This is a genomic window from Robiginitomaculum antarcticum DSM 21748, assembly GCF_000365025.1.
GTDB classification, from domain to species: domain Bacteria; phylum Pseudomonadota; class Alphaproteobacteria; order Caulobacterales; family Maricaulaceae; genus Robiginitomaculum; species Robiginitomaculum antarcticum.
The window spans coordinates 455,023-512,693 of record NZ_KB823011.1; the positions used below are offsets into that span (position 1 = coordinate 455,023).

Consider the following 57,671-nt stretch of genomic DNA (forward strand, 5'->3'; position numbering starts at 1 on the left):
TCAACTCACCGGCTATGCCGTAACTTAGGAGACTACAGACAATGTATAATGAAGATATGCCCACCCGTGCTGAGCTGCCAAGTAGCCGCAAGCTCATACGTTCAACTGTTATAGCTATTCTGGCTGCCATAGCCCTTCTTGTAACGGTCGTTCTGCCTGCCGAATATGCGATTGACCCGACAGGCGTTGGCAAAGTGCTGGGCCTCACCGAAATGGGGCAGATTAAACAGCAACTTGCTGAAGAAGCGGAAATTGCAGAGGCCGCAGAGATAGCAGAAGGTACAGTAAATGCGTCTGTAGGGGACGCTGCGCCTTCGGAAGCTATTCAGCCCGCTCCAACTGAAGCGCAAAAACAGAACTGGCAAGATGTTGTCACCGTGACATTAGCGCCGGGCGAAGCTGCCGAGGTCAAATTGACGATGGAAAAAGACGGGATAGCTCAATATGAATGGGTCACGAACCAGGGCCATCTCAACTCCGACCTCCATGCTGATGGTTCGGGCAGAGCTTTCATCAGCTACCGCAAAGGTCGCGCCGAAGTCACTGATGCGGGCGAATTAACAGCTGAATTTGACGGCTCCCATGGCTGGTTTTGGCGCAATCGAAGTGATGTAACTGTAGAGATTACCTTAAATATTCGCGGAGCTTATAGTGATATCAAACGAATGCTTTGACACTTTTCAGATAGTTTAAAATTAATACCCGATACGTTGACGGTAGAGTTTATACGCCGCCGGCATGGCGTTTATCGTGGCTAACAGGCCGCGCGTGCATGTGAATTTATGGTTCATAACATAGCATAGCACGGGGACGCGAGGCGTGGATTGATTAAGGCGCAGCCGCTATATTATATACTGAAACATTGGGCGGCTGCACCAAATATGTGTGGCTTTACATAGCTTTAAGTCGGTCTTATAACTTTATGTACTGGCAACGCTATCCGGTGTGAGTTTGGCATAAACCGCCCCCAAAACACCGCCGAATATAATGTGCAGCATCATCGTCATGACCGGCGCCATAATACCGAGATCCATTCCGAAGAGACCTTTCTCGGCCATAGGCATCATAACGACCATCATGATGAGCCAGACGGCCAGCCCAAAGACAATACCCTTAATAATGCTATTGCCGCTGGGGATAAGCTTATAGATTAGGGCGAAACCCCCGCCCCAAGCTACTGTTCCGATAACAAAATGCATAAGCCAGCCCAGAGCAATGCTGCCTCCAAGCATACCGGCCAGCATAGCGGCTACGTCAAGCTCCGGCATAAGGCCCATCATAGATTTCATGACCATTATAGCCGATAAGACTAGCGTCGCGATAAAGCCCGCAATCATTCCTTTAATTAACATTTTTCTCTCCCTTTTTGGGTTTCTTGACGTAATCACTTATGGAAGCGCGCAAGATGGATTCATGGCTATCACAGCGTTTCGCGTGTTCCTAAAAACAAGTCCGTGATATGGGGATATGCGGTCTGTCCAAATTCCTACTTCTATTAAATTGAAATACGTACGATGGGTCAAATGTGCGAGGCGTCAAATGATGAGCAGAATGAATGAAATCACCTCTTGAACCTGATGATTATCAATTGAAATAAGCCCTTTACCCGATTATATATTAGAGAGTTTTGCCAAGACGAGTCACAGCGAAATTATGATGGACGCTGTCGTAGAGAGCCCTGAAAATGTTATCAAAATTAAAAGCACAGAATGAGCATGCCCGTCAAAACGTGCATATTATGGTCGCAGAAATGGGACCGGATTTTAAATTTACCTATGCAAATGATGCTTATGCAACGCTATACGGGATGACGCCGGACGAGGTAATTGGAAAACACCCCCGGGATTTCATGACGGACGCGATCTACGCGCAAGTTGCCCCTAAATTAGAGTCGTCGCTTTCAGGGCAGCCCTTCAAGTATAATCTGGACTTAAGTTCGCTAAAGTCGGGCCCCCGGTTTGTAGAAGTCTATTATCAACCTGAACTGAGCGTGGATAACTTAGTATCGCGGATAATGATTGTTATTGTCGATGTGACGCAGCAGCGCCTGTATACAGATATGGCAGAAACATTGGACACCCGTTTGAAAGCGGCTCATCAACTCTCGCCGGATGGGTTTATGGTTTTTGAATCGGTGCGCAACTCTGAAGGCTCCATCGAAGATTTCATCTGGCAATATTCAAATGATGCAGGCGTAATTATAGCCAAACACCCCCTAGAAGATTTGATAGGATCCAGGTATCTGGATAAGTTTCCGGCAAGTCGAGCGGAAGGATTTTTCGCGTCCTATGTCAATGTGGTTGAAACAGGAGAAACGTTCGAGACTGTAAGCTATTATAACCGGGACGGTCTTAATTTGTGGATCGAAGTGACCGCTATCAAACTGGGTGACGGGTTTGCCGTGTCCTTTTCTGATGTCACAAAGCATAAGCAACAAGAAATGAGTTTAAAGGAAAATGAAGCCCGTTTAAATGTCGCGCTTAATGCGGCGAAGCTGGGAGTATGGGAACTTGATCCGGTCGCAAAAACTTCAAAACGCTCTGCGCGACATGATTATATATTCGGATATCCCAACGGAATAGAAAATTGGTCTCATGAGACATTTTTGAACCATGTCGTTCCCGAGGAGCAGGCCCATATATCAGAAATTATGGAAAATGCTTTAGACAACAAAGACCCTTGGTATATTGTAACGCGTATAAATGCTGCCGATGGACTTGTAAAATGGGTGTCTATTAACGGAGAGCCTATTTTTGATGATCATGGTGACATTGATCGGCTGATTGGAACAATTGGCGATATTACGGCCGATAAAAATGCGGAAGAACATCGTGAGCTCTTGGTCAGAGAGCTCAATCACCGCGTCAAAAACTCTCTTGCGACAATACAGGCAATTGCCAAGCAAACCATGCGGTCTGCTGAAAATATGGAAAATTTCGAAACATCATTTAACGCACGGCTTCGGGCTATTTCAGCGGCCCACGAAATATTGATGAACTCATCTTCGGCCAGAGCGGATGTTGCAATGATGATTGACAAGCAAGTGCGGCCCTATGCTTCGGAGACATCGCAGCTCACTATATCCGGCGACACAGTCTCATTGTCCGCGGAGAGCGCACATAGCTTGGGTCTGGTTCTCCACGAGCTTGCCACAAATGCGTCCAAATACGGGGCGCTATCGAAAGATGGCGGGACTGTGACGATAAAAACAACGGATTTAGGCAGCAATGACGTCAGAATTGTCTGGCTGGAAGCCGGGGGGCCGCCCGTCTCAACTCCCACCAGCACAGGGTTCGGGTCGCGGCTTATAAAACAGTCGATTGAATATTCTCTGGAAGGCAGCGCAGAGTTGAGTTACAAACCGGAAGGATTTGAAGCAGTTTTGGTATTTCCAAAAAACTTTGATGTAAAATAGACTGAATTATGAACAAAAACCGTACTGTATTACTGGTCGAAGACGAAGCCATTATCGCCATAGAGGCGGAAATGTCATTAAGAGATATGGGCTGGACCGTTATGGGGCCGTTCGCGACCGTTGAAAGGGCGTCAAAAGCTTTGGAAGACACGCGGCCGGATATTGCGGTTCTCGATTTTAACTTAAGAAGCGGGACCAGCGAAGCTTTAGCCGTCACCCTTTTAGAGCAATCTATGCCTGTCATATTTTTATCCGGCGATACAAGAAGCACGACTATTGAGAGTTTAAAGACCTGTCATGTGGTTGAAAAACCTGCCTCTATGGATGATTTGAATGCCCTTCTTTGCGAACTGCTCGACATTAAACGCTAGTTTTTATGCGTACAGTTAATTCCGGCAAAAAGGGGAGGCTATTGATTTTAGAATTTTCGCGCCCATATCGTAAACTCTTAAAATTATTACTGAGGAATGCATTATGGCTGGTGGATGGACACGTGATGGAGCCTTACAGGATCAGATTGATGACACGGTGTCGGATGCCGTGAAACTTGCAAGAGGACAAATGCCCAAAGGCGAGAGCGCAAAACTGTGTGTTGAGTGTGGTGATGACATCCCTGAACGCCGCAGGCTTGCTGTCCCCGGAGTCAAAACCTGCATCCTCTGCCAGAATGAGCGTGACAGTAACCGCGCCGTGATTGGCTTTAACCGGCGCGGGAGTAAGGATAGTCAACTGCGTTAGAGCATGACGTCACGTATGAGCCTATCAATAGAGCAGGGGCGTAATGTAACATTTTAACGCACCACTGAAGCTCTCAAAATCATCTATTTTTCTTCAAAATGCTCAGGGTTTTCTTCAATTACCTTTTCGATAGTATTGGAGAGCAAACCCCGCCCGCGCCGGCGGGATTTTAGAAAAATATAACCCGCCATGGCGCCCATTGCGGCGCCAATAATATCGACTATAAGGTCATACATTGTGTCCATAAGACCATTTTTTTGCATATTCGTGCCAAAAATCTGATCCATACCAAATTCAAAAACTTCCCAGACCGCGCCTATCGAAACGGCAAAGCTAAAGGCCATCAACACAAGCATGGATGGCGGGCTTGCCGAAATTTGATCTCCTCGCACGAGGAATAGGACGATTATCACCCCTGTTAAGCCGAAGCCGACAGCAGAGAATGTGTGCAAAAACGCATCCCACCACCAAAACCGCTCATAAAAGTCTCCGGCTTCGCCAAGAAATATTGTTCCGACCATGAAAAAAACAATGCCTCCGACAAACCCAATAGGAAGTTTGATGTGAACAACAGATTGGAAAAAGAACGGCAGCATCGTCAGGATAAAAACCATTACTGCTAGAAACACCATGTTCCAGCTTTGCGTGAATATGCCGAATGCGAGCGCGCCCAACAGCAAAGCCCAACACAGATAAGTCACGATACTCTGGCGCTCTTTTACGATCTCTTTAGTATCTTCAAGCGTTTGCTCAATGATTTTAGCGGCGTCGGTCATAGTAGATCCTAAAGGGTAAAAGTTGCTTTTGATACGTGCGTGTTGGCGGGAGGGTTCCCAACGGTCGTTTTAAGAATCGACGCTGTCATATTTCGCTGTAAATGACAAATTGAAACGAGCTATGCCGGGAAATAGCACCTGCTTTAGAGGGTAGAACGTGATTTGCAAAATTTGCTGAATGAAAGTCCAAGTCATTTTCCTGGAATTGAATTTTGACAGTATCGCTCAGGCGCAAATTATTCGGCCGCCGGCAAAAATCTGAAGCCCCCTGTCGAGGGCATATTTACCCTAAGCTCAACACGTCTTTGTTTATAGCATGTGCTTACTTAAATGAGCCTGCATTCGCCAAGGTTGCAGCGTGGCATCTTTGGCTTCGTAAACGCTTGAAATTGGATTTAAGTGGAAAATGGCCTGCCATCTAAAGCTTCGTAGAAGCGAAGGATGGTGCCCGAACCTGGATTTGAACCAGGGACACACGGATTTTCAATCCGTTGCTCTACCAACTGAGCTATTCGGGCATAACTTTGGCGTCCAAAGCGAGGCGCGTTATAGGTTAGGGTTTTCGCGCTGTCCACGGCAAATATGGCATTACCTGCAATGAAATGCGAAGGGAGCTGCAATCAAATTTACGGCCGAATTTCCCAGATTATACCATGCTTTCACTAGGATATTGCTGCGATAGCCCTGTTGCAATTAAGAACAGTTCGCAGTAATGAAAGTGCTCAATTGCGGATATTCATTCATGCCTGACGCACAAACACTCGATACGCTTAAAAAGAACATTGTTGCCCGGATTACAACGATTGAATCCGTTGAAGCGGGCGTCGAGACGCGTCTGCGCGAGATCGGGTTTGCCGAAGGTGACGAGGTCGAAGCTCTGCATTTTGGTCTCTTTGGCCGTAATCCCATGTCCGTCAGGTTAAATGGAGCCTTGATTGCGATGCGCCGCCGTGAAGCGGCCTGCATTTTTGTGAGCCCTATCCATGGCTGAAGCCGATGTCATGATAGCAGACAATAAAACCCGTGCCGTTCGGCTGGCGCTGCTCGGCGCGCCGAATTGCGGCAAAACTTCGCTGTTTAACGCCCTGACCGGCGGCCGCGCTAAAGTGGCCAATTACCCCGGCGTGACCGTAGAATACCGCAAAGGCGCGTTCACTCTGCCGTCCGGTGCGCCGATTGAGCTACTCGATCTGCCCGGCGTCTATGGCGATTGTGGTCACAGCATGGACGAGCGCGTGGCCATTGACGCCGTGCGCGGTAATTTGACCGGAGAGCGCGCGCCGGATGCTATCATGTTTATGATGGACGCCTCGCATGTCAGCACCCATTTGCATAATGTTCTTCAGGCCAAGAATTATGGTCTGCCGGTCGTGCTTGTCCTGAATATGATGGACATGGCCGCGCGCGACGGAATCGATATCGACGTGCAGCAGTTGGAAGCGCAAATCGGCGTTCCTGTGATCTCCTGCGTGGCCGTGCGGGCTGCGGGTCGTGCACATTTGCTGGATTACCTTCAGGAATGGACAGGGGATGTCGCCGCTAATTTCGCCGCTAAGCCGGAACCGGAACCCGGTACGCTCAAAGAACTGCAAGCCAAAGCGCGCACAATTTCGCGCGGATGTGTGAGCCGTATACAGAAAGCTGAAACCTTTACGCAGCGTATAGATAGTTTCGTCCTGCATCCTGTTTTGGGTGTGGTCATTCTCTTTGGTATTCTGTTCTTTATGTTTCAGGCCGTCTATTCATGGTCAGGACCGGCTATTACCGCTATTGAGGACAGCTTTGTTGGATTGTCCGGCATTGTCGGCGGCGTCCTGCCGGAGGGCTGGATACGATCCCTAATTTCTGACGGCATTATCGCCGGCGTCGGCAGCGTGATTGTTTTCCTGCCCCAAATTGTTATTCTTTTTGCCTTCATACTGCTCTTGGAAGCGTCAGGGTATATGGCGCGCGCGGCCTTCCTCGTTGATAGTTTGATGGCCAAGGTCGGTCTGAACGGGCGGGCCTTTATCCCGCTTCTGTCCAGTTTTGCCTGCGCTATTCCCGGCGTTATGGCGGCGCGTACGATTGAGAATGAAAAAGACCGCCTGACCACAATTATGATAGCGCCGCTGATGACATGTTCAGCGCGCTGGCCGGTTTATCTGCTGATTGTCGGAGCCTTTATCCCGGCATCAAATGTGGGGCCGTTTAACCTCCAGGGCCTTGTCTTACTTGGCCTTGTGATCGTCGGCATTATTTTTGCCATGATCATGGCTTTTATATTCAAGCGGATTTTGGCGCGCGGCGTACAAAGCTCTCTGCTGATTGAGCTGCCGTCTTATAAAACCCCCGTCTTCAAAGACTATCTGCGCGGGCTTTGGGACAGAGCTATGATTTTCGTTAATCGGGCAGGGCGCATCATCCTGCCGGCCTCTATCATTGTCTGGCTTCTGGGCACTTATCCGAACCGTGATAGCGGATTTGAGGGGACATTTGCCGGCATGATTGGCCGTGTGTTGGAGCCTGTCTTTACGCCGATCGGATTTAACACTGAAATCGTATTCTCGCTTATTCCGTCCATGGCCGCGCGCGAAGTCGCGGTTGGCACGCTCGGTACGCTTTACGCCCTGGAAGAAACGCAAATAGACGACAAACTCGGCGGATTGCTGGCGGTGGACTGGTCTCTGGCAACGGCTTTGGCGTTTCTGGCGTGGTTCGTTTTTGCGCCGCAATGCCTGTCAACATTTGCGATTATCAAGAAAGAAACCAATAGCTGGCGTTGGCCGCTGATCACATTTGCCTATCTCTTCGTGCTCGCATATCTGGCCTCGCTGCTCACCTATCACGCAGCGCTAAGCTTCGGTTGGGGCTAAAACACGCCTTTTCCACAAGGTTTGGGCTAAAAACACCTCATTTTTACACAATCTCTTTTGCGCGCGCCTGACAATCGTTTAGACGATAGAGCAAATGAGTCAGGAAAATCCCCATGAGCAAAATCACACATACAGAGATGGCAAACGCCATTCGCGCCCTGTCTATGGACGCTGTCCAAGCCGCCAATTCCGGCCATCCAGGCATGCCGATGGGCATGGCCGATGTCGCGACCGTACTTTTTGACAAGTTTCTCAAATTCGATCCCAAGCGCCCCGACTGGGCGGATCGTGACCAGTTTATCCTCTCCGCAGGTCACGGATCTATGCTGATTTACAGCCTGCTGCATCTGACCGGCTACAAAGCCGTAACATTGGAGCAGATTAAAAACTTTCGTCAGATTGGCTCCAATACGGCTGGCCATCCGGAATATGGACATACGCCGGGCGTTGAGACAACGACAGGGCCTTTAGGTCAGGGCATTGCCAATGCTGTCGGGTTTGCACTTGCCGAGCGCCATATGAACGCCAAATATGGCGACGACATCGTCGATCATCACACCTATGTCATTGCCGGTGATGGCTGCCTGATGGAGGGGATCAGTCAGGAAGCGATTGCGCTGGCCGGACATTTAAAGCTCAGTAAACTTGTCCTGTTCTGGGATGATAACAGCATTACAATTGACGGTGCCGTGGAGCTGTCTGACAGCACGGATCAGAAAAAGCGCTTTGAGGCCTGTGGCTGGAAGGTCATTTCTGTAGATGGCCATGACAGCCGCAAAGTCGCGGGCGCGATACGCCGCGCGCAAAAATCCGATCAGCCCGTCATGATTGCCTGCAAAACCGTCATCGGCAAAGGCTCGCCAAATAAGGCCGGGACCTCCGGCGCTCACGGCGCCCCGCTTGGCGAAGAAGAGATTGCGTTAACCCGAAATGAGCTGGGTATTGAATATGGCGCCTTTGATGTCCCTGAAGATATTTACAAAGCGTGGAAACGTCCGGGACGCAAAGGTGGACGTGCCCGCCGTTTGTGGGCGGACCGTCTGGCCGGACACGAGGCTGCCGATCAATTTGAAGCTGATATGTCCGGCAATTTGCCTGCCGATTGGATGGAGTCGCTGCAAACCTATAAAGACAGCATTGCAAAATCGGCACCCAAGATCGCAACGCGAGCTTCCTCCGGCAACGTATTGAAAGTTATAACCGAAGCTATTCCGACTATGATTTCCGGCTCTGCAGACCTTGAAGGCTCAAACAAGACAAAAACGCCGGCCACAGCCATTGAAATACAGGCCGGCGAATATGGCGGGCGTTACATTAATTACGGCATTCGCGAACATGCTATGGGCGCGGTGATGAACGGCCTTTCGCTGCATGGGGGGATTATCCCGTATTCAGGCACATTTCTCGTCTTTGCAGATTATGCCCGTCCGGCGATCCGCCTCTCCGCTCTGATGGGCGTGCGGGTCATCTATGTTATGACCCATGACAGTATTGGCGTCGGCGAAGACGGCCCGACTCATCAACCCGTCGAGCATGTGGCCAGCCTTCGGGCCATCCCAAACTGTTATGTTTACCGTCCGGCTGACGCGCTTGAAACGGCGGAGTGCTGGGAACTTGCCGTACAACGCGATGATTCACCCTCTATCATGGCGCTGACGCGCCAAGGCCTTCCGGCAGTCCGTGATGATGCATCGAGGAATATGTGCGAGCGGGGCGGGTATGTCCTTCGCGCGGGTGCGGGCAAAGATCAAATTGTTCTAGTGGCGTCGGGATCTGAAGTGCACAAAGCCGTTGAAGCGCATGAGCGACTGGCCAAAGATGGGATCAGCGCCCGTGTTGTATCAATGCCTTGCATGGATATCTTCATGGAGCAGGACGAGAAATATATCACTTCCGTGATGGGCAAAGAGCTTCCGAAAATTGCAATTGAAGCCGGTATTCGTCAGGGCTGGGATGCTTTGATAGGCCGCCGAGGCGGTTTTATCGGAATGAACAGTTTCGGGGCGTCCGGGCCGGGTGACGCGTTGTTTGAGCATTTTGGCATTACAACGGACGCTATTGTTACTAAAGCCAAAGAGATGACAGGATGACGGGCGGACTGCGCAAGCTTAACGAGGACGTTTATGCGGCGGGACAAATTTCTCCCGCTGATATCCCTGCATTGAGTGAAGCCGGTATAAAATCTATTCTCAACAACCGTCCCAACGGCGAAGTTTTCGGTCAGCCCTCATCTGAGGATATGCGAATCGCCGCGGAAGCCTTCGGTCTGCAATACGCCTATGTGCCTATGGCAGGCGGGGCTTTATCCGAGCAACTCGTCAAAGAGGCTGCAGAGGCTTTTAGGGCTTTGCCCAAGCCCATTCTGGCCCATTGCGCAGGCGGCATGCGCAGCGCGGTTTTATGGGCTTTTTCCAACGCGAAAACTGATGGCGTCGACGCCGTCATCGCGGCAGCAGGCGCGGCCGGTTTTGCGCTTGAGCAATTCCGGCCGATGTTAACGCGTCACGCCCAAAGCTAGGGCCTGAAAATGGCCAATTCAACCCAAGATAAAAAGAGCGGACGCCGGATCATATTTTTACCCAGCTGGCTTATGCATTACAGCCCTTCCGTTTTGCCGGATGATATTGCCGCCGCCATTATCGTAACGGTTTTACTTGTGCCGCAGTCTCTCGCCTATGCTTTGCTGGCAGGATTGCCTGCACAAATGGGCATTTACGCCGCGATATTGCCGCTGCTCGTATATGCCATGCTCGGTACGTCGCGCCATATGTCCGTTGGACCGACCGCCGTGATCTCACTCATGACAGCGGCAGCTATTGCAAGTGTGCCTGAGGGAATGCGGGTGGAGGCTGCGGCGATGCTGGCCGTTTTGGCGGGACTTATGATGCTCGGTCTTGGCCTGCTTAAATCAGGCGCTGTGATGAATTTTGTCAGCCGCCCTGTCGTATCTGCCTATGTGACAGGTGCGGCCATATTGATCATGATAAGCCAGCTGCGCCATATTTTCGGCGTCTCCTCAAACGGAAATACTGCGCTTGAGCTGCTGAGATCTATGCTTCCCGAGCTTATCCAGACAAATTTACCGACTCTTTATCTTGGCGCAGGTGCTATCGTTTTCTTACTTTTGGTTCGAAGATACGCCGCTTTCGGGTTTTATAAATTGGGCGTGCCACCGCGCGGCGCGCGTCTTATGGCGCGTTTCGGACCTTTTGTGGCAGTCATTTTTACCGTCGCCTTGTCTTACACAATGGGTCTATCAGAGCAGTCTAATGTCGCTGTCGTTGGTATTGTGCCATCCGGCCTGCCGCGGTTGGATATCCCGTCAACCAATTGGGCTATGTATCGGGATCTTATTTTGGCGGCTTTTCTAATTGGTCTTGTGGGATTCGTGGACGGGATGTCGACGGCTCAGACTCTCGCCGCCCGTTCACGGTCGCGCATCGTACCGGACCGTGAAATGATCGCGCTTGGCGTCGCCAATATCAGCGCCGGTATATCGGGCGGCTATCCGGTCAATGCCTCCATGTCGCGCTCTGCGGTAAATTTTAGCGCAGGCGCCAAAACGCAGATGGCAGGCGTGATAACCGCAGCCCTGATGTGCCTAACAGCTGTATTTTTAACGCCGCTACTTTATCATTTACCGCTGGCGACACTCGCGGCATTGATCATAGTCGCCTGTTTCTCGCTATTTGATTTCCGGCATTTATGGCGCACCTGGCAATATAGCAAAGCAGATGGCCTCACCGCATTTGCGACCTTTATGTCCGTGCTGGTCTTTGGAATTGAAATCGGCGTTTTAGTGGGCGTGATATTATCTATGGCAATCCATATCCGCCTGACGCTGCGGCCCCATGCCGTCTTGGTCGGACGCTTTCCGGGGACAGAGCATTACCGCGATGCCTCGCGCTATAATGTCGAGACAAGCGAACGGATCAAAACCCTGCGCATTGACGAAAGTCTGTATTTTGCCAATGCGCGTTTTCTTGAAGACCGCGTGGCCGAACTGGTCGAGCAAAGCCCGCACATGAAGCATTTGGTTTTGATGTGCCCGGCGGTCAACCGCATTGACGCCAGCGCGCTAAACAGCTTGATGAGCATCAACAAACGTCTCGATATGGCGGGTGCCAAATTGCATCTTTCCGAGCTTCACAGCCATGTCAAAGACCGCCTTCACCGCTCAACATTTTTCAAAAAACTGACAGGCGAGGTGTTTTTATCGCAACACGATGCCATGGAAGCCCTGGCGGAAGAGCCGGACTGGGCGGCGCTGTCCGACCATATCGACATCCATTAGAGTCTTCTATCGAATTTCCTTTGAAACTGCCCGCATTCGTTTATGATGTGCGGGAACTGATCCGCAAGAGCGCCTGCTTGGCGACGCGGACAAAACATTGAAGGAACGCCATGTCGGACGAGCACACGTCCGCCAAGGGTCCACATAAAACGGAGAGCAGCGGGTCGACGCCGCGCCGTTGGGCAGGGCAGCGCAAACCGCGCAACAGCCCGTCAGGCTACGCCAGCACCTTTGGCGCGCTTGATCTTGGCACAAATAATTGCCGCTTGCTTATCGCTAAGCAGACGGGAGAGACTTACCGTATTATTGACAGCTTCAGCCGGGTCGTCAGGCTGGGCGCCGGTCTGTCCTCTTCCGGAAAGCTATCAGAAAAGTCTATGGACGCAGCCGTCGGCGCGATAGAAATTTGCGCGTCGAAAATGAAGGCAAAAAACGTGGCCCGCTGGCGCTGTATTGCCACCCAAGCCTGTCGTCAGGCGCGTAACGGTGACGAATTTCTGGCCCGTGTGAAATCCGAAACCGGAATTACTCTCGAGTTGATTTCGCCGCGTGTCGAAGCGCGCCTTGCTGTGATGGGCTGTCTGACACTGATCGATAAAACCAAAGATGTCGCCATGGTTTTTGATATTGGCGGCGGCTCCAGCGAGCTATCTTGGGTCGATATTCGTCGCATAAGAGCCGGTGAGGGCACGGACCGCGTTCACAGGCCGCCGATTAGTGCCTGGGCCTCATTGCCCGCAGGCGTCGTAACCCTGTCCGAGGCTATACCAGGTGACAATGAAACACCCGAAGGCCTTACCGCCCGTTATGAAGCGATGAAAGCTCATGTGCGCGGTTTAATTGCCAAAGCGGGGTGTGAAAACCGGTTTACGAACACATTTGCGGAAGGTCGCGGGCATCTGATCGGCACGTCGGGTACGATTACAAGCCTCGCCGGTATCCATCTGGATCTGCCATATTACCAACGCGACAAAGTCGACGGATTATGGATGGACGGGTCGGATGTCACGGCCCTCTCACGCAAAATGGCCGCCATGACAGTTAATCAGCGCGCAGATATACCGTGTATTGGCTATGACCGCGCCAGCCTCTTGATCGCCGGATGCGCGATCATGGATGTGCTGCTGGAGATGTGGCCTGCGCAGCGTGTGCGCGTGGCGGATCGCGGTTTGCGCGAAGGTATGTTAATGGGCCTTATCGCATCGCATAATAAGCGGCAAAACAAAGGCAATCACAATGGCAAAGGATGAACCCCCGCGCCGCGGCCGCGTGACCAAACCCGATACATCTGAGCAACATATGCGCTTAATGGATCAAAAGGTCAAAACCGCCCGCAAGCGCAAGCATTCCTCGACATTATGGCTAAGACGCCAGCTTAACGATCCCTATGTCGCCAAAGCGAAAGCCGAAGGTTACCGTAGCCGCGCGGCGTTTAAAATTCAGGAGCTGGATGATAAATTTCGTCTGTTCAGGCCGGACAGCCTTGTCGTGGATTTGGGCGCTGCGCCCGGCGGCTGGGTACAGATTGCGATGGAGCGCGGCGCGCGCGCAGTCATTGGTATTGATCTGATATTTGTCGAACCCATAGGCGGGCTGGATTTTGTTCAGAAAGACTTCATGGATCCCGATGCACCGGCCGTGATTGAAAAAATGCTCGGCGGCGCGCCTGATTTGGTCATGTCTGATCTTGCGGCCAATACGACGGGACACCGCAAGACTGATCATTTGCGTACAGTAGCCTTGGTTGAAGCCGCTGCAGACTACGCCATGTCGAGCCTTAAACCCGGCGGACATTTCGTAACAAAGGTGTTTCAGGGCGGCGCGGAAAAAGCGCTGTTAGACCGCCTGAAAGCCCATTTCAAAACGGTTAAACACGCCAAACCCAAATCTTCACGCGATGGTAGCCCGGAAATGTACCTCGTTGCCCTCGGGTTTAAAGGGTAAAGATATTCTTTGAATATCTTGACAGACTGCTCAATCGCACTAACATATAAAACTATGAACAAACCCCTTAATCTCAACATTCGTGTTAGCGGCAGTCTTGGAAAATTTGTGACGCATAAAGTTTCTGGCGACGGAGATTATGACAATTACAGTGAATATGTACGAGACCTTATCCGTAAAGATAAAAACGATTACGATCGCAAAATATTCGAAATCAAAAAAGCTGAGTTACAGAAGGCTTTTGCTTCACGGGATGAAGACTATCTTACGCTATCAGCTAAGGATATTATTCAGCGCAACCGTACCCTCTAGGCACAAATATGGCCTATAGTATTCTACGGTCTGCCAGTCATCAAATAGACGATATATATATTTATACGGCTAAAACTTGGGGCGAAGTTCAGGCTGACGCATATATCACAGGTCTGTTCGAGTGTTTTAACATGATTGTTGATCGAAAGATTTTGTGGCGTTCAATTCCAGCAGCATATGGTGTTGATGGCTATTATGCGGATTACGAAAAACACAGAGTCTATTGGAAAGTCCTTATGGATGGTGAAATCGGTATCGCAGCCGTTTTGCATGAGCGCATGAATCACGGGGATAGATTGACTGAAATGTAAAATAGAATTGCGACTACAACATTTCCACAATATCGCGCCACTGTTCAAAGGTGTAAACAATTGCGCTAGCCCCCCTAGCGCTTCCCCATATCCTCTGTTATTGCGCGTCTGCAAAAGCTATGGAGAATCCCCATGCAGATTACCGAGGGCTTGACCTTCGATGATGTGCTTTTGCAGCCCCGCGCATCTGACCTCATCCCCGCCGAAGCCGATCTGTCGACACGGCTCACGAAATCTATCCGACTGAATGCGCCTTTAATCAGCGCGGCAATGGATACCGTGACTGAAGCGCCGCTGGCCATTGTCATGGCGCAAGCGGGCGGTATCGGTGTTATTCACCGCAATATGACCAATGAAGAGCAGGCCGAAGAGGTTCGCAAGGTCAAGCGCTACGAATCGGGCATGGTGGTCAATCCTGTTACGATCCATCCGACAGCCACATTGGCCGAGCTTCGGGATCTGGCCTCCCATCACCAGATTTCCGGTATCCCGGTCGTCGAAGAAGGCGGAAAACTTGTCGGCATTGTCACAAACCGCGATGTCCGGTTCGCCACTAATCCGGACGAGCAGGTGCAGAATCTGATGACCCGCGACATTGTCACGGTTAAAGAGGGCACGAGCGACGAAGAAGCCAAACGGCTCTTGCATAAAAACCGTATCGAACGCGTTCTGGTCGTTGATGACGACTATCGCTGCGTTGGGCTGATTACGGTCAAAGATATGGAAAAAGCGCGCAGCTACCCCAATGCCTGTAAAGATCCGCATGGACGCCTGCGCGTTGCCGCGGCGTCGACCGTCGGCGATGCCGGATTTGAGCGCTGCGAAGCCTTGATTGCCGCAGGCGTAGACGCTGTCGTCATCGACACGGCGCATGGTCATAGCTCCAAAGTTTTAGAGCAAGTACGCCGCCTCAAAAAAGCCTATCCGGACACGCAAGTGATTGCCGGTAATGTCGCCACATATGACGCGACCAAAGCGCTAATCGAAGCCGGAGCGGACTGCATTAAAGTCGGCATCGGCCCGGGCTCCATTTGCACGACGCGCATTGTCGCCGGCGTGGGCGTACCGCAACTGACCGCGATTTTGGACTGCGTCCGCGCGGCAAAAGAGGCGAACATTCCGATCATAGCCGATGGCGGCATTAAATATTCCGGCGATATGGCGAAAGCCTTAGCCGCAGGCGCAGAAGCCTGCATGGTGGGCTCGCTACTCGCCGGCGCTGAAGAAACGCCCGGAGAGACGTTCCTGTTTCAAGGCCGTACCTATAAAGCCTATCGCGGTATGGGCAGCGTTGGCGCTATGGCGCGCGGATCGGCCGACCGGTATTTCCAAAAGGAAGTCACGGACGCGATGAAGCTCGTTCCCGAGGGCATTGAAGGCCGCGTCGGGTACAAAGGTCCGGCTGCGCCGATCTTGCATCAGCTTTTGGGCGGCGTACGCGCCTCCATGGGCTATACCGGATCGCATAATATTGCGCAGTTTCACGAGAATGCAATTTTTGTCAAAATTACCAATGCGGGCCTGCGTGAATCCCATGTCCACGACGTCGCGATTGCGCGTGAGTCGCCCAATTATACGCAAGGCTAGAGGACTCCATAATGGACAACACGCTCGATATTTTCAAACCTGTATTCGTACAGGCTATTATGATGATGCTGATTGCATGCTGGCTGGTCTGGGCGCGCGTTGGGTCTGCGGTTCGCGGCAAAGTCGATATGCGTGACGTTGTGAAAAACGGCTGGCCGCGCGGCTGGATTAAAAATTCCGGTGACAATTTTGACAATCAATACCAGGTTCCTCTTTTATTCATTGCGGTCTGCATTATTGCCTTTGTAACCGCGCAGGCCGATCATAATCTCGTTTTGCTGGCCTGGGCTTTCGTCGCCTTGCGCATCGTGCACGCGGCCATTCACCTCACCTTTAATCATATCCTTATGCGGTTCTCGGCTTTCCTCGCCTCGACACTGATTTTATTCGCTATGATCATAAAACTCGCACTGGCGGTATTTTAAATGAAACTTGGCGGACGCATACAGGCGGCAATAGAAGTTCTAACGGACATCACGCAGCGGCATACGCCGGCAACGGATGCACTTCGTGATTGGGGCAAAGCAAACCGCTATGCCGGATCCAAAGATCGCAGCTTTATCGGCAATGTTGTCCATGATGCCCTGCGCCGCAAAAGCTCTTTGGCCTATATGATGGGCGATGACAGTCCGCGCGCTATTGTGCTGGGAACAGTTGTGCATAGCTGGGACATGGAGGTGGCTGAGATTGAAGCCGCATTTGACGGCGATAAGTTCTCGCCCAAAGATTTGACGGATGATGAGCGGGCTGCGTTGACACATCCGCAGCTTTTAGCCGCCGCTGATGAATGGGTGAGGGCGGATGTCCCCGAATGGCTGTGGCCCGCCTTTGAAAATAATTTTGACGATGAGGCTGTGGCCGAAGGGCAGGCCATGTGCGCCCGCGCGCCGCTTGATTTGCGCGTCAACACGCTGACGACCACGCGCGAAGCCATGTTGACTGCGCTTGCCGCGCACGGCGTTGAGCCCACCCCGATTGCGGCAACAGGACTGCGCATCCCTGCACCCGGACCTCAGGGGCGTTTGCCGAATATTCAGATTGAAAAAGAGTATCAGCTTGGTCAGGTCGAGATTCAGGACGAGGCGAGCCAAATCGCGTCGCGCCTTATCGATCCGCAGCCCGGCGAGATTGTGCTGGATCTCTGCGCAGGTGGCGGCGGGAAAACGCTCGCACTGGCCGCTTTGATGAAAAATGAAGGACAGCTTCACGCCTTTGATGTCGATAAACGCAGACTTTCTCCGATCTTTGAGCGTCTGCGCCGTGCAGGCGTGCAAAATGTAACCGTTCATTCCCCTGGCGAAAACACGCTGGACGCGTTGAAGGGCAAGGTCGACCGCGTTGTCGTGGACGCGCCGTGTTCAGGCGCCGGTACATGGCGTCGTAAACCGGACGCGAAATGGCGCCTATCCGAGCAAGCCCTTGATTTGCGTTTGTCTGAACAAGCTAAAGTGTTGCGCCAAGCGGCCGAATATGTGCGCCCGGGCGGCTATCTCATCTATATGACATGCTCGGTCATAGCCGAAGAAAACGAATCGCAGATATATAAATTTATTGAAGAAAATAAAGCCTTTACGCTGATAAGCGCAGGTGAATTATGGGAAGATGTTTTTGGCGTTGATGCTGCTAAGCCGTGGTCGGCCGATGGCTGCTCTCTGACCATGTCACCCGCCTCGACCGGTACAGACGGATTTTTCTTCTCCATCATGGAATACATGCCCGAAGGCACACCGGAATAGCAGGACAAGATAGATGAGCACTTTGCAAGACGAGTTACGCGAACATCACGAACGTGCACTGATTATTGATTTTGGCTCCCAAGTGACCAAATTGATCGCGCGGCGTTTGCGTGAGAGCGGAGTATATTGTGAAGTTCATCCTTATAATAAAGTCGATAACGACTTTCTGGACAGCTTTGCCCCGCAAGCGATTATACTGTCCGGCGGTCCAAGCAGCGTTGCAACGGCCAAGAGTCCGCGTGCGCCGCAGCATGTCTTTGATTTTGGGGTTCCGGTACTCGGCATTTGCTATGGTCAGCAAACCATGTGCGAACAGCTGGGCGGGAAAGTCGAAGCGGGAGACACACGCGAATTTGGCCGTGCTGATATTGAAATCGTCTCTGACAGTCCATTATTCGAAGGCGTCGCGCTTCCCGGCGAGACATTACGCGTGTGGATGAGTCATGGCGACCGCGTCAGTAAACTCCCACAAGGTTTTGAAGTTATTGCGAAATCTGATGGCGCACCGCTCGCGGCAACAGCTGATGAGACCCGTCATTATTATAGCGTGCAGTTCCATCCCGAAGTTGTCCATACGCCTGCGGGCGCAGATATACTGCGTAACTTCACACACCGTATTGCCGGAATGAAGGGCGATTGGACCATGAAGGCCTTTCGCGAAGAAGCCATTGCGAAAGTTCGCGAACAGGTCGGCGACGGTAAAGTCATTTGCGGTCTGTCCGGCGGCGTAGACAGCTCTGTCGTTGCGGTCCTGCTACACGAAGCGATAGGCGATCAACTGACCTGCGTCTATGTCGATACCGGCATGATGCGCAAAGGCGAGTCAGAGCAGGTTATTTCTTTGTTTTCAAAGCATTACAATATGAACCTCGTTCATGTAGATGCGGGTGAAGAGTTTCTGTCTTTGCTCGAAGGTGTCGATGATCCCGAAAAGAAGCGCAAAATTATCGGCGGGACCTTCATTGATATTTTTGAACGGGAAGCCAAGAAAATTGGCGGTGCAAAATTCCTCGCTCAGGGCACATTATACCCCGATGTGATCGAATCGGTCTCATTTGACGGCGGGCCGAGCGTAACGATTAAGTCTCATCATAATGTCGGCGGCTTGCCTGAGCGTATGGATATGGCCTTGGTCGAGCCGCTGCGTGAGCTGTTTAAGGACGAGGTGAGAGCACTGGGACAAGAGCTGGGCCTGCATAAAGACTTTGTTGAGCGTCACCCATTCCCGGGGCCGGGGCTGGCGATCCGGTGTCCCGGCGTGATTACAGGCGAGAAGCTTGATGCGCTGCGGGAAGCGGACGCTATCTATCTCGACGAGATCAGAAAAGCTGGACTTTACAACGAGATATGGCAAGCTTTTGCTGTAATTCTGCCTGTTAAAACAGTAGGTGTTATGGGGGATAGCCGCACATATGAGCATGTGCTTGCATTGCGCGCTGTGACGTCAACAGACGGCATGACCGCTGATTACTATCCATTCGAGCATGATTTTTTGGCCCGTACAGCCACGCGTATCATTAATGAAGTGCGGGGCGTAAACCGCGTCGTCTATGACGTGACGTCCAAGCCACCCGGCACGATTGAATGGGAATAATCAAAAAAATTTTATCCCGCGAGTTAATTTGCGGCCGTGTCGCAAATTGGAAACTATATCTCCCGCATATCGGATTTATAGATCATGGGATTAGCTCCTTGTTAGGCTGTGAAAATGAAGATTTATCACGGTAATAGCGGCGAGATAAATCATGACTGTTCGTTCTGATGCGCGTTAATAGTTTTGCACTATAAAACAATGGGTTACTTGGTGTAACTTAACCCTAATATTCACTTCTTACTAAGGGTATGATAACCTCGTTCGGCTATACATAATTTATGCGGCATAGATCGCAACTTGGTGTATGGGTGGTGAAGTGAAGTCTTTACTTAAATTATTGATGATTTTTACGGTCGGGCTGTTTCAGGCTCCATTTGTGAATGCGCAAGAGACTGGGAATACCCCGCTCATGTTAGATATCATCGACGGGGAGACGTCATTTATCGTTATTCCCGGTCTAAATACGGCTTACTGGGTTCTTGGCGAATGTCGCCGCGATATCCCAATGAAGCCGCAGACTAAAAACAACAGCGCGTCTGCGCTGATGTCCCGGAAACTGTCGGACAAGGTGACACTTGGCCGGGAGCAAGTTGTGCTTGAGCAGCAATTCAAGTTCAACTTGACCGACACACCTGTCAATGTGGAGGTTTTCAATTCCGTACGTGGCGGATGGACAATAATTCCTGTCCGCCTCAATCAGCAGTGCCGCTTAGACGCGTCCTGTCTGGCCCGTATGGAATTGCCTATCTGCTAGATCCGCCCGTGGGCGCGCTATTTCCTATATTTTTCAACACATTACGCATGTGGTTGTGTTGCGCTCTGCTCATCTGCGCCATGTCTTATGCGTCCGGTGCTTTCGCTCAGAACGAATCTTCTTTGAGCACAGTTCAATCGACAAACACGCCAGCAATTGACCCTGCCATAGAGAAAATTGTCGAAACCAAAAACAAGCTGATCGCCACTCCTGACCTTGCTCTGTCGATTACGATTGAAGGCCAAGCTCTGCCGATGGCCCAGGTCATGCGCAATGAAGAGGGTCATGTTTTCGTTCGCGCAGAACCTATCCTGGATTTTCTTAATGATAGCTATAACTTCGACGGAGAGGCAGGCGTGCTTGTGGTTAGGCGTAGTCAGGACGGCGTTCGCATGGAGCTTTATACTGATACGGGCGTTATCAAAGCTAATGGTAAAACGATCGGTAAGCTTCGCATATTCGGGCAGGTTACGCCGGAAGCAATAACGTTAACCCCTAACGCCATTGCTGTTCTATCCGGCGCGCGCCCCAAACATGATGAAGTCGCCGGAATTCTGCATTTCGAACTGGATCCCCGTCTGAAAGTCGCCACAGGATTTCAGATCTACGTTAATGATTCCCTTTTGATTAATCCTGAGCCCGCTGCGAAGTCTGTGGGCCCCGTCTTATTACTGCCGCTACTGCCTATAGCCGACGAACTGGGCAGTTTTGTTACCATGAGCCCGGACCGTAGTACGGTATCAATTCGCCGCGCGCAGGACAGCGCCGAGTTCGATCTTAATCTTTCTACCGGGCTCATCCGTGATAAAGGGCGCCCGATTGGCGTCAGCAAAGATGCGACCTATATCGACGCCGTCAATCTTCTTTTGCCGGTTAGTGCAATCGAGGTTCTGACCGGAACGCATATCACTGTTGATGCGGGTTCGGACCGGGTCAGTATCGAACTCGATGAACGGCTAAGTGGGTCCGTTGCGCCCGATTCAAAGATATCCGATCTGGCCTCGACGGAGACGTTCACGCTTGAGAGCCTAAAGTTTACCGTCGGTCCGGATGTCAGAAACGAAGTGACGGTTAATTTCAGGGCGCGAGGCCTTAACGGCAAAATACGCTATGAAATTCCGGATATGCCGACAAGTTCAGGAGAGCTAAAGCCCAGTTGGGGCGCATTGCAATACCGTACGCTGAACGGGCTTTCCGGGACAGTTGGAGATTATTCTGCCGACCTTCGTGAACTGGACGGGGTCGGTATTCGCCGTATTAGAGGGGCGAGCGCATCAAAAGCTGGTAAGAAAGGCCGCTGGGCTCTGGCTGCAGGCACGCCGGTCAATGGCAGCGTCAAAGTTAGCGATGAGCAGTCCCGATTTACATTTGGCGGGATGGCGGCGGGACTGCGCTGGGCCGACATTGACGGATGGGAAGCCGGACTATCTATGCGCTATGATGAGCAATCCGAAGATCAAAGGCTTGTCCTGTCTTTCCTCAGCGGCAAACTTGGCAGCCAAGAAGGCAGTCGTGTAAAATGGAATGCACGCGGCGATATGGGCTATTTCTCGGGGCCGGACAGGGATAAATCACTGGACATTCGCGCAGGGGCTGCGGCGCGTATGAAAATTACTGATAATTGGGACGTCGATGTCACGGCCAGCTATGATGGCGCTGAATTTTTAAAATCAGTTCTGTCCCGTGAAGCCTTGGAAAAACGTCTTGCGGAGATCGAACGGGGTGAAGAGGATGTAGAGGATGGGCGCACCATCCCGGACATTCGCTCACCCGGACAGGATCAGGCAACATTATCTTCCACTTTGCAATATAGCGCGCGCCGTATTATCGGTCCTTTAAAAAATCCGGGCGTCGCCCTGCGTGTCCAGCGCTCAACATCAGGCGTATCCGTTGGGGCGGGCACAGCCGTCACGCTTGATAATTGGGGCCTTACCGGGTCGACCACTTTAGCGAAAACCAATACTTACTTAACAGCGGCCTATACCCAATATAGCCGTGAAGACACTTCTGAAACTAAGCTCACTGAAGACGGTTACAGCCTGTCCGTTCAGGGGTACCAAACAACAAAGCTTGGAACAATCCGGGCGCAATATAGTCAAAGCGAGCAGGGCGGGACATCCTTATCGCAGCGCGCCGATATGGCCTATTCGATTAAAGCCCGTAGCTTTAATATGCCTAAATCCGCCAAATTAAGTGTTGCACCGACGATCAATGCTGTTTGGACTCCGGAGCAAAGTTTTGTGCGCGGCGGCCTGGTCGCCAACGCAGATTCCGGCGATATATTCGGACGTAAAAACCGCGTTACAGCCGCATTTGGCGTACTTCAAAATTTCGGGGGCAAAGGCAGCGGCGAGCCGGATACATATTTTACTCTCAGTGCGGGGCGCCGATTGCAGATTAATAATAATCTGACTATGGGCCTTAGCTACCGTAATGATTTAAAAGGGGAACAGCGCATTGGCCTGAGGCTTGATGGACGTTATAACTTTAATGAGGGACGTAAGTTCAAAAATACTGAAACCGGTCGCGGCGTTTTAAAAGGCCGCGCCTTTCTGGACAAAAACCGCGACGGTGTCCGCCAAGACGGGGAGCCGGGATTGCCCGGCATCACCTTACGCGTTGCAGGCGGAAGCAAAAGGCTCGCGCTGCGCACTGACAGTGGCGGTTATTACACGATCCAGAATATTAAAACCGGGATTAAAACCATGACTCTGGACGGTCGAAGCTTACCTTTGGGGTTTGCGCTCTCTGATGAGACTTTGCTACGCGCGACTATTCGGGATGGACATATTACTACCGTTGATTTGCCGATTGTTCAGCGCGGACAGATTACAGGCTTCGCCTATATTGATAAGAACGCAAATGGTGAGTATGAGCGCGGCGAAATCCGTTTGGAAGGCGCGCGTCTTCGATTGACGGATAAGTCGGGTTTAACTCTACCCCAAGATATTTTGACCACCAGCTTTGGCCAATATGCCTTTGATGATCTGGCAGCGGGCAATTATGAACTCACAATTGTGAAGACTAATAATCCTAACTCGGTTCCGGGGACTAAAATGGCCGTTGCCCTCGACCCCGCACGCCAGCTTATGAGTAAAACGGCTATTGGCGCCCTCACTAAAATCACAAAACGGGAATTTGTCGAAGATGAGGGGACGACGACCATCATTGCGGACAACCACATTCAAGACAATTATGAAGGTGGAGATTACAAAGAGGGAGACGTTATCGGCAGTCCGTAGCTTACTGTAAAAGAACACCAACTTGACGCGGTCGCCTTATCGGCACCGCGTTTTTTTTTGTCTTCTAATAGAGTGAGATTTAAATGCAGCCGTTTTAAAACCGTGGCGCTATTTTTGATTTAGGGGTTGGAGCTTTGCTCACGGTAAAAATCAAAGGTGACATCTATGTTCATTTCACCAATGCCCATGGACATATCATAGTCGGGCATGCGGTAATTGAAATCAATACGGATTGTTTGATCCCCCAGATTACCGTTACGTCTGCGAATACCTGCTGAGCGCCCAAAATGAATCAGGCGTGTCGGATTGCTTTCCAAATCCCCGAGATCATTTATCCCCGTCAATATTGTTACGTTTTGGGTTCTTGCATCTGAGCCGTAGGAAAAACCGTTATCTGTGCCGCGGTTCGAAATTGCCGTCTCCAATTGGATATCACCAAGGGTCAGCGTATTGGCAAAATCGCCGGAGGCGTCACTGATATTGGCTCTCGCACGCAGCGAGAAACGTGTATTTCTTGATGAAACCCAAAAACTATGACTGTAGGCGCGTCCTTGTGCGTCAAGTTGCAGATCGGTCTGGCTGGACAGGTTGAAGGCCGAGTAAGTATCCGAAGCATCCAGATATCCGTCCCCGTCATCTATCCGCGACCGCGTCAGGCTTCCTTCAATTATATCAAACCCGAACCCCTGACCATTTGCGGGAGCGGGAGCAACCGCATTGGTTGTTCCGGTCGTGCGAAATGTCTGATTTGGGTTATAATATGTTTGCATCGGCGCGCCATAGGCTACGCAACATTGTCCGGTATCGAAGATATAATTATCGTAGATTTGGTAGTTCTCACTGTCATAGACCACAGCGCAGCCGTAGTTTTGACAATAAAAGTCATCATCTAAAAAACTGGCTGCTGCGGGTGCAGCGGCCAGCATAGCCGCAGTGCCGAGCAGGCTATATTGGAACAATGGTCTTTTCACGCGGTTAAGATCAATCCGCTACAAATATGATCGGTGATATTTCGACGGCAGTGCTGCGGAATTTATTTTGCGGCGCGAAGACATTGTTCATATCAAATTCAACGCTATATTCACCGGGCGTAATCTTCTCGCTATCGGTGAGTTTGACATTATAAGTGCGGCTTTGACGATCAAGAACGACAGTCGAAAGCGGAGTCTCGGACACCGTTTCTCCGGATTCATTTTTAACGTGGGCTATACCTTGAAGGCGCGCATGCGCATTGCCTTCATTTTTAATCTCCATCGAAAGCATTGGCGCATCACCGCCCACAAAGGAAACAGTCTTTACTGAAGGTTCGGATGATGACGGCGTCAGTGTCAGATAAAACAGGGAGGCGAGTTGATAGCGGTTCCACACGCCGGAGTTATCGCCGCGCTTATCCAGTTCCGGTAGAAGCGTGGTTGCGAGTAAAGCAAAGCGGTGATCCCCTTTTTCTTCGACTTTCATGGGCACCGTAATTTCGACCACCACGTCCTGTGATGTTTCAGGTTTCAACGTCACTGAAGCGGGCGAGAAGCGGACCCATTCGGAGGCACTGCGCGGGCTGTCACCCGGGGCGTCCAATACGAGCTTGCCGTCTTTATCCAGACTCCAATCAGCCAGGGACATGGTCAAACTGATAGTTTTTGTCTTATGAACATTTCCGATCGTGACGACTTGGCGTTGTCGGTCACCGGGCTTGATGGTCATTTCGACCGTACTGGGCTGTACGCCCAGTCCAAAGGCTCCCGCGACATGCGCAGTCCCAAAGCTTAGACCCAATAAGGCCGCGCAGATCAGCGCAGACGTGCTTGTTAATTTTGCGAAACTATGAATGCCCATTTTATGCCCCGGATATGATTAAGTATTTGGTTAGCGTAGTCTTAAACCGTTTTTCATTCGTTAAAGTGCGCCGTTAAAAGCTGCATACGCTGAGCCAAAAAAATAGCCCCCGGCGCGAGCCGAAGGCTATAATTGCGTGAACTAAACGCGTATTCTTAAGGGACGTAAACTGTGTAAGTAACGTCGGCTTGAAGCGTACCTGAACCCATTGACAAATCGTAACCCTTGTCCGCGCCGGGAGCATTTGGGTCTATCAATGAATATTGGGCGTCGAAACGGACGGATTGCTGAGCAATTGATCCGCGCGAGGCGGCTGTACGGCGACCGCCGTCAAAGACTTTTGTCGCAGATGCCATATCATCAAGGCTGTTAATTGCCGTGACGATACCCGTTCCGCCGGTTGACGGATCCTGCGCTTTATCGCCAACTCCGGAAAGAGAAGAGGAATCTGCTGTTGCAACGCCAAGACTGAATTTGATATTAGAGGCCGTCATATTTCCGGTTGTGACACCTAAAGCATCAGTTGTGCCGGCAAAATCGCCTGTTGCGACAACGTTAGAAGACGATGCATAGATGTCAAATGCAGCGTTAGATGCGACATAAAATGATCCTTTGTGAACGTTCGATAAAGCGCCGTCGATATCAAGGGTATTGTCGATCCCGAATGCCGTGAGCGTATCTCCGGCATCAAGCAAACCGTCTGAATTAGTGTCACCGATTGTTGAGCCCGTAATCGGATCTATTGTCCCGCCGCCGGTAGCCGTTGTTCCGTCAACCGGGTCTAGGTCGCCAGTGACGACAGCAAAAGTATCAGCCGCTGTTCCGCCAATTAGATCTTTACCGGCATTGCCGCTGCCTTCGGTCAATAGAACAAAGTCAGACACAACCGGTCCATCTGTCGCGTCAGCTGCAAAATCATCAGCACCCCAAACGACAACGACGCCCAAAACTTTAAAGAATGGACGATCGATAACGGATGCGTAGGCTGTTGATGCAGTCATAAGTGTGGCAGCGCTCGCTGCCATAGCAAGTTTTTTAATAGACATAATATTTTCCCATTTTTACAGCGCCGGACTCCCACCCGACGTCTTAGGAGAATTAATTAAGGGGGAACGGTTAGAACTGCGTTTAAGGACAGGGTAAAAATAGAGTAAACATTTTGCCGTGACATTGCCTCAAAAATTTCCATATATTGCCGTGACGTTGCCTTATTCATGGTTATGGTAAAGGGGCGACTTACAACAGGGGCAGGATTATGAATAAACAGGCAGGTTTGATCGCCGCAATTATTGCACTCGTTTTCGCGGCATGGTGGGCGGGATACGCTTTGATTGGACAGCCCGACCCGACGCCTAAGGCCGACACGCCTGTTACTGTCATTACTGAGCCGCAGCCCTTCGGCAATAATGATGGTCTTGGGGAGGTCTCCGAAGATGGAGGGGACGCGAAAAAAGATATTGCCTTTCGGTTTGAGGGATGGGAGCCGGATATGAGCGGCAATCTGACCAAGGCCTGTCTGAATTTCACAGACTCGATCGGAATGGATGATACGCGCTTCACCGATTATGTGACGACCACTCCGGATGCAAAGCTGGCGGCCTCTGTACAGGGCCGGCGCGTATGTCTCTCGGGTTTTGATTTTTCCAGAGAATATGAATTGACCATCAAAGCCGGTTTGCCCGGCCCGGAAGGTAAAACTTTGGCCGAAGACCGTAACGTCACCATTGACTTTGGTGACAAGCCCTCTGTCCTGCGCTTTGCGGGCGACGGCATCATCCTGCCGCGCATTGGCGCGCAGGGGCTGGCGATTGAGACCATCAATGTCGACACGATAAGTTTGGACATATCTTCTGTGAATGACCGCATCATCGCGCAGCGTGACCCGCAATCCGGAGAGTCCGCCGCAGAAGGCGATTATAGTTATGTCTATGAGAACGCTGCCACATCTGTTCGTGAAAGCGTTTGGAGTGGTGAAATATCGGTGAAATCAAAGTCAAACCAGACAGTCACGACTGTCGTGCCGATTGCAAACATCATTGGTGATTTGAAACCCGGAGCATATGTCATCAGCGCGGAACGTAAAAGTGACGATAGCGAAAACCGTCCTGCGCGGGCTTGGCGCTGGGTTATCGTCACTGATTTGGCCATCACCAGCTATCAAAGTGATGACGCGCTTAACATCACCCTACGCTCAATCAATACCGCCCGCACGGTTTCTAATAGCCGCGTCACGCTTGTGGCGAGTAATAACCGCGTTTTGGGCGAGGCGCGCACGGATGTAAACGGTCACGCCCGCTTTGACGGTGCGCTCCTCAAAGGGCAGGGCGCAAGCGCGCCGCGGATGATCATGGCCTATGGTCCTGATGGAGATTATGCGATGCTGGACATGCAGCGCAGTCCTCTGGACCTCTCGGACCGCAATGTGAACGGCCGAACAGTCAGCGGCGCGCTGGATCCTTATATCTATACGGACCGCGGCGTTTATCGTCCGGGCGAGACAGTGCATTTGGTGGCCATGCTGCGTAGCCATCGCGGCGCAGCGGCCCCGCGCGACGGGACATTTAAACTCGTTCGCCCTAACGGAATTGTCGCGCTGGAAAAGCGCTTTACACAAAAAGACCTCCTCTCCGGTTCTTGGGTACATAGCTTCGATCTGCCCGAATCGGCTCCGCGCGGTGTATGGCGCGTTGAGATTTACGCAGACGGACTTGATCTTGTCGGGTCACAATCGATTGCGGTTGAGGATTTCATTCCGCAGAAAATCACGGTCGATATCAAATCGGGCGACGGATTTGTCACCAATGAGGACGGCGTTAAAATCACTCTGGCCAGCGAATTTCTCTATGGCGGACCGGGCAAGAACCTGACAGCCGAAGCGCAAATGCGCGTACGCGTAGATCCCAATCCGTTCCCGGCTTATTCTGACTTTAACTTCGGACTGGCCACCGAAACTTTTCAGGAAGAAAGTGTCATTCTCGTTCAAGGCATAACAAATGAAAAGGGCGAGCTTATTACAGAAGCTTCGCTGGCCGGTCTGAACATTAGCTCAAGTCACCCGCTGCGCGGCGAGATTACAGCGGGGATTGCAGAGCCGGGCGGACGTTACGTCAAAAACTCGGGCCGCATCGCGATCCGCACAAACCCGCTCTATCTGGGTATTCGTCCAAATTTCGACGATGACCGCGCCGCCCGGCGCAAGCCTGCCACACTTGATCTCTTGGCGGTAAACGCAGAAGGCGCGCCGCAAGCTAAAACGCTGGACTGGAAGCTGGTTTATGAGGACTGGGATTATGTCTGGTATCGTAGCCGCGGGGAGTGGAAATACCGCTACACCATTAATGACGAGCTACGCGATAGCGGTGAGGTCGCCACTGGTGCCGACGGTATGGCGGAAGTCAGCCAGACCCTGGATTGGGGCCGTTACCGCCTTATCGTGACGGATCCTGAAACAGATGTAACCTCATCTTATCAATTCAGCGTCGGCTGGGGCGGAGCGAGCACAAGCGACCGACCTGACCAATTGGTGATTGCCGGTCCGACAGAGCCGGCGCGCCCAAACAGTATTGTCGAACTAACCCTTAAAGCCCCGTATGCAGGACAGGGTGAACTGGTCATTGCCAGCGATAAAGTGCACGAAATCCGCGCAATCACTATTCCCGAAGGCGGTAGTACAATTTCAATTCGTACAGATGCGTCATGGGGGGCAAGCGCCTACGCCATGATTACGCTTTACACACCGCGCGACACAGCCGCCCGGCCGGTGCCGCGCCGTGCCGTTGGAGTAGCCCATATTGCAATGAGTGCAAAAGCACAAACTTTAGGCCTGTCTATTGAAGCGCCCGAAGTCACCCGCCCGCGCCAGGTGCAGAATGTCACAGTCAAGATAGACGGAATAGGCAACGGTCAAAATTATCTGACGCTTGCTGCGGTGGACGAAGGCATATTGCGTATCACCAAATTTGAGAGCCCGAATGCACAGGACTGGTATTTTGGCAAAAAGGCTCTGAGTTTGGAAGTGCGCGATGATTATGCGCGGCTGCTAAACCCCAATATGGGGCAGGCCGCTATGGCCAATTCCGGCGGTGACGGTCTGGGCGGCGAAGGTTTGACGGTTACGCCGACCCGTATTGTGGCGCTGTGGAGCGGCATTATAAATGTCAAAGGCGGCAAAGCCGTTATTCCGCTTAGCCTGCCGGACTTTAACGGCGAAGTGCGCTTGATGGCGACGGCGTGGAATGACCAATCGGTCGGCAGTGCCAGCCGCTCCATGAAAATTCGCGACCGCGTTCCGGCCACATTGACCTTGCCGCGCTTTATCGCGCCGGGGGACACAGCCATTGCAACCCTGTCGCTGGATAATGTCGAAGGTGATTCCGGCCTCTATAATTATACTATCACTGGCGGCGATTTAAAAACATCTGCCGATTCCAGCGGAGCTGTTCAACTCGCCAAACAGCAAAGAGAGCGCGGCCTGATTACTCTGTCCTCTGACGATGAAGGCATTAGCACGGTTGATTATACTGTCACCGGCCCGGGCGATTATACGGTTAGCTCGGATTATCAAATCCAGAGCCGTTCGCCTTATATGCCGGTCGAACGCCGTATAGAGACGCGGATGAGTCCGAACCAGACATTGGCCATGCCTGATGATTTGATGACAGGCCTCAATCCCGAAAGCGTACAGATCAATATCTCATTTTCTGCGTCTCCGGATCTTGACCCGACGGCTTACGCGGCCTCGCTGGTGCGCTATCCCTATGGATGCACGGAGCAAACCGTCAGTTCGGGCCTACCGCTTTTATATGCCTCTGATCTGGGCGGCATGCCGCGCACGGATGAAGGTGAGTTGAAACGGCAAATGCAAAATGCGGTTTACAAAATTAGCAACCGTATGGACGCGCAAGGCAGCTTCGGTCTGTGGCGTGCGGGCGATAATGCCGGTCAAGCTTGGCTCGGCGCTTACGCGACTGAGTTTCTGCAGCGCGCAGACGCGAAAGATTATGACGTGCCGGATGATGTCATGCGCCGCGCCTATAGTGCGCTGCGTGAAATGACCCGTATGGAAAGCTATTCCTCTCTGGCGTATGAAGACTACCGCTACCAAAGTGACCGTGACGGCGCAGCACGGAAAATCCGTATGGCGCAAACCGCAGCCTATGCCCATTACGTTCTCGCGCGCGGCGGCAAGGGCGATTTGTCAAAAATGCGCTATTTCTACGACACACACCGCAAAAACCTGCGCTCGCCTATGGCCTTTGCTCATATCGGCACAGGATTTTCCATGATGGGCGACAGCGTACGGGCCAAAAATGCCTTCGACGCCGCGTTTAGCGCTGTCGGCTATGATGATAATAAAGATTATTATCAGACACCTTTGCGCGACAGTGCGGCGCTGGTCTATTTATCAGACGAAGCGAAAATGCCTGATCGCGTAGCTCAGGCGCAGTCCGGTTTTGCCAAATTACTCCGTGATCCCGATATGCTATCGACGCAGGAGAAAGCCCAAACTATTATGGCCATGCGGGCGGTTCGCGCGGGCGCGGCAGATATAGATGTGTCATCACGCGGCGTCAGCGGTTTTGGCTCTAATGAGACCGTCGCGTTAAGCGGAGCTGAAATGTCCGGTGATATTGCTTTCACCAATACAGGGCAGTCGGACATCTACCGGGTCGTCAGCATTTACGGTACGCCGAACCGCGCGCCGCAGCCCGTTTCCCAAGGCTATCAAGCCAATAAAAAGTCTTATTCCATATCCGGAAACCCTGTGGATTTAAGCTCCATGGTCAAAGGGCAGCAAGCCGTCATCGTCCTGACTGTGCGCTCCGATATGAACCGCACACGCCAGACGGTGATCGCCGATCTGCTTCCGGCAGGGTTGGAGATTGAGACGATATTGCGCCCCGCTGACGGAAAAACAAATGGGGGTATTAACGGCCCGTTTGAATGGGTTGGCGAGATTGCGGATCTGGACATGGCTGAGGCTCGCGACGACCGTTTTGTCGGCTCGCTCAAGCTCAGCAATCGTAACTGGGTTCGTATGGCTTATGTTGTCCGCGCCGTAACCGCGGGCGACTTTGCTATTCCCGGCGCAATTATCGAAGACATGTACCGCCCGGGCGATATTGCGATTACGCCGGCTGGGCGCATAACAATCCTAACCGATAAGCCGGGGTAATGTGGCGCGGCGAATTACATATTCGGCACGGCTTAAATGGGGACTGACCTTTATTGTCAGCCTTCTCATCCTCGCCAATTGGGTCTTTCCGCCGCCGCTTGAGAAGCTTCAGATCGTCTCGCCCGAAGTCACAGCGCGTGACGGGCAGTGGCTTTCCGGCTTTACAGTTGAGGACGGACGCTGGCGTCTAAAGGCGCGCCTAGGTGATATTGATCCGCGCTTTACGCAGCGCCTGATCGCGATTGAAGATAAACGGTTTTACGATCATTGCGGCGTCGATCCGGTGGCCGTCCTTCGCGCAGCCAAAAGCGCGCTAAGCAATAGAAAATTTGTCTCAGGCGCATCGACGCTGACTATGCAACTGGCGCGTCAGTTAGAGCCGCGTCCGCGCACATTGCGTTCCAAAGCCATCGAAATGGTGCGGGCGGCGCAAATAGAGATGCGTTTGTCAAAGGATGAAATTTTAGAAGCTTATTTGACCCATATTTCCTATGGCGGAAACCTAGAAGGCGTGCGCGCGGCCAGCCTGTCCTGGTTCGGTTATGAGCCGCACGGATTAACCGACGCGCAAATCGCCCTACTTATTGCTTTGCCGCAAGCGCCCGAAGCGCGCCGCCCGGATCGTCACGCAGCCATGGCCCGTAAGGGCCGCGATGATATCATTCGGCGTCTGGAGGCGTCGGATCATTTGACCGCGAGGCAGGCCTTTGAGGCGCGCGAAGCCGGATTGCCGCCACTGCGATTGGCGCTACCGCAAACGGCGTGGATGACCGCGCACCGCTTGTCGGCAAACGGACCTTATACGCGCTCGACATTGGACGCGGGATTGCAAGACCGCACGCAAAGACTGGCCACGGCTTATGCGGCGCAAAACCCAAGCCTCAGCAATATAGCCATAATGATTGTGCATAATCCGACGCGTGAAGTGCGGGCCAGCCTGGGCTCACTATCACGCGATCTTCCCGGCGGCTGGATTGATATGACGCAGAGAATGCGCTCGCCCGGCTCGGCGCTAAAGCCTTTTATTTTCGCGCTGGCTTTCGAAGACGGTATCGCTAGCCCGGGGAGTAAATTAATGGACGCGCCGACGCGGTTCGGCTCTTACCAGCCACAGAACTTTACGCGGCGCTATCATGGCGATGTCACCGTTGAGCAAGCGTTGCAACACTCGCTTAATGTGCCCAGCGTCATCGCGCTCGACCAGATTGGCAGCGCCCGTTTCGAAGCGGCATTACAGGCTACCGGCATTAATATGTCAGTGCCCCAGCGCAGCGCAGAGGGCGGCGGTCTCGCGGTCGCCCTTGGCGGGCTTGGCGTGACGCCCGAAGGTCTGGCTACGCTTTATACCGCTTTGGCCAATGGCGGCATGGCCGCGCCGCTCACCTGGCATGAAAAGCAAGATCGCCAAAAGCCCAAAGCCTTTATCAGCGAAAAAAGCGCCGCGCAGATTACCCGCATTTTGCGCCAGGCTCCGCATCCACGCGGACATGTTCCGTCTTGGCTGTCGCAAAATGCGCCGCCTATTGCTTATAAGACCGGGACATCTTACGGCCACCGCGATGCCTGGGCGGCAGGCTATACGGATGAGTGGACTGTGGTCATTTGGACGGGTCGCGCGGACGGCGCGCCGCGCTACGGCATGACAGGGCGCGATGCTGCCGCGCCGCTATTATTTGATGTTTTCGCCTTATTGCCCCACGTTCCAGGCCTATCCAGACCTTACCGCGCATCTGAAACGGCTCCGACCGGACTTGCGCGCGTATTAGGGCCTGACGAGACGCAACCGCAAATCCTGTTTCCGGAAGACGGTGCGCAAATTGCCTTAAGCGTAACCGACGGGTCTAAATCCTTGCCATTATCCGCGCTATCACCGGACGGCAGCGCGCTGGCCTGGTATGTTGATGGGTCTAAACTCAGCAAAAGCGATCTGGATCCGACAGCGACGCTTTGGTCGCCGGACAAGCCGGGTTTTTATACCTTGCGCGTCGTCAACACTGCCGGAAAAAGCGGGCGCGCGCGCGTCGAAGTCACGTCACTTAACTAGATCTGCCACGCGGTCTTTCAAATGGCTTAGGACATCTTCGAACCAGTTATGTTTTTTGATCCAGCCATTATTGCGCCATGACGGGTGGGGCAGGGGCAAAATATCCGGCCCGTAATCGCGCCAGTTCCGCACGGTCTCGGTCAATGTGCGCTTTGCCGCTTTGCCGAGAACCCATTTCTGCGCGTAGCCGCCGACAAGGAGCGTGAGCGGAATATCCCGAAGCTCTGTATCCAGACGGCTTTGCCAGAGCGGCGCGCATTCGGGCCGCGGCGGTAAGTCTCCACCATTTTTGTCATATCCCGGAAAGCAAAATCCGACCGGCGTGATAGCGAAATTGTCAACATTATAAAATTGAGCCTCATTAACGCCAAGCCAGTCGCGCAGCCGCACTCCGCTGGGATCATAAAACGGCAGCCCTTTTTTGTCGGCTAAATTTCCGGGGGCCTGACTGATAATCCGGATTTTTGAGTGTGCACTTGCCATACAGATAGGCTGCGCCGGATGGGGCAGAGGCGGAAGAGATGTTTCGCAAACGCGGCAATTGCGAATGCTTCGCAGCAAAACCGCAAATTCATCTGCCGGGCTCATAATCGCGCGCGGGGCCGGATTTTTCGTGTCATTTTAGACTCGGCGAAATCATCGTCTGTCGGGACTCGGCCAAATGCAATTTTAGCGCCGGCATAGCCGCCGGGCAGCGCTTCACGCGGTCCCAAATGAATGAGCGCCTGACCTGATTTTGAATTGATACTGTCCATCACATCACTGAGTTTTTCACGGGATGTCCTTGTCGCGTTTTCTTCGCTCCAGGTAAAGAGATCGCCCGGTGTTTCCTCCGGCTTTGACAGGCCGTGTAGGGTTACGCTGACTTTTTTGACCCGTTTACTACGCGACACGGCGATCATCGCGGTGAAGGCCTGATCCATTTCCCCGACAAATCGAAAATCATCCTTTGATGGCGGGAATTGCCGCTCTACGCCCAGCTTTTGCCCGTCGATGAAGGAGAGTGAAATCGAGAGTTTCCGTGCGTAAAATCCGTCCGCGCGCAGCCGCCTTGCCGCCTTGCAGGTGAGCAGACGTAAGCATTCTTTTGCCCGGTCGGGATAAGACCATTCACGCGTCAAAATCCGGCCATGGCCAAACATCCGGCGCTTTGTCGGGGGCCGCATGACCGGATAGCCCTTAAGCTGTGCCCAGAGGCGCTCGCCTTCAATATTGCCCCACAAAGCGCGCGCCTGTTTGGCCGATATGGCGAGGAGTTGCTCCATATTCCAGATTCCGGCCGCGTCCAGCCGACGTAAATTGCCTTTGGCGACACCGGGGATATCACCCAGCGGCACATTTAATAATTTACCCGGCATATCGGCGGGATGGAGCACAACAAAACCATTTGGTTTTTCCATCTCAGAGCAAATCTTGGCCAGAAGCTGATTTGCGGCCAGACCGATAGAGGGCGTTACATATTCGCCAATATCAAGGCGGATATCCGTCTGAATTTTGCGGGCAATCTCGATCGCTTGTGCGCGGGTAAAGCCGCGAAGGTCGCATTCCATTTCGTCAATCGACCAAACCTTTTCGACTTTTAAATGCCGTTCGATACACGCAATGATCCGCTTATGGTAATCGACATACACGTCATGGCGGGCGGGTAGGAGTGTGATTTCAGGGCAAAGGTCTCTGCACTCGGCGGTCTTCGTCCCGCGCTTAATGCCTGCGGCTTTAGCTTGGTAACAACAGGCGATAACCCCTGAATATTGGGAGTCAAATGGCTGCACGCCCACAGGACGGCCATGGAGCGCAGGATTGTCCTGCTTCTCCACATTAGCAAAGAAGGCATCGAAATCAATATATAGCGTTTGCAGCTCTGTTGGGACGGTACGTTCTCTCATAGCAGAACATAAGCAGAACATATTAGCTCTGTCCAATCAGAAACACTTAACCATCCACAACATTTGCCTGCGCGGCGAAACCTGCTAGCACAGACAAAACCAATAGGATATTTGCCATGACCCGCGCTAATTTTTTCGCTGACCTTTCAAATGAGCTAGCCGATATTGCCGATGCCGGGATGTATAAAACCGAGCGTCTCATTACGAGCAAACAGGCCGTCGAGATCACGGTTACGGATAATGGCAAGACGCGCGACGTCCTGAATTTTTGCGCGAATAATTATCTGGGCCTCGCCGACCATCCCGATCTGATTGCCGCGAGCAAAACCGCGCTGGATGACCACGGCTTCGGCATGGCCAGCGTGCGTTTTATTTGCGGAACGCAAGTGCAGCATAGAACGCTGGAGCAAAAGCTGGCCAAATGGCTCGGTTATGACGACACCATTCTTTATGCAGCGTGTTTTGATGCCAATGGGGGACTATTTGAGCCGCTATTGGGTAAGGAAGACGCGATAGTCTCCGACAGTCTCAATCATGCCTCAATCATTGACGGTATACGCCTGTGCAAGGCGGCGCGCTACCGCTATGCCAATTCCGATATGGCCGATCTGGACACACAGCTCAAGGCGGCACGCGCGGCGGGCGCGCGGCGTATTATAATCGCCACGGATGGCGTATTTTCGATGGATGGCTTCGTCGCCAAGCTAGCGCAAATTTGTGATCTGGCTGATAAATATGAGGCGTTGGTCATGGTGGATGATTGCCACGCAACAGGCTTTATGGGCAAGAGTGGCCGCGGCAGCGCGGAACATACAGGCGCGCTGGGCCGCGTCGATATATTGACCGGAACGCTTGGCAAAGCCCTTGGCGGCGGCATGGGCGGGTTTACCTGCGCGCGGCAGGAAGTCGTCGACATGCTCCGCCAGAAATCACGGCCTTACCTGTTTTCCAACAGTCTGGCTCCTTCACTGGTAGGCGCGAGCCTCAAAGCGATAGAGATGGCTGAGCAGGGCGATGATATGCGTGAACGTCTCCGGCGCAATTCCGCGCAATTCCGCAAAGGCATGAGCGCAGCCGGATTTGATTTGCAGCCCGGCGACCACCCGATCATTCCGGTTATGTTATATGAGGCGGATTTGGCACAAAAATTTGCTGAGAAGCTGCTGGATGAAGGTATCTACGTCATCGGATTTTTCTATCCCGTCGTCGCCAAAGGAAATGCCCGCATACGAACGCAAATGAGCGCGGCGCATACGCCTGAGCATATTGACCGCGCGATCGCCGCATTTACAAAAGTCGGTAAAGAGCTGGGCGTAATCTAATGACTGATCTCCTGCAGGCAGATCGCCAGTACCAAACCTAAAGTCACAGCAATACCGGCCATATGCCGCGTATTTTTGTAAGCGCTTGGGAAAATCTCGGTGGCGAGCGAGGCAATAACTGTTCCGGCTGTAAAGGCCTGAATATAGCTAAGGGTGACATCCTGAACATGCGCAAAAGCCAGATTGCCCAGCACAGCTGCCGCAATCAGGAGACAGGCGGTTCCCGACCAGATGGTAAGAATGCTTTTTTTACTGCGGCCTGCCTTTTTCATCTCTTGAGCCGCGCCGGCGGCTTCAGGCAAATTGGATAGAAAAATTGATCCGGCCAGAGCCGTAACAGCCATCGGACCGGCGGATATTAGGGCCACGCCCAATGCAATATTTTCAGGAACCCCGTCCAGCGTGACTGCGGCTACAAGGCCAAGTCCATCTGGGTTATCAGTTTTCTTATCGATACGATGATTAACTCCCGTAAAGACAATTCCGCCGAGCATGACGGCAATTACAACAGGCCACAGAGACGCAATTTCTATGGACGGCATGATAAGTTCAGCGGTAACGGCATAAATCAGCGCGCCGCCCGCTAGCGCCAAGAGGAATCCCGAAGCTTTATCATTGAACCACCTGGACAGGCCGATCACGGCACCGATGATTAGGGCTAGTGAAACAATAACAGAAACGATAAGAACGGTGAGCATAAACCCTCAGAATTGCAACGACGCGACAGGAGATCCCATTGGTTGAGACTATGAAAGCTTTGGTCAAGGCGAAATCGCAAAAAGGTCTGTGGATGCAGGACGTCCCTGTCCCGACCATAGAGCCGGACGAAGTCTTGATCCGTATTCATAAAACCGCGATTTGTGGTACGGATATGCATATTTATAAATGGGACGAATGGGCACAGAAAAATATCCCTGTCCCTATGGTTGTCGGGCATGAATATGGCGGTATTGTCGCCGCTGTCGGCTCGACCGTGCGCCGCGTCAAAGTCGGAGATAAAGTCTCGGGTGAAGGCCATATCGTCGGCAACCGCTCCCGCAATGCCCGGGCGGGACGCTTCCATCTTGACCCCGACACCAAAGGCATTGGCGTTAATTTGCCCGGTGCGTTCGCCGAGTATCTCGCCCTACCGGAATTTAACATCATACCGCTGAATGATGATTTTGATCTGGACATTGCAGCGATTTTGGATCCGATGGGCAATGCCGTGCATACTGCGCTCGCCTTTGATCTGGTGGGGGAGGACGTCTTAATTACGGGCGCAGGCCCGATCGGAATCATGGCCGCTGCTATCGCGCGGCGGGCAGGAGCGCGCCGCATTATGTTGACCGATGTCAATGATTGGCGGCTTAATTTGGCCCGTAAAGTCGCGCCGGATATTCGCACGGTTAATGTTTTGAATGAGAACCCGCGCGAGGTCATGCTTGCCATAGGTATGCGCGAGGGTTTTGACGTTGGGCTGGAGATGAGCGGGCAGCAAAGCGCCTTCGATACGATGCTCGATCTGATGTTGATGGGCGGGAATATTGCCATGCTCGGCATACCATCAAAGCCTTATCCGGTTGATCTGGGTAAAATTGTCGGTAAGGCGCTGACTCTGCGCGGTATTTATGGCCGCCAAATGTATGATACTTGGTATAAAATGCTGGCCATGCTGGATAGCGGTCTGGATATGCGCGCGATGATTACCCACCATTTCGATGCAGTGGATTTTCAAGATGCATTCGATCTTATGGAGACAGGAAAAAGCGGCAAAGTGATATTGGATTGGACGAAATTTTGAGCGTCAAGGACGACCACATTGCGCTGACGGGCTATGATCGCCGCTCCGAAATTGAAATGCAGGCCCGCGCCCAAGCGGTGCTGGATACATTATTGACCCGGCGCTCTATTCGAGACTTTTCAGATGAGCCTGTGCCGCGCGATTTGATAGAAACCTGCATCCGCGCCGCCGGAACCGCGCCAAGCGGGGCCAATCATCAGCCTTGGCATTTCGTCGCGATTTCTAATTCTGAGACGAAACGGCAAATCCGCATGGCTGCCGAGGCTGAAGAGGCTGAGTTTTACGGTGGCCGTGCCAGCGAAGAATGGCTGGACGCTCTTGCTCCGCTCGGAACAGATGCCAGCAAGCCATTTCTGGAAACCGCGCCTTGGCTCATCGCAGTGTTTGCACAGCGCCGCGGCGGCGAAACCCCGGGGCAGGACAAAAAGAACTATTACGTGACTGAGAGCGTCGGCCTCGCGACAGGTATGCTCATTACAGCCCTGCACAGTGCGGGGCTTGGGACGCTAACCCATACGCCTGCGCCCATGGGCTTTCTGACTGAAATTTGCGGGCGTCCAAAATCCGAAAAACCATTCGTTCTGATGGTCGTGGGTTATCCCGCGATAGATTGCACAATTCCCAAACACGCTTTGATCAAAAAAGATCTACCGGAAATTACGACATTTATGGAGTAGTCAATCTGCTACGGTAAATGTTTAACCGACATATCACCTATACGTTTTGAACACTTGCACTACAGCGCGGGGTAGCGCATAGCGCGCGGCATGAGAAAACCGGTCGGCATACAGCATTTATCGAACGCTCCTTTGCCTATGCCTGTATGGGAATTCGTGGGCATGGTCGCATGCATGATTGCTCTGAACGCGCTGGCAATTGATGTCATGTTGCCGGCCTTAGGCGTCATCGGTGAGCATTTTGAGCTTCAAAATCCCAATCACCAGCAATTTATACTTTATGCTTATATTGCCGGATTTGGCGCGCCGCAGCTAATTTTCGGTCCCATTAGTGACCGGTTCGGGCGCAAGGGTTTGTTGAATATATGTTTGATCGGCTATGCGGCTATGGGCGTTTTATGCATGATTGCGCCAAGCTTTACTCTGCTGCTCGTCGCCCGTTTTGTTCACGGCGTCTTCTCGTCTGGCGTCCGCGTCATCGGCGTATCAATTGTACGCGACCTTATGGCCGGGCGGGCTATGGCGCGTATTATGTCCCTTGTCATGACCGTCTTTATGATTGTTCCGATTATTGCGCCGGCTATCGGGCAGGGCATTATGACATTTGCTGATTGGCATTGGACGTTCGGCGTTACGGCAATCGGCGCGATCGGATTGATAATTTGGGCGCATATAAGATTGCCCGAAACTTTGCCGGAAGACCACCGTCAGGATTTGAAGTTTAGCCGGGTAATGAAGAGCTTTTGGTCGGTTCTATCGACCCGCGTCACCTGCGGATATATGGTCGCCAGCGGCGTCATCTTTGGGTCTCTATTTTCATTTATCGCGGCCAGCGAGCAGATTTTTGATGTTGTATTCGGACGTGGCGATCAATTTGCGTTGTGGTTTGCCATTATTGCGGGTGCTTTGGCCGTATCGAATTTTGCAAATTCAAAGATTGTCGAAGCCATCGGGATGCGCCGCATCAGTCATACTGTTCTATTCGTATTTATTACAATGTCGGCCGCGACAGCTCTGACTATGAGTATTGTCGGGCCGAATTTGTATGTCTTCCTGCCGATGTTCTGCATTGTTTTTGGATGTTTCGGTATGATGGGCGCGAATTTCTCGGCGCTGGCTATGGAAGCACAGGGCAATATTGCCGGTACGGCCAGTGCTGTTTACGGCTTTTTCACAACCACTGTCGCTGCCGGATTTGGCTGGATTGTCTCCAGCCAATTTAACGGCAGCGTTGTGCCGATGATGATAGGATTTGTGGGTCTGGGACTATTATCTCTATTTATCATTACATATACCGAAAAGGGAAAGCTCTTCGGTATAGGCGAGGGTAAAGAAGACGAAACAGTTAACGTTTAGTCTAATACGTAGTCCTTATACTGAACCTTTAATTCCCGCTTGAGAATTTTACCGGTGGCACCAATCGGAAGCGCATCGGTAAATTCAATCGCGTCAGGCATCCACCATTTCGCGCATTTTGCCGCGATACATTCCTTTATTTCAGCCTTATCAGGCGTCTTACCCGCAACAGGCTGCACAATTAAAATTGGGCGCTCCTGCCATTTCTCGTGACGGACACCAATACACGCCGCCATCGCCACATCCGGATGATCAGACGCCGCATTTTCGATCTCAATGGAGCTTACCCATTCGCCGCCGGATTTAATAACGTCTTTAGAGCGGTCAGTAATTTCCATATAGCCGTCGGGATGTAGCGCTGAAACATCACCCGTGCGGAACCATCCATCGTCGGTGAAAGCATCGCTACCCGCGCCTTTAAAATAACCTTTGGCGACCCAAGGCCCGCGCACATGTAAATGCCCGCTGGTCTCGCCGTCTTCGGGGAGAATTTTACCTTCATCATCAACAATGCGCATTTCCACACCGAAAATGCGCCGTCCGGCCAGTAGCTTATGAGGGACCGTGGATTCATAGTCAGGATAATCCGTCATCGGGTCGGGCGCATATGTACTGCCCAGCGGACTGGTCTCCGTCATACCCCAGCCTTGCTGCATGGGTATGCCCAGTTCTTGCTCGTAAGCGCGCAACAGTGATTCGGGCAGGGCCGAGCCGCCGACCAATGCCTTTTCAACAGTAGGCATAGACTGCTTGGTCTCGCGCAAATAGTTGAGAATACCTAGCCAGACAGTCGGCACGCCCGCCATGAGCGTGACTTTTTCCTGATTAATCATTTTGGTCAGGTTTTTACCATCCAGACCGGGCCCGGGCATGACAAGCTTTGCGCCAACCATAGCGGCTGAATAAACGAGCCCCCACGCGCTAACGTGGAACATGGGCACGACGGCGAGGATCACTGCGTCTGCACGCGCGCCGATCACATCGGGAAATGAACCGGCCATGGCGTGAAGAATAGTCGAGCGATGAGAGTACAGGACGCCCTTGGGATCGCCTGTCGTTCCGGATGTATAACACAATGTACACGCCGTCTTCTCGTCAAACCGTGGCCACGTAATCGTGTCAGACGCGTGTTCTATAAAGCTCTCATAATCTTGAACTTCCGCCTTGTAGTCGGGCATTCCGGCTCTGTCGGATAGGCAGATGAATTTCTCGACCGATTTACAGTGGGTATGAATGCCGTCGATAATCGGACCGAATGTCGTATCGAACATTATATATTTGTCTTCGGCATGGCTGATCATCCACGCAATTTGATCGGGCTTGAGACGGGGATTAATCGTGTGAACAATTGCGCCGATGGAGCTGACCGCATAATAAATCTCGACATGACGGTAATTATTCCACGCAATCGTTGCAATCCGGTCTCCGGGTTTAACACCGGCGGAGAGCAGGGCATTTGCCAGTTTGCGAACGCGTTTGGCGCAGTCCGCCCATGTATAGCGGTGCTCCGTTCCATCCGTGTTCAATGTGTAGATTTCGCGGCGATTATGCACCTTTGCCGCGTGTTCAATCAAATCTGAAATCATCAGATCGTGATCCATCATCAAGCCTTGCATTATATATTCCCTTATGTGTTTTTATTGTTGCGCTCTTGTGTCAATTTACATCTATCAGGTCAATCAAAACGCCGCGCAGGGAGACAATATGAGCATAAATTATCATGATGTTGCGGACGCTTCGCAGCGTCTGAGGGGCAAAACAAAACTTACGCCGGTGCTTCAAAGCAAAGTGCTCTCGCAGATCGCCGGATACAATATTTTTTCCAAGGCCGAATGCCTTCAACATACAGGGTCATTTAAATATCGCGGCGCTTATAACCGCCTCTCGGCGATGAGCGCAGATGAGCGCGCGAACGGTGTCGTGGCATTCTCATCAGGAAATCACGCGCAAGGCGTAGCGCGCGCCGCTAAAGAATTGGGGATTGACGCAATTATCGTGATGCCGAGCGATGCGCCTAAAGTGAAAGTCGATGGCGTCCTTGCCGATGGCGCGCGTATCCACAGCTACGATCGAATGACCGAGTCGCGTGAAAAGATTGCCGCAGATATATCCGCCCGCGACGGGCGGATCGTTGTTCCATCCTTTGACGACCTTTACATTATTGCCGGTCAAGGCACGGCCGGAATTGAACTCGCCAAACAATGCGAAGAGATGCATATAACGCTGGACGCGTTGATTATTTGTTTGGGCGGGGGCGGGCTTTGCGCGGGCATCAGTACGGCGTTCAAGCACTTGTCTCCGCACACCAAAATATTCGGCGCGGAGCCGGCAGATTATAACGATCATCAAATGAGCCTGTCTTACGGCAACCGGGTTACACTTATCAGTCCACCGCCAACTTTGTGCGATGCGCTTATGACGCCTCAACCCGGGGCTTTAACATGGCCGATAAATTCGAAAAACCTGTCCGGCGTATGTACAGTCACAGACGAAGAATGCCTGATGACGATGAAACTTGCAAAGCAGCGCCTAGGCGTCACATTGGAACCAGGCGGCTCTGTTGCACTCACCGCGGCGCTTTCCGGTCGATTTAATAGCTTTGGCGATTTCGCAAATGTCGGCGTGATTTTGTCGGGGGGCAATGTTGACCCTGATGTCATGGCCCGCGCTATGGCGATGTAGCGCGCTATTTTAGAAGGGCACTCTAGAAAGACCGGGCCAAATCCTGCCGCAAGGTCAGCACAGATTGATTGTTATTCAGCCTTGCGCGATAAACCTGCTGGTTTTCCATGACCCGCTGAATGTAATTTCGCGTCTCTGAAAAGGGCAGGCTTTCGACCCAGTCTACTGGATCAATGCTACCGGATCGCGGATCGCCATATTTTTCGACCCATTGAGAAACCCGTGTCGGTCCCGCATTATAGGCTGCGGCGACCATAATATAATTGCCGTTATATTTTTCGAGTAGATCTTTGAGGTGTAAGGCGCCCAGCATGGCCGAATAATCCTGGTCTGTAATCAGCCGGCTTTGAGAATAGGGGACGCGGTGACGCCGCGCCGTCGCATTAGCCGTTGAGTCGATCATCTGCATCATACCATACGCTCTGGCGTGACTGATGGCGGTCGTCGCAAATTCGCTCTCTTGCCGCGCAATAGCCAGCACGAAAGGCAAATCATATCCCGGACCTAGACGTCTCATGACATCGGGAATTGGATAAGAGCTTTCCGTCATTAAGGCATCGACCCGCCCGCCCTGTTTTCCTGCGCGAACAGACGGAGAATAAAAATGATAATCTTTAGCCAGATCCGCCAAAAGCGTCAGTTCACCGGATTGTGAAACATCGCCGTCAAGCTGATAGGAAAATTGACGGAAAACCAACTCATTTCCAGTCTCCCCAATCATACGAAGCGCGCGGACAATAGGCTTGGCTTCAAACTGTGCGCGCATATGATCTGCACCCGGTTCCGGTGGCAAAGACAGAGTGCTTCGGCCTGTTCCTGACGCTTGGATGGCCAGTTGACCATAAAAAGTATTGGGATGGCTCGCCGCTTCTGCATATCGCGCCTGCGCTGCGGGTAGACCCAAAGCTGACTCAGCACGTCCTTGCCAATAGGCAGCGCGGCCAACAGATACAGGCGTCGACACGCCGCCACGCAGCCGGTCAAAATGCATCTTGGCGCGTTGCGGTTGGTTTAATTTACGAAGGGATAGCCATCCGGCGAGAAACTCAGCTTCGGCAAAAGCCAGGCCCTCTTTAAGCCCGTGGGGCGTGATCATTTGATAGGCTTCAGCAAACCGGTTTTCAGAGATGAGCCAATAGGCCATAATTTTACGCTCGGTCCACAACCGGTCTTTGCCTTGGTCTGTCGATGCAGGGGCGGAGATCTCCAGATATACCGGAAGAGCATAATCTTTGGTTTTACGTTTTCGCCGCCACCGCGCGCGCTCGAACAGAAGCCCTGTATCTCTGGCCTGTGCAGGTGATAGCGCGTCAATAGCTCTGTCCATTCCGGACCGATTAGCCCCGACGCGAATACGGGCATCGGCCAGTTTGCGGTCGGACGTGTTCATAAAGGGCAAGAGAGCCTCGGCGCTGCTATAATAGCGCGAGCCTAGCCAGATCAGATGATCGGCACGCGCGGCATGATCATCACGCGTAAGCTTGCCCCCATATTGCGCGAAAAGCTCTTTTTGACGGTCTCTTGTTAATCTGCTGTCACGCCAGGCCTTGCGTAACCAGATTAGGCCATTTCGTTCGTCACCGACGCCGAAATAAGCGCGGGCCAGAGCTGCGCGACCTTCGCCGGACGCAGGGTCTTGAAACTCGGCCGGTAAAGACTGGAACCATTGCAATGTGCGCTGCGGAGACATCGGATCTTCGAAAAGCATCCGCTCCGCGCGCGCTCTGATTGTGATCATTCTCGGCCAATCGGGATGGCGAGACATTAATCCCGTGATTTCGGCTAGTGACACCTCATTGGTGCGCACAGCCAGACGCCATATTAGGACATCACGGGCAATGGGGTCTTTGATGCGCCCGCGATATCTTGCCACGTCATCCCAACCGTTTTGATCTGCAGCGCGCATGCCCATCCGAAAATTTTGTGCATCGGTTTGTGACAATATTTGAGAATTGCCTTCCGGCACAGGTTTCACCCGCGGGACAGGAATGCTTTGTGCCAGGGCCGTAGCGTTGATCGGGCCAAAAACCGCCATAATGCCAAGGCATATGAGAAGAATTGGGCAGACTATGTGAGAAAATTTTAAAAATCGCATGAGGCAATTCTAATGGATGGCTTGCACGGGGCAACTAAAGAAAGCTAAGACGCTGCACAAATATAGGGGAAACCCGCAATCGAGGTACTCATGACAACACAAAAGCCCATTCACGGTTCTATGACTGCGCTGGTCACGCCGTTTAAAGACGGAAAAGTCGACGAGACAGCTTTTGGCGACTTTGTGAACTGGCAGATCGAATCAGGGACGCATGGACTAGTGCCTTGCGGCACAACGGGCGAGTCTGCGACATTATCAGATGACGAGCATAAACGTGTTATAAAGCTTTGCGTCGAGGCGGCCGCAGGGCGCGTGCCCGTTATTGCCGGCGCGGGATCCAATGAAACAACAGTCTCGATCCGCTATGCCAGTCACGCCAAAGACCTTGGCGCGGACGCCGCTCTTATTGTGACGCCCTATTATAATAAACCCAGTCAGGAAGGTATATTTCAGCATTTTAAAGCCATTTCAGACGCTGTCGATATACCCATTATTGTTTACAATATCCCGGGACGCAGTGTAGTGGACATTTCCAACGAAACAATGGCGCGGTTATCTACTCTCCCCACTGTTATTGGCTGCAAAGATGCGACAGGCGATATTAGCCGCGTTACCACTTTAATTGACCGCTGCGGCGAGGATTTTATTCAACTCTCCGGTGATGATCCGACGTCACTGGCCCATAGCGTTTACGGCGGTAAAGGCTGCATTTCTGTCGGCTCCAATGTCGCGCCTGATAAATACGCAGCCTTTCACAACGCTATGTTATCCGGTGATTACGCTCTGGCGCGTAAGCTTCACGAAAAACTTGATCGTCTGCACAAAGATCTGTTTTTAGATCCAAGTCCGGCTCCGGCGAAATACGCTCTGACAGAACTGGGCCGCATGGGGCCGGATGTTCGCCTGCCGATGACGCCGTGTCGCGATGAAACGAAGGCGGCGGTTATTGCGGCGATGAAACGCGCAGGCATAACGATCTAATATGGCGGTTAAGAAGAAAAAATCCGACGATAATAACAAATTGATCGCGCAGAATCGCCGCGCGCGGTTTGAATTTGAAATCGAAGATACGTTCGAAGCGGGTATTAGTCTTGTCGGCACCGAGGTTAAAGCGCTGCGGGAGGGTAAGGCCAATATCGCCGAGGGCTATGTCGGCGTCGAAAATGGCGAGATAATGCTCATCAACGCGAATATTCCTCTCTATGCTCCGGCAAGCCAGTTTAATCACCTGCCGACACGACCGCGTAAATTGCTATTAAAGAAACGCGAGATTGCAAAGCTGATTATCGAGCAACAGCGTAAAGGCCGCACGATCGTCCCTCTGAAGATGTACTTTAACGATAAGGGTTTTGTAAAACTGCTTGTCGGCGTCGGTATTGGCAAGTCTCATTCAGATAAACGAGACAATGTTAAGACGCGCGAATGGAACCGCCAAAAAGCGCGTATCATGCGCGAACAGGGATGATTCGCTTTCGGACTTGCAGCGGCTCTAACAAATCCACATATAAGCCCTAGCGAAAGCGCGGCGTTTAAGCTATCGAGCGCGCTTTAATTCACAGCTTGGGCCTATGGCCCATAGGATCCGGCCATGACCACCGTACTTCTGATTATTCAGGTTTTAATTTGTATCGTTCTGATTGGACTGATTCTCATTCAGCGCTCCGAAGGCGGCGCCTTGGGAATAGGCGGCGGCGGAGGCGGAGGCGGCGGTTTGATGAGTGGTCGCAGCTCTGCTAATGCGGTAACCAAAGCAACAACGATTTTAGGAACGCTATTTATCCTCAATTGCGTGCTACTATCGATCTTCTTTGCTGTTGAAAATAGCAATACCTCGGCTTTGGCTGAGGATAACACGGAAACAGGTATTGTGCAGACGGACAACTCCGATAATACTCAAAACCCGAATGCTGACGTTGTGCCTGCTGATGACCTGCAATCGGAAACTCCTGATAGTGAGACCGATGTTGTTGTCGAGCCGACACCCCAGGAGGGTGATGACGCCGCGACAGAAACAAAACCGGACGCCGGCGACGACGAATAGGCGTCGTGCCGGATCCGCAAAACATCGGGACGGCTATGCCACGATATATTTTCATTACAGGCGGCGTTGTTTCTTCGCTTGGCAAAGGCTTGGCCTCGGCTGCGCTCGGCGCGGTATTACAGGCCCGCGGCTATAAAGTTCGCCTTCGCAAGCTTGACCCATATCTAAACGTCGATCCCGGCACGATGTCACCCTATCAGCACGGGGAAGTTTACGTCACAGATGATGGCGCTGAGACCGATCTGGACCTGGGTCATTACGAGCGCTTTACCGGCGTATCAGCCACGCAGGGCGATAATATTACGACGGGCCGAATTTACAAAAATATTATCGAAAAAGAGCGCCGCGGCGATTATCTCGGCGCAACGGTTCAAGTCATTCCGCACGTGACGCACGAGATTAAATCCTTTGTTCTGTCCGATGCCGGTGATGTGGATTTTGTGCTCTGCGAAGTTGGCGGCACGGTCGGCGATATTGAAGGCCTGCCGTTTTTCGAAGCGTTGCGCCAACTTTCCCAAGAGCTGCCGCCGCGCCAGACCTGCTTCATGCATGTCACCTTACTGCCCTTTATTGCCGCAGCCGGTGAGATGAAGACCAAACCGACGCAACATAGCGTCAAAGAGCTGCGCTCTATCGGCATACAACCCGATATTTTGCTGTGCCGTGCTGACCGTCCGATTAGCGATAGTGACCGCGCAAAAATTGGCCGCTTCTGCAATGTGCGCGAATCAGCTGTCATTCAGGGTCTAGACGCCAAATCTATTTATGACGTGCCGCTGGCCTATCATGCCGAAGGTTTGGACAGCGCTGTGCTTGCGCATTTCGGCATTGAGGACGCGCCGGATGCTAATCTGGCCCGGTGGGAAGGGATTTCCAAAGCGCTGGCGGAGCCGGACGGCGAGGTGAATATTGGCGTGGTTGGAAAATACACTATCCTGCCTGACGCCTACAAATCTTTGACCGAAGCTCTGGTTCATGGCGGCATCGCCAATGAGGTCAAAATTAATATTACATGGCTTGAATCCGACATGTTCGAGGGTGATGACGCGCTGACGCATCTTGAAGGTCTAAACGGTATTCTTGTTCCCGGGGGTTTCGGTTACCGTGGCTCGGAAGGGAAAATCCGTGCAGCGCAATTTGCCCGTGAGCATAATGTCCCGTATTTTGGGATTTGTCTGGGCATGCAAATGGCGGTCATTGAAGCTGCGCGTAATATGGCCGGGATTGAAACTGCTAAATCCTCAGAATTCGAAGAAATCGACGGTGAGAATGTCGTCGGCCTAATGACAGAATGGACACGCGGCAATGAGCGTCTGAAGCGTGAAGGCAAGAGTGATCTGGGCGGCACCATGCGTCTGGGCGCCTATCCGGCAACGCTCACAGAAGGGTCATTGGTGGCACAGATTTACGGCACTCGGAATATAGAGGAACGTCACCGTCACCGTTATGAGGTCAATGTGGACTATAAAGATCGTCTGGAGGCGGCGGGACTAAAATTCTCCGGTCTTTCGCCAGACGGAGTTTTACCTGAAATTGTCGAAATTCCAGATCATCCATGGTATGTTGGTGTTCAATATCATCCGGAGCTAAAATCGCGTCCCTTTAAACCGCATCCTTTGTTTGCCGGATTTATCAAAGCGGCTAAAACACAAAGCCGCTTGGTTTAGCGGTACAGGAATATGTTATGACCCAGATTTTACGAACAGCATTTGGTGATAACAAACACTTTCTCGAAATAGAACACTGTCTGTCTTTGAGCGCGGAAGATGTCGCCGAACTGACATCGATTGCCGGCGCGCAGGATGTCAGAACGTTAAGGATGGCGAGCCCGCGTCCGAAATGTATGGTCAACGATAAAGATATCCTGATTGTGCTGCGCGGAATCAACTTCAATGAAGGTTCACAGCCCGATGATATGGTGTCTGTCCGTATCTGGATGGACGACACAACTTTTATCGCCAGCGAACGCCGGCCAGTCAAATCTGTAGATGCGGCCGCATCACGTATAGACAAAATGCATACCACACCGGATTTACTGCTTGCCATAATTGAGGAATTGCAGCTGCGAATCGAGGCGCATATTAACGAACTGGATGAACAGGTTGATAGCGCCGAAGATGAAGCTTTGGGTGACCCAAATAAAAAGCGCAGACTTGAAATTATGGAATTTCGCCGCAGCATCATATCCCTACGCCGTTACCTGTTGCCGCAGCGCGAAACATTATTGACATTAAGCCGCGCCAAGGTTGATTTTTTTACAGAAGACCAGCAACAAAGCTTTCTGGACCAATATTATCGGGCGGCCCGTATTTGTGATGCGCTAGACGCTCTGCGTGAGCGGTTAAGCCTCATCCAGGAAGAAATTACAGCTGTAATTTCCGATCGCATGAACCAAAATATGTATGTCCTGTCGATCATTTCGCTCGTCTTCTTACCACTCGGATTTTTAACGGGCCTGTTCGGGATTAATGTGGGCGGCATGCCAATGGTCGCCGATGGGGGGAGTAGCTTAGAGCCTATGGGGTTCTGGATCGTTGTCGGGCTGTGTATCGTCTGCGCGATCGGGATCGGCATAGTTATGCGTATCAAAAATTGGATCTAGCTGCAGCGTGACTGAAGATTTCATCCACAGCCTACTTGCAACAGCGGGCGCAATAGCTTAGGACGCGCCGAGTTTGACACGGCAAGTGCCGTATTTAAAATATAGGAGAACCGTTATGGCGGTCCCAAAGAGTAAAATTTCCAAATCCCGCCGTGGCCAGCGCCGCGCACATGACGCTCTGACAGCAACAAATTATGTTGAAGACAAAGATAGCGGCGAGCTTCGCCGTCAGCACCATGTTGATCTGAAGTCCGGCATGTATCGCGGACGTCAAATCCTGCAGCCCAAAGATTAGGGTTTGCAAACCGATTAGGAAATAGGCCGGCATTTGCTTCGGCCTATTTTTTTGTCTTTATTTTCAAGCGTCGACGTCAAGGAACCCTATTATGGCCATTATCGAACATTTATTCGCCCGTGAAATCTTAGACAGTCGCGGTAATCCAACCGTCGAGGTCGAAGTGCTGCTTGAAGACGGCGCATTTGGCCGCGCGGCAGTACCGTCCGGCGCATCCACAGGCGCTTACGAAGCAGTCGAGCTTCGTGATGGCGGCAAACGTTATGGCGGGAAGGGCGTGCTCAAAGCCGTTCAAAACGTCAATACCGACATTGCCGACGCGCTTTACGGGATGGAAGCTGCAGACCAGCGCGCCATTGATGCGCTGCTGATTGATCTGGACGGGACGGATAATAAATCTCGCCTCGGCGCAAATGCAACGCTTGGCGTCTCGCTCGCCATTGCCAAAGCCATGGCCGAATCACAGGGCGCGCCGCTTTACCGCTATATTGGCGGCGTGAACGCGAATACATTGCCTGTGCCGATGATGAATATCATTAATGGCGGCGAACATGCCGATAATCCCATCGATGTTCAGGAATTCATGATTATGCCGGTCGGCGCAGAGAGTTTTTCCGAAGCCTTGCGCTGCGGCGCCGAGATATTCCATGCCTTGAAAGCCAAATTAAAAGCCGACGGTCATAATACTAATGTCGGCGACGAAGGCGGATTTGCCCCCGGACTGTCCTCCAGTCGCGCTGCGCTGGACTACATTATGAAGGCCGTCGAGAGCGCAGGTTATAATCCCGGCAAAGATGTTTTCCTTGCGCTTGATGTCGCCAGCTCCGAATTCTTTACTAACGGCAAATATAATCTCAAAGGTGAGGGCAAAGTTCTCGATTCAAACGGTTTTGTTGATTATCTCGCTGCGCTGGCCTCTGATTACCCGATCATCTCTATAGAAGACGGTATGGACGAAGATGACTGGGCGGGATGGAAGGCGCTAACCGATAAAATCGGCGATAGCTGCCAGCTTGTCGGTGACGACTTGTTCGTGACCAACCCGAAGCGCTTGTCGCAAGGTATTGATCAGGGCGCGGCCAATTCAATTCTCATCAAAGTCAACCAGATCGGCACATTATCCGAAACGCTCGACGCCGTGGATCTGGCGCACCGCGCAGGTTACACCGCTGTGATGAGTCACCGTAGCGGCGAGACTTCGGATACGACCATTGCTGATTTAGCTGTCGCGACAAATTGCGGACAGATCAAAACGGGCAGCCTTGCGCGCTCTGACCGGCTTTCAAAATATAACCAGCTTCTCCGGATCGAAGAAGAACTGGGCACGCAAGCGCATTACGCCGGCACAAGCGTCCTGCCTTAACCTTACATTTACCATGGGGCGGCACTATCACGCCATGGTACAGACCTTTCTATTCTTCAAACGGCATTTCATCCTGATTTGTGTCGGTCTACTCTATACCTATCTGGCTATTCATATGATCGGCGGACGGCAGGGCATGGTTCAAATCGCAGAGACCCGCGCCGAGCTATCTGCGCTTCAAAATAAAATTGCGAAGGTCAAAGCGCAGCGCGTAGGTTTAGAACACCACGCGGATCAATTACGCGCTAAACACTTGTCTGAAGACCGCCTTGATGAGGAAAGTCGTCAGCATTTAGGTTTTTCACATGTGAACGACCTAGTGATTATTCTTGACGATTGAGCCGTAAAATCCTCTAATATGCTTTAAGCTATGGTTTATGTGCTTCACATATGAACTAATATATTTCTGTGAGGGTAAATGGCTGGAAAAACAAAAACAACTTCCAAGAAAAAGGCGGCGCCAAAAGCGCTGAAAACCACGCAGGATGAGCTTCTTCAGTTTTACAAAGATATGCTGCTGATCCGCCGCTTCGAAGAGAAGGCCGGACAGCTTTATGGCATGGGCCTGATAGCGGGATTCTGTCACCTATATATCGGCCAGGAAGCCGTTGTAACGGGTATACGCGCCGCGATGAAAGAGGGCGATCAGATGATTACGGGTTACCGCGATCACGGCCATATGCTCGCTTGTGATATGGAAGCGCGCGGCGTTATGGCTGAACTGACGGGCCGTGAAGGTGGCTATAGCCGCGGCAAAGGCGGCTCTATGCATATGTTCTCGACTGAGAAGAAATTCTATGGCGGTCACGGCATTGTCGGCGCGCAGGTTCCGCTCGGTGCGGGTCTGGGCTTTGCCAATAAATATCTCGATAATGGCGCAGTGAGCATCGCATTTTTCGGTGATGGCGCGTCAAATCAAGGCCAAGTTTATGAGACCTTCAACATGGCTAAATTATGGGATTTGCCTGTCGTGTTTGTGATTGAAAACAATCAATACGCTATGGGAACATCGGTTGAGCGAAGCTCCGCCGAAACCGAGCTTTTTAAACGCGGTATAAGTTTTGAGATCGAAGGCGTACAGGTTGACGGCATGAATGTGCTTGCCGTGCGTGACGCCGCTAAAAAGGCGATTGATCATGCCCGTGCCGGCAAAGGCCCGATGATTCTCGAAATGAAAACCTATCGTTATCGTGGTCACTCTATGTCGGATCCGGCAAAGTACCGTACACGCGATGAGGTTAATGACATTCGTAGCGCGCGCGACCCGATCGATGCCGTCAAAGCCCGTCTTGAAAAAGAGGGCTGGGCCGATACTGACGCGCTTAAGGCGATTGATAAAGACATCAAAGCCGTTGTGAATGACAGTGCGGATTTCGCGCAAAGCTCGCCGGAGCCCGATCCGTCAGAGCTCTACACCGACGTATTGCTGGAGGCCTAAACCATGACTGTAATTTCTTATCTGATACTCAGCGTTATTCTCTTTATTGTGATGATCGTCGTGCAGGCGCTGCTCGGTACAAAACAATATGGTCTTGGCACGCTCGCCGGTCCGCGTGACAGCATGGCCGAGCCTAACGTGATGTCCGGACGGGCCAAACGGGCCAATCAGAATATGGTCGAAGCCATGGTCTTATTTGTGCCGCTGGCCGCCGTCGCGATGCACGCAGGCGTTGCCGGGGCGACGCTGGGCGCTGCGATATTCTTCTGGGCCCGCCTCGCTTATGCACCGCTTTACTGGTTTGGTATCCCGTGGGCGCGCACGCTCGCTTGGGCCGTGTCTGTGGTCGGTCTGCTCTTGATGATCCTCGCGCTTATGCCCCTGATCTAGGACGAATTCATGCCAATCAACATTCAAATGCCTGCTCTGTCTCCGACGATGGAAGAGGGCACACTATCAAAATGGCTTGTCAAAAAGGGGGACAGCGTCACCTCTGGCGATATTCTGGCCGAGATTGAGACCGACAAAGCGACAATGGAAGTCGAATCTATTGACGAGGGCGTTGTCGGCGAAATCGTTGTCGCTGAAGGCGCTCAAAACGTCAAAGTTGGCGCGGTTATCCTGCGCCTTCTCGAAGACGGCGAGGATGAAAGCGCACTGACCGATGATTCCGGCGATGACACCTCTGCGGACGAAGAGATCGAAGATAAGGGCGAAGATAAACCCGGAACAGCCGGCCCGGCGCATCCCGAAAATGAGGATGCCAATCGCGATGAACCCCCCTCTGTGCCGAAGACCAAGCCGCAAAATGACCCTGATATACCAACTAATGTCGCGATGAAAGAAACGACTATTCGTGACGCCCTGCGGGACGCTATGGCCGAAGAGATGCGCCGCGACGATAAAGTCTTTATTATGGGCGAAGAGGTCGCTGAATATCAGGGCGCTTATAAAGTCACACGCGAACTGCTTCAAGAATTCGGCAGCCGGCGGGTCGTCGACACGCCGATTACGGAGCACGGCTTTGCCGGTATTGGTGTCGGCGCGGCCATGGGCGGTCTTCGCCCGATTGTCGAATTCATGACATGGAACTTTGCGATGCAAGCCATTGATCATATTATCAATTCTGCGGCAAAAACGCTCTATATGTCCGGCGGTCAAATGCGCTGTCCTATCGTGTTTCGTGGTCCGAACGGTGCAGCCAGCCGCGTCGGCGCGCAGCACAGCCATGATTATAGTAGTTGGTATGCCAATGTGCCGGGTCTGAAAGTCGTCGCGCCCTATGACGCTGCTGATGCCAAGGGTCTCCTAAAAGCCGCTATTCGCGACCCGAACCCCGTCGTCTTCCTTGAACATGAACTGATGTATGGCGAAAGCTTTGACGTGCCGGATATGGATGATTTTCTTATCCCCATCGGCAAGGCTAAAATCCGCCGCGAAGGCAGTGACGTGACCATTGTTGCGCATAGCCGCATGGTTGGCCGCGCACTGGAAGCGGCCGAAAAGCTTGCCGAAGAGGGCATTGACGCCGAAGTCATCGACCTGCGAACGCTCCGCCCCCTGGATACAGATACAGTCGTAGCCTCGGTCAAGAAAACGAACCGCCTTGTTTGTGCTGAAGAAGGCTGGGGACAGAGCGGTATAGGCGCCGAAGTCGCTGCCCGCGTCGTCAACGAGGCCTTCGACTATCTCGACGCCCCGCCCGCCCGCGTCTTCCAAAAAGACGTCCCGCTGCCATATGCGGCGAATTTAGAAGCTTTGTCATTACCGAATTCCGATGATGTGGTTAAGGCGGCTAAGACAGTGTGCTACAAATAAATGAATGGATCGCTGAAATTTTTTTTTCTGCTCTTACCTTGGTTTGGCATGATAGGTTTTGCTTTTTTATACATTGATGTAACTGTTGATCAGGCTACTGCAGAACATTACGGCGGGCAAAGTTTCGATCAAAAAACAGAAGCAAATCGAAAGCTAGAAATATATGTTTCTAAACGCCGCTCATATGAAACTGACAAAGAAGCTTTTGAAAAGTTGGGTTATATAGCTGTAGAACAGTATGACGGAAAATATCGTCCTTGGATTAATACGGAACTTGGTCTCGTGAAGTTTGATGAGATGGGTTTCATCGAAAAAATATGTGAACCCATATCATTATTAAATGATCCTGATTGCCCGCCTTCTTAGTGAGTTAAATAGTTATGCCCATTGAAATTCTAATGCCCGCCTTGTCTCCCACGATGGAAGAAGGGACCTTGTCCAAATGGCTCAAAAAAGAGGGTGATACGGTGAGTTCCGGTGACCTTTTGGCCGAGATTGAGACGGATAAGGCGACGATGGAAATCGAAGCCGTCGAAGAGGGTACTCTGGCTAAAATCCTCGTGGCCGAAGGCTCTGCGGGCGTGAAAGTTAATGCGCCGATTGCGATCCTGCTCGAAGAAGATGAAGATGAGAGCGCCTTGGACGGGTTTGAGACGGGCAATAGCGGGCCTAAGTCGAATGCCGAACCTGCCGCTCGTCCCGACGAAAGTCGGGATCCATCACCAGAAGAGTCTTCGAAAGAAAATGGTGCAGAAAAAGAGCGGGCCGAAAAGTCGTTATCAAATGCTGAATCTAACTCTCAACCGAAGGATAAGGAGATGGACCCCGTTGTTCAACGGGGTGAGCGGGATAGTGATGACCGCCTCAAAGCGTCACCTCTGGCCAAACGTATGGCCAAGGATGCGGGGTATGACTTATCCGCGATTAAAGGCTCCGGCCCGCACGGACGTATTGTTAAACGTGATATTGAAAGCTTTGATGGCGCGAAATATGCACCCAAATCAGCAGATAAACCCGCTCCCAAAGCGGATGCAGACGCCGGTACAGATGTCGGGCCGGTACGCGGGGGTGGAGCGAATTACCTTGAAAAGCTCGGTATTAACCCGGGCAGCTATGACCTTATTCCGCTAGACGGCATGCGCAAAGTCATTGCCAAGCGCTTGGTGGGCTCCAATCTCGATGTGCCGGACTTCCCGCTGGTCATTGATTGCGAGATTGATGCTTTGCTCTCCATGCGCAAAGAATTGAACACACAAGCGCCCGAAGGCGTCAAAATCAGCGTCAATGACATGCTGATCCGGGCATCGGCTCTGGCTCTAAAACATTATCCCGAAGCCAATGCCAGCTATACGCCTGACGGCATTGCTTACCATCATAGCGCGGATGTCGCCGTGGCTGTGGCCATTGATGGCGGCCTGATTACGCCGATTGTGCGCGGCGCCGACAATAAAGGCCTGTCGACCATCTCATCTGAGATGAAAGATCTGGCCTCTAGGGCACGCGAGCGGAAACTAAAACCCCAAGAATATCAGGGTGGTACGTTCAGTATTTCAAACCTTGGTATGTTCGGAATCAAAGAATTCGGCTCGATTATCAATGAACCACACGGGATGATTATGTCGGTCGGTGCAGGGGAGCCGCGCGCGGTCGTTAAAGATGGCGAACTGGCTGTCGCCACTGTTATGACCGTGACATTGACGTGTGATCACCGCGTTGTCGACGGCGCTATCGGCGCGCAATGGCTTTTAGTGTTTAAGCGCTATATCGAGCAACCGATCACGATGATGCTGTAAAAGGCCTTCGCCTGTAAGGCGAAGAGTCTCTTACTTGCCATTATGACCGTATAAGTTAGCCTGTCCTGACTGAGCTAACGGAGACAGGCCATGTTCAAGGCCATATTCGCAACATTATTGACGGCCACCATTACCGCGCTGGTCGTGTTCGTTGCTATGCATCCCGAAAAAGCGACGCAATATGCGCAGCGGGGGCAGGAAATGTTGACCGACACCAAACGTAAAGTAACCGCGAGCAGTAAGTCGACTATAGACGGTATGGTTACGCCTGAACCCGCAGATGATGATAGTTCGCCTCAGGACAATGATGATAACGGCGACGCACCTGCGCCTACGCCCCAGGACCAGATAGAAGTGCTGCCCAAAGAGACGCTGGAGGGTTCCGTAGAACCGGATACCGTTTCACAACAGCCTGAAAGTGACCCTATCGAAGATGTTGTTGTCGGTACAGGCGTTGCGCCGCAGCTCCCCAAGAAGACTATTCCCGAGCGCCTTATCGATGAAGCGGGTAAAATTTCAGATCCGCGACTTCGTGACCAAGCTTATTTGTCGATTGTTGATTACGGCTTAGCGATTGGGGATATTGACGGGGCATTGCCGCTGGCGGATGAGATTGAAAGTGAAGATTACCGCGTCACGGCGCAAAGTAAAATCGCCATTGGCTATGCCCGCGTCGGCCGTAATGACGAAGCTTTTGACATGATCGGGACAATTGAAGACGCAGAATTTGCCGATGTAGTTCGTATGCAGGTGATTGAGACAATTTCGGGCCGCCCAGAGCCGAATTAAATGAAAATATCGCCATTGCCTCTAGGGTTTGAGCGGCTTTTTTGCTAGCAGGATTGCGCAGTTACTCAGGATCATATCATGGCCAATCAAAGCTTCGACGTTATCATTATCGGGTCCGGCC

The 57,671-nt window shown here is 52.2% G+C and carries 52 protein-coding genes and 1 tRNA gene (2 of these 53 only partly in view); 42 read left to right on the forward strand and 11 right to left on the reverse strand.

Going from position 1 to position 57,671, the window contains the following annotated elements:
- Together H142_RS0102290 and H142_RS0102295 are read left to right on the forward strand one after the other, a co-directional pair.
- Window positions 1–28, forward strand: partial view of a HupE/UreJ family protein gene (locus H142_RS0102290; RefSeq protein ID WP_407689918.1) — the final stretch only. The gene continues 623 nt to the left of window position 1, outside the view; 28 of the gene's 651 nt are visible here — the last part of the coding sequence; its start codon lies off the left edge, out of view; its stop codon occupies window positions 26–28.
- Between the two features lie 13 nt (window positions 29–41).
- On the forward strand, window positions 42–674 hold the full coding sequence (locus H142_RS0102295; RefSeq protein WP_017930479.1) for a hypothetical protein: 633 nt from the start codon (window positions 42–44) through the stop codon (window positions 672–674).
- A gap of 246 nt (window positions 675–920) precedes the next feature.
- Here H142_RS0102295 and H142_RS0102300 read toward each other — a convergent pair whose 3' ends face one another.
- Window positions 921–1,352: a DUF6789 family protein gene (locus H142_RS0102300; RefSeq protein ID WP_017930480.1), complete on the reverse strand. Its 432-nt coding sequence runs from the start codon at window positions 1,350–1,352 to the stop codon at window positions 921–923.
- Between the two features lie 332 nt (window positions 1,353–1,684).
- Here H142_RS0102300 and H142_RS16045 point away from each other — a divergent pair, with 332 nt between their 5' ends.
- The 3 genes from H142_RS16045 (at window position 1,685) to H142_RS0102315 (ending at window position 4,153) form a co-directional block, all read left to right on the forward strand.
- The gene (locus H142_RS16045) at window positions 1,685–3,415 is read left to right on the forward strand and encodes a PAS domain-containing protein (protein WP_017930481.1); all 1,731 of its coding nucleotides are present in this window, start codon (window positions 1,685–1,687) and stop codon (window positions 3,413–3,415) included.
- Window positions 3,416–3,423: 8 nt separating this feature from the next.
- A complete protein-coding gene (locus H142_RS14010) occupies window positions 3,424–3,786 on the forward strand; it encodes a response regulator (protein WP_017930482.1) in 363 nt (120 codons plus the stop codon).
- 103 nt (window positions 3,787–3,889) lie between these two features.
- Window positions 3,890–4,153 (forward strand): DksA/TraR family C4-type zinc finger protein, encoded by a 264-nt coding sequence (locus H142_RS0102315; protein WP_017930483.1) that lies wholly within the window; start codon window positions 3,890–3,892, stop codon window positions 4,151–4,153.
- An 83-nt stretch (window positions 4,154–4,236) separates the two neighbouring features.
- On the opposite strand, the gene H142_RS0102320 is transcribed toward H142_RS0102315, so the two are convergent.
- Together H142_RS0102320 and H142_RS0102330 are read right to left on the reverse strand one after the other, a co-directional pair.
- Window positions 4,237–4,929, reverse strand: a complete 693-nt coding sequence (locus H142_RS0102320) for a hypothetical protein (RefSeq protein WP_017930484.1) — start codon at window positions 4,927–4,929, stop codon at window positions 4,237–4,239.
- A 442-nt stretch (window positions 4,930–5,371) separates the two neighbouring features.
- Window positions 5,372–5,447, reverse strand: a tRNA-Phe gene (locus tag H142_RS0102330).
- A 224-nt stretch (window positions 5,448–5,671) separates the two neighbouring features.
- Between H142_RS0102330 and H142_RS14015 the strand changes: the two genes are divergently transcribed.
- From H142_RS14015 to H142_RS0102410, 15 genes are all read left to right on the forward strand, one after another.
- The gene (locus H142_RS14015) at window positions 5,672–5,920 is read left to right on the forward strand and encodes a FeoA family protein (RefSeq protein ID WP_169331789.1); all 249 of its coding nucleotides are present in this window, start codon (window positions 5,672–5,674) and stop codon (window positions 5,918–5,920) included.
- On the forward strand, window positions 5,913–7,784 hold the full coding sequence (feoB, locus tag H142_RS0102340; protein ID WP_017930486.1) for a ferrous iron transporter B: 1,872 nt from the start codon (window positions 5,913–5,915) through the stop codon (window positions 7,782–7,784). Before H142_RS14015 ends, feoB begins: the two co-directional genes overlap by 8 nt.
- 113 nt (window positions 7,785–7,897) lie before the next feature.
- The gene (gene tkt / locus H142_RS0102345) at window positions 7,898–9,874 is read left to right on the forward strand and encodes a transketolase (RefSeq protein WP_017930487.1); all 1,977 of its coding nucleotides are present in this window, start codon (window positions 7,898–7,900) and stop codon (window positions 9,872–9,874) included.
- The gene (locus tag H142_RS0102350) at window positions 9,871–10,302 is read left to right on the forward strand and encodes a TIGR01244 family sulfur transferase (RefSeq protein WP_017930488.1); all 432 of its coding nucleotides are present in this window, start codon (window positions 9,871–9,873) and stop codon (window positions 10,300–10,302) included. Before tkt ends, H142_RS0102350 begins: the two co-directional genes overlap by 4 nt.
- Window positions 10,303–10,311: 9 nt before the next feature.
- Entirely contained in the window at window positions 10,312–12,078 is a 1,767-nt protein-coding gene (locus H142_RS14020; RefSeq protein WP_017930489.1) for a SulP family inorganic anion transporter, read from the forward strand.
- Window positions 12,079–12,188: 110 nt separating this feature from the next.
- Complete coding sequence (locus H142_RS14025; RefSeq protein WP_017930490.1) at window positions 12,189–13,328, forward strand: Ppx/GppA phosphatase family protein; 1,140 nt, start codon at window positions 12,189–12,191, stop codon at window positions 13,326–13,328.
- The gene (locus tag H142_RS0102365; RefSeq protein WP_017930491.1) at window positions 13,315–14,022 is read left to right on the forward strand and encodes an RlmE family RNA methyltransferase; all 708 of its coding nucleotides are present in this window, start codon (window positions 13,315–13,317) and stop codon (window positions 14,020–14,022) included. Before H142_RS14025 ends, H142_RS0102365 begins: the two co-directional genes overlap by 14 nt.
- 54 nt (window positions 14,023–14,076) lie before the next feature.
- Window positions 14,077–14,334 (forward strand): ribbon-helix-helix domain-containing protein, encoded by a 258-nt coding sequence (locus tag H142_RS0102370; RefSeq protein WP_017930492.1) that lies wholly within the window; start codon window positions 14,077–14,079, stop codon window positions 14,332–14,334.
- 8 nt (window positions 14,335–14,342) lie between these two features.
- Window positions 14,343–14,645 carry a type II toxin-antitoxin system RelE/ParE family toxin gene (locus H142_RS0102375; protein ID WP_017930493.1) on the forward strand — a complete coding sequence of 101 codons (303 nt, stop codon included), beginning with the start codon at window positions 14,343–14,345 and terminating at the stop codon, window positions 14,643–14,645.
- A gap of 132 nt (window positions 14,646–14,777) precedes the next feature.
- A complete protein-coding gene (gene guaB, locus H142_RS0102380; RefSeq protein WP_017930494.1) occupies window positions 14,778–16,232 on the forward strand; it encodes an IMP dehydrogenase in 1,455 nt (484 codons plus the stop codon).
- Window positions 16,233–16,243: 11 nt separating this feature from the next.
- Window positions 16,244–16,657, forward strand: coding sequence for an MAPEG family protein (locus tag H142_RS14030; protein ID WP_017930495.1), 414 nt, complete (start codon window positions 16,244–16,246; stop codon window positions 16,655–16,657).
- Entirely contained in the window at window positions 16,658–17,968 is a 1,311-nt protein-coding gene (locus H142_RS0102390; RefSeq protein ID WP_017930496.1) for an RsmB/NOP family class I SAM-dependent RNA methyltransferase, read from the forward strand.
- 13 nt (window positions 17,969–17,981) lie between these two features.
- Complete coding sequence (guaA, locus tag H142_RS0102395; RefSeq protein WP_017930497.1) at window positions 17,982–19,562, forward strand: glutamine-hydrolyzing GMP synthase; 1,581 nt, start codon at window positions 17,982–17,984, stop codon at window positions 19,560–19,562.
- 316 nt (window positions 19,563–19,878) lie between these two features.
- Window positions 19,879–20,316, forward strand: coding sequence for a hypothetical protein (locus H142_RS0102405; protein ID WP_156811857.1), 438 nt, complete (start codon window positions 19,879–19,881; stop codon window positions 20,314–20,316).
- Between the two features lie 122 nt (window positions 20,317–20,438).
- Window positions 20,439–23,558 carry an SdrD B-like domain-containing protein gene (locus H142_RS0102410; RefSeq protein WP_169331790.1) on the forward strand — a complete coding sequence of 1,040 codons (3,120 nt, stop codon included), beginning with the start codon at window positions 20,439–20,441 and terminating at the stop codon, window positions 23,556–23,558.
- 119 nt (window positions 23,559–23,677) lie between these two features.
- On the opposite strand, the gene H142_RS0102415 is transcribed toward H142_RS0102410, so the two are convergent.
- The 3 genes from H142_RS0102415 to H142_RS0102425 form a co-directional block, all read right to left on the reverse strand.
- Window positions 23,678–24,529, reverse strand: coding sequence for a hypothetical protein (locus H142_RS0102415; RefSeq protein WP_156811858.1), 852 nt, complete (start codon window positions 24,527–24,529; stop codon window positions 23,678–23,680).
- A 10-nt stretch (window positions 24,530–24,539) separates the two neighbouring features.
- The gene (locus tag H142_RS0102420; protein WP_017930502.1) at window positions 24,540–25,391 is read right to left on the reverse strand and encodes a COG1470 family protein; all 852 of its coding nucleotides are present in this window, start codon (window positions 25,389–25,391) and stop codon (window positions 24,540–24,542) included.
- 155 nt (window positions 25,392–25,546) lie between these two features.
- Window positions 25,547–26,437: a hypothetical protein gene (locus H142_RS0102425; RefSeq protein ID WP_017930503.1), complete on the reverse strand. Its 891-nt coding sequence runs from the start codon at window positions 26,435–26,437 to the stop codon at window positions 25,547–25,549.
- 209 nt (window positions 26,438–26,646) lie between these two features.
- Between H142_RS0102425 and H142_RS14035 the strand changes: the two genes are divergently transcribed.
- Both H142_RS14035 and pbpC read left to right on the forward strand, forming a co-directional pair.
- Entirely contained in the window at window positions 26,647–31,566 is a 4,920-nt protein-coding gene (locus H142_RS14035) for an alpha-2-macroglobulin family protein (RefSeq protein WP_017930504.1), read from the forward strand.
- A gap of 1 nt (window position 31,567) precedes the next feature.
- Window positions 31,568–33,610, forward strand: a complete 2,043-nt coding sequence (gene pbpC, locus H142_RS0102435; protein WP_017930505.1) for a penicillin-binding protein 1C — start codon at window positions 31,568–31,570, stop codon at window positions 33,608–33,610.
- On the opposite strand, the gene H142_RS0102440 is transcribed toward pbpC, so the two are convergent.
- Together H142_RS0102440 and H142_RS0102445 are read right to left on the reverse strand one after the other, a co-directional pair.
- Window positions 33,599–34,198 carry a uracil-DNA glycosylase family protein gene (locus H142_RS0102440; protein ID WP_017930506.1) on the reverse strand — a complete coding sequence of 200 codons (600 nt, stop codon included), beginning with the start codon at window positions 34,196–34,198 and terminating at the stop codon, window positions 33,599–33,601. The two genes, pbpC and H142_RS0102440, sit on opposite strands and share 12 nt — an antisense overlap.
- On the reverse strand, window positions 34,195–35,496 hold the full coding sequence (locus H142_RS0102445; RefSeq protein WP_017930507.1) for a Y-family DNA polymerase: 1,302 nt from the start codon (window positions 35,494–35,496) through the stop codon (window positions 34,195–34,197). Before H142_RS0102445 ends, H142_RS0102440 begins: the two co-directional genes overlap by 4 nt.
- Window positions 35,497–35,612: 116 nt before the next feature.
- Here H142_RS0102445 and kbl point away from each other — a divergent pair, with 116 nt between their 5' ends.
- Complete coding sequence (gene kbl / locus H142_RS0102450; protein ID WP_017930508.1) at window positions 35,613–36,818, forward strand: glycine C-acetyltransferase; 1,206 nt, start codon at window positions 35,613–35,615, stop codon at window positions 36,816–36,818.
- Here kbl and H142_RS0102455 read toward each other — a convergent pair.
- On the reverse strand, window positions 36,815–37,516 hold the full coding sequence (locus tag H142_RS0102455; protein ID WP_017930509.1) for a ZIP family metal transporter: 702 nt from the start codon (window positions 37,514–37,516) through the stop codon (window positions 36,815–36,817). The genes kbl and H142_RS0102455 overlap by 4 nt on opposite strands.
- Window positions 37,517–37,566: 50 nt before the next feature.
- Here H142_RS0102455 and tdh point away from each other — a divergent pair, with 50 nt between their 5' ends.
- From tdh to H142_RS14040, 3 genes are all read left to right on the forward strand, one after another.
- The gene (tdh, locus tag H142_RS0102460; RefSeq protein WP_017930510.1) at window positions 37,567–38,601 is read left to right on the forward strand and encodes an L-threonine 3-dehydrogenase; all 1,035 of its coding nucleotides are present in this window, start codon (window positions 37,567–37,569) and stop codon (window positions 38,599–38,601) included.
- A 56-nt stretch (window positions 38,602–38,657) separates the two neighbouring features.
- Window positions 38,658–39,278: a nitroreductase family protein gene (locus tag H142_RS0102465; protein WP_051048558.1), complete on the forward strand. Its 621-nt coding sequence runs from the start codon at window positions 38,658–38,660 to the stop codon at window positions 39,276–39,278.
- 90 nt (window positions 39,279–39,368) lie between these two features.
- Complete coding sequence (locus H142_RS14040) at window positions 39,369–40,634, forward strand: multidrug effflux MFS transporter (protein WP_083898910.1); 1,266 nt, start codon at window positions 39,369–39,371, stop codon at window positions 40,632–40,634.
- Here H142_RS14040 and H142_RS0102475 read toward each other — a convergent pair.
- A complete protein-coding gene (locus H142_RS0102475) occupies window positions 40,631–42,250 on the reverse strand; it encodes a long-chain-fatty-acid--CoA ligase (protein WP_017930514.1) in 1,620 nt (539 codons plus the stop codon). The two genes, H142_RS14040 and H142_RS0102475, sit on opposite strands and share 4 nt — an antisense overlap.
- A gap of 88 nt (window positions 42,251–42,338) precedes the next feature.
- Here H142_RS0102475 and H142_RS0102480 point away from each other — a divergent pair, with 88 nt between their 5' ends.
- Window positions 42,339–43,316, forward strand: a complete 978-nt coding sequence (locus tag H142_RS0102480) for a threonine ammonia-lyase (protein WP_026147725.1) — start codon at window positions 42,339–42,341, stop codon at window positions 43,314–43,316.
- 22 nt (window positions 43,317–43,338) lie between these two features.
- Here H142_RS0102480 and H142_RS0102485 read toward each other — a convergent pair whose 3' ends face one another.
- Complete coding sequence (locus H142_RS0102485) at window positions 43,339–45,411, reverse strand: lytic transglycosylase domain-containing protein (protein WP_083898911.1); 2,073 nt, start codon at window positions 45,409–45,411, stop codon at window positions 43,339–43,341.
- A gap of 90 nt (window positions 45,412–45,501) precedes the next feature.
- On the opposite strand from H142_RS0102485, the gene dapA reads away from it, so the two are divergent.
- The 15 genes from dapA to lpdA all read left to right on the forward strand — a co-directional run.
- Window positions 45,502–46,392 (forward strand): 4-hydroxy-tetrahydrodipicolinate synthase, encoded by an 891-nt coding sequence (gene dapA, locus H142_RS0102490; protein ID WP_017930517.1) that lies wholly within the window; start codon window positions 45,502–45,504, stop codon window positions 46,390–46,392.
- A gap of 1 nt (window position 46,393) precedes the next feature.
- Entirely contained in the window at window positions 46,394–46,876 is a 483-nt protein-coding gene (gene smpB / locus H142_RS0102495) for an SsrA-binding protein SmpB (RefSeq protein WP_017930518.1), read from the forward strand.
- Window positions 46,877–46,999: 123 nt separating this feature from the next.
- Window positions 47,000–47,452 (forward strand): preprotein translocase subunit SecG, encoded by a 453-nt coding sequence (gene secG, locus H142_RS0102500; RefSeq protein WP_017930519.1) that lies wholly within the window; start codon window positions 47,000–47,002, stop codon window positions 47,450–47,452.
- 35 nt (window positions 47,453–47,487) lie between these two features.
- Window positions 47,488–49,119, forward strand: a complete 1,632-nt coding sequence (locus tag H142_RS0102505; RefSeq protein WP_026147727.1) for a CTP synthase — start codon at window positions 47,488–47,490, stop codon at window positions 49,117–49,119.
- Between the two features lie 17 nt (window positions 49,120–49,136).
- Window positions 49,137–50,054, forward strand: a complete 918-nt coding sequence (locus H142_RS14045; protein ID WP_017930521.1) for a CorA family divalent cation transporter — start codon at window positions 49,137–49,139, stop codon at window positions 50,052–50,054.
- A gap of 115 nt (window positions 50,055–50,169) precedes the next feature.
- Window positions 50,170–50,349, forward strand: a complete 180-nt coding sequence (gene rpmF, locus H142_RS0102515) for a 50S ribosomal protein L32 (RefSeq protein ID WP_017930522.1) — start codon at window positions 50,170–50,172, stop codon at window positions 50,347–50,349.
- Window positions 50,350–50,440: 91 nt separating this feature from the next.
- Complete coding sequence (eno, locus tag H142_RS0102520) at window positions 50,441–51,712, forward strand: phosphopyruvate hydratase (RefSeq protein WP_017930523.1); 1,272 nt, start codon at window positions 50,441–50,443, stop codon at window positions 51,710–51,712.
- Window positions 51,713–51,746: 34 nt separating this feature from the next.
- Complete coding sequence (locus H142_RS0102525) at window positions 51,747–52,052, forward strand: FtsB family cell division protein (protein WP_026147728.1); 306 nt, start codon at window positions 51,747–51,749, stop codon at window positions 52,050–52,052.
- A 78-nt stretch (window positions 52,053–52,130) separates the two neighbouring features.
- Window positions 52,131–53,150 (forward strand): pyruvate dehydrogenase (acetyl-transferring) E1 component subunit alpha, encoded by a 1,020-nt coding sequence (gene pdhA / locus H142_RS0102530; protein ID WP_017930525.1) that lies wholly within the window; start codon window positions 52,131–52,133, stop codon window positions 53,148–53,150.
- Between the two features lie 3 nt (window positions 53,151–53,153).
- On the forward strand, window positions 53,154–53,540 hold the full coding sequence (locus tag H142_RS0102535) for an MAPEG family protein (RefSeq protein WP_017930526.1): 387 nt from the start codon (window positions 53,154–53,156) through the stop codon (window positions 53,538–53,540).
- Window positions 53,541–53,549: 9 nt separating this feature from the next.
- Complete coding sequence (locus tag H142_RS0102540; protein ID WP_017930527.1) at window positions 53,550–54,968, forward strand: pyruvate dehydrogenase complex E1 component subunit beta; 1,419 nt, start codon at window positions 53,550–53,552, stop codon at window positions 54,966–54,968.
- Complete coding sequence (locus tag H142_RS0102545) at window positions 54,969–55,334, forward strand: hypothetical protein (RefSeq protein WP_017930528.1); 366 nt, start codon at window positions 54,969–54,971, stop codon at window positions 55,332–55,334.
- A 14-nt stretch (window positions 55,335–55,348) separates the two neighbouring features.
- Window positions 55,349–56,761: a pyruvate dehydrogenase complex dihydrolipoamide acetyltransferase gene (locus H142_RS0102550; RefSeq protein WP_017930529.1), complete on the forward strand. Its 1,413-nt coding sequence runs from the start codon at window positions 55,349–55,351 to the stop codon at window positions 56,759–56,761.
- Between the two features lie 90 nt (window positions 56,762–56,851).
- A complete protein-coding gene (locus H142_RS0102555; RefSeq protein WP_017930530.1) occupies window positions 56,852–57,550 on the forward strand; it encodes a hypothetical protein in 699 nt (232 codons plus the stop codon).
- 78 nt (window positions 57,551–57,628) lie between these two features.
- Window positions 57,629–57,671, forward strand: partial view of a dihydrolipoyl dehydrogenase gene (gene lpdA / locus H142_RS0102560; RefSeq protein ID WP_017930531.1) — the start only. It continues 1,349 nt past the right edge of the window; 43 of the gene's 1,392 nt are visible here — the first part of the coding sequence; it begins with the start codon at window positions 57,629–57,631; its stop codon lies off the right edge, out of view.

Coding starts and splice junctions, on each gene's coding strand:
- H142_RS0102295 (WP_017930479.1), top strand. CDS start 42: ATGTATAATGAAGATATGCCCACCCGTGCTGAGCTGCCAAGTAGCCGC.
- H142_RS0102300 (WP_017930480.1), bottom strand. CDS start 1,352: ATGTTAATTAAAGGAATGATTGCGGGCTTTATCGCGACGCTAGTCTTA.
- H142_RS16045 (WP_017930481.1), top strand. CDS start 1,685: ATGTTATCAAAATTAAAAGCACAGAATGAGCATGCCCGTCAAAACGTG.
- H142_RS14010 (WP_017930482.1), top strand. CDS start 3,424: ATGAACAAAAACCGTACTGTATTACTGGTCGAAGACGAAGCCATTATC.
- H142_RS0102315 (WP_017930483.1), top strand. CDS start 3,890: ATGGCTGGTGGATGGACACGTGATGGAGCCTTACAGGATCAGATTGAT.
- H142_RS0102320 (WP_017930484.1), bottom strand. CDS start 4,929: ATGACCGACGCCGCTAAAATCATTGAGCAAACGCTTGAAGATACTAAA.
- H142_RS14015 (WP_169331789.1), top strand. CDS start 5,672: ATGCCTGACGCACAAACACTCGATACGCTTAAAAAGAACATTGTTGCC.
- feoB (WP_017930486.1), top strand. CDS start 5,913: ATGGCTGAAGCCGATGTCATGATAGCAGACAATAAAACCCGTGCCGTT.
- tkt (WP_017930487.1), top strand. CDS start 7,898: ATGAGCAAAATCACACATACAGAGATGGCAAACGCCATTCGCGCCCTG.
- H142_RS0102350 (WP_017930488.1), top strand. CDS start 9,871: ATGACGGGCGGACTGCGCAAGCTTAACGAGGACGTTTATGCGGCGGGA.
- H142_RS14020 (WP_017930489.1), top strand. CDS start 10,312: ATGGCCAATTCAACCCAAGATAAAAAGAGCGGACGCCGGATCATATTT.
- H142_RS14025 (WP_017930490.1), top strand. CDS start 12,189: ATGTCGGACGAGCACACGTCCGCCAAGGGTCCACATAAAACGGAGAGC.
- H142_RS0102365 (WP_017930491.1), top strand. CDS start 13,315: ATGGCAAAGGATGAACCCCCGCGCCGCGGCCGCGTGACCAAACCCGAT.
- H142_RS0102370 (WP_017930492.1), top strand. CDS start 14,077: ATGAACAAACCCCTTAATCTCAACATTCGTGTTAGCGGCAGTCTTGGA.
- H142_RS0102375 (WP_017930493.1), top strand. CDS start 14,343: ATGGCCTATAGTATTCTACGGTCTGCCAGTCATCAAATAGACGATATA.
- guaB (WP_017930494.1), top strand. CDS start 14,778: ATGCAGATTACCGAGGGCTTGACCTTCGATGATGTGCTTTTGCAGCCC.
- H142_RS14030 (WP_017930495.1), top strand. CDS start 16,244: ATGGACAACACGCTCGATATTTTCAAACCTGTATTCGTACAGGCTATT.
- H142_RS0102390 (WP_017930496.1), top strand. CDS start 16,658: ATGAAACTTGGCGGACGCATACAGGCGGCAATAGAAGTTCTAACGGAC.
- guaA (WP_017930497.1), top strand. CDS start 17,982: ATGAGCACTTTGCAAGACGAGTTACGCGAACATCACGAACGTGCACTG.
- H142_RS0102420 (WP_017930502.1), bottom strand. CDS start 25,391: ATGGGCATTCATAGTTTCGCAAAATTAACAAGCACGTCTGCGCTGATC.
- H142_RS0102425 (WP_017930503.1), bottom strand. CDS start 26,437: ATGTCTATTAAAAAACTTGCTATGGCAGCGAGCGCTGCCACACTTATG.
- H142_RS14035 (WP_017930504.1), top strand. CDS start 26,647: ATGAATAAACAGGCAGGTTTGATCGCCGCAATTATTGCACTCGTTTTC.
- H142_RS0102440 (WP_017930506.1), bottom strand. CDS start 34,198: ATGAGCCCGGCAGATGAATTTGCGGTTTTGCTGCGAAGCATTCGCAAT.
- H142_RS0102445 (WP_017930507.1), bottom strand. CDS start 35,496: ATGAGAGAACGTACCGTCCCAACAGAGCTGCAAACGCTATATATTGAT.
- kbl (WP_017930508.1), top strand. CDS start 35,613: ATGACCCGCGCTAATTTTTTCGCTGACCTTTCAAATGAGCTAGCCGAT.
- H142_RS0102455 (WP_017930509.1), bottom strand. CDS start 37,516: ATGCTCACCGTTCTTATCGTTTCTGTTATTGTTTCACTAGCCCTAATC.
- tdh (WP_017930510.1), top strand. CDS start 37,567: ATGAAAGCTTTGGTCAAGGCGAAATCGCAAAAAGGTCTGTGGATGCAG.
- H142_RS0102465 (WP_051048558.1), top strand. CDS start 38,658: ATGCAGGCCCGCGCCCAAGCGGTGCTGGATACATTATTGACCCGGCGC.
- H142_RS14040 (WP_083898910.1), top strand. CDS start 39,369: ATGAGAAAACCGGTCGGCATACAGCATTTATCGAACGCTCCTTTGCCT.
- H142_RS0102475 (WP_017930514.1), bottom strand. CDS start 42,250: ATGCAAGGCTTGATGATGGATCACGATCTGATGATTTCAGATTTGATT.
- H142_RS0102480 (WP_026147725.1), top strand. CDS start 42,339: ATGAGCATAAATTATCATGATGTTGCGGACGCTTCGCAGCGTCTGAGG.
- H142_RS0102485 (WP_083898911.1), bottom strand. CDS start 45,411: ATGCGATTTTTAAAATTTTCTCACATAGTCTGCCCAATTCTTCTCATA.
- dapA (WP_017930517.1), top strand. CDS start 45,502: ATGACAACACAAAAGCCCATTCACGGTTCTATGACTGCGCTGGTCACG.
- smpB (WP_017930518.1), top strand. CDS start 46,394: ATGGCGGTTAAGAAGAAAAAATCCGACGATAATAACAAATTGATCGCG.
- secG (WP_017930519.1), top strand. CDS start 47,000: ATGACCACCGTACTTCTGATTATTCAGGTTTTAATTTGTATCGTTCTG.
- H142_RS0102505 (WP_026147727.1), top strand. CDS start 47,488: ATGCCACGATATATTTTCATTACAGGCGGCGTTGTTTCTTCGCTTGGC.
- H142_RS14045 (WP_017930521.1), top strand. CDS start 49,137: ATGACCCAGATTTTACGAACAGCATTTGGTGATAACAAACACTTTCTC.
- rpmF (WP_017930522.1), top strand. CDS start 50,170: ATGGCGGTCCCAAAGAGTAAAATTTCCAAATCCCGCCGTGGCCAGCGC.
- eno (WP_017930523.1), top strand. CDS start 50,441: ATGGCCATTATCGAACATTTATTCGCCCGTGAAATCTTAGACAGTCGC.
- H142_RS0102525 (WP_026147728.1), top strand. CDS start 51,747: ATGGTACAGACCTTTCTATTCTTCAAACGGCATTTCATCCTGATTTGT.
- pdhA (WP_017930525.1), top strand. CDS start 52,131: ATGGCTGGAAAAACAAAAACAACTTCCAAGAAAAAGGCGGCGCCAAAA.
- H142_RS0102535 (WP_017930526.1), top strand. CDS start 53,154: ATGACTGTAATTTCTTATCTGATACTCAGCGTTATTCTCTTTATTGTG.
- H142_RS0102540 (WP_017930527.1), top strand. CDS start 53,550: ATGCCAATCAACATTCAAATGCCTGCTCTGTCTCCGACGATGGAAGAG.
- H142_RS0102545 (WP_017930528.1), top strand. CDS start 54,969: ATGAATGGATCGCTGAAATTTTTTTTTCTGCTCTTACCTTGGTTTGGC.
- H142_RS0102550 (WP_017930529.1), top strand. CDS start 55,349: ATGCCCATTGAAATTCTAATGCCCGCCTTGTCTCCCACGATGGAAGAA.
- H142_RS0102555 (WP_017930530.1), top strand. CDS start 56,852: ATGTTCAAGGCCATATTCGCAACATTATTGACGGCCACCATTACCGCG.